We start from the raw sequence: 55,302 nt of genomic DNA, 5'->3' as shown, positions 1-55,302 counted from the left end.
CGTGGGCGTGTTGCCCCGTGTCAGTGGATGCGCATTATAGGGAGCGGCCGATTTTACGCAAGGGCTTTTTTGACAAAAACATCGACTTTCGCACCACTTGTGCAAAATTACACCAACAAGGTCGTTTTTACTGAGTTTTCTCTTCCGGAGCGGGTTCGCTCGAGCCTATACGGGTCACCAGCAACTGGTCTATCTTGTAATTATCGATATCGACCACTTCAAATTTATAGCTCGAATGCAGCACAAAATCGGTCCTCTTGGGGATTTTACGCAGCATATACATCATGAAGCCGGCGATGGTCTCGTAGTTTTCATCATCGGGGAACTCATCTATATCCAGTACCCGCATCACATCTTCCAGCGGTGTAGAGCCTTCTACCAGCCAGGAATTGGCATCACGCGACACTATGTGGTCTTCCTGAGACTGCACCAGCTCGCCCATGACAATGCTCATCACATCCTTGAGGGTGATAATGCCGACCACCAGCGCGTATTCGTTCATGATGATGGCGAAATCTTCACCCGCCGTTTTGAAATGCTCCAGCACTTCATACATCGACAGGGTATCCGGAATGATCAGAGGATTACGGATGATGCCTTCTTTTTGCAGTGATATTGGCTGCTGGTGCAACACCTGCATCAGGATATCGCGGGAGTCGACGTAGCCAACCACCTTGTCCAGACTATCTTCGCACACCAGAAACTTGGCATGGGGATGCTCGGCGATTTTGTCTTTGATGCTGTCCTGACTTTCGATAAGCGTAAAATAGATCAGACTCTCGCGTGTCGTCATCGCCGAGGTCACGGTACGTGATTCCATATCGAAGACATTTTCGATCAAGTGATGTTCCTGTTCCTGCAGCACTCCCGCCTGCGCACCGGCGTCCATCATGGCGATGATGTCTTCCGGCGTGATTTCGTCTTTGCGCATGGTGGGCACCTTGAACAAGCGAAAGAACAGATTCGCCAAACCATTGAAAAACCATACCAACGGCTTGAGAAAGACAATAAAGAACGCCATCGGTCGTACCACCGACACGGCAATCCGTTCCGGTGCTATCATTGCCAGCCGCTTGGGCATGAGATCGGCAAACAGAATGAACAACGAGGTCACTACGAAAAAGGACATGAAAAACGCCGTTTTTTCGATCCAGGCGCCCTCAAAAAGGGTCTGGAGCAGATGAGTGATAAAAGGCGTGAAAGCCGCCTCACCCAGGATCCCGCCCAGAATAGCCACCGCATTGAGGCCTATCTGCACCACGGTAAAGAAGTTCCCCGGCTGCTCCTGCAGCATCAGCACCTTTTCGGCATTGGGATCACCATTACTGGCCATTAATCTCAGTTTCATTTTCCGTGATGCCGCCAGGGCGATTTCCGATACTGAAAAAAATGAGCTGATCGCAACCAGCAGAAGGAGTACCAGCAGGTTCTCAAATAACGTCATAGTGATGTACACCGGTAAGAATAAAGGGAAGAAAGAGCCGAAAAAACAGGCTCAGGATATCATGGCGTATAGAATTTAACAGAAGCCGACATGCGGTTTCGGGCTGGATCTGAAGTGATATCAAGAAAGTGCTATAAAAAGAAAAATATTGCCGTGATACTTGCTCTCATTCGATAAAAGAAAGGCACTTAATGAGTCCACCCTTGGACACTGTCATTCAGATAATCAAGCGTACGGATAATAACAATGTTGATAAGGCGATTATTAGTCGGCTGGATACTGTCAGGGCTAATGCTGCCCGTATGGGCCTCGGAAAACAACCCGGACTACTGGTCTTTTCAGGAATATCTGGATGCTTTTCCGCTACAGCGAAATCTGTCCGAGGCCTTTTCGGCACGGATACGGCAAGCCGCCGAGCCCTGGACTGCACCAACAGACAAGCCGGTGCGTATCGCCATGCTTATTCCCGACCAGCAGGTGTCGGATTACTGGTATCGCAACCGGAAAAGCTTTACCAGCCGCCTGCAAGAAATAGGTCTGCCCTTTACCCTGACAAGCTACTCCTCCCGACCGGCAACCACACACCGGCAACAGGAGCGGCAACTAGCCAAAGCCCTGAACAGCGATCCCGACTATCTCGTCTTTACCCTGAATACACTGCGCCACCGGGTCTTGATAGACAAGATAATGACCCGAGGTCGCCCCAAGATCATTCTGATGAACATCACCACGCCGCTGAAGCACTGGGGCACAAACCAGCCGTTTTTCTATGTGGGATTCGATCACAGGGAAGGAACTCGACTCCTGACCGATGCCATTAACAAGATGATCGGAAAACAGGCCAACTACCTGATGCTTTATGGTACCCGGGGATATGTCAGCCAGGCCAGAGGCGACGAGTTTATCCGACTAACCGCCAACCAGCCCGGTTTTACTCTGCGCCAGGCGTTTTATACCGATGTAAACCGGGAAAAAACCAGCCAGGCAGTACGGCAGACGCTGGCAACCAAGCCGGGTATCAACCTGATCTATGCCTGCACCACGGATATCGCCCTCGGCGCCATCGATGCACTGAAACAGCTGAATAAGGAAGACAATATTATTCTCAACGGATGGGGCGGCGGCAGCGCCGAGCTCGATGCCCTGGCGCAGGGCAGCCTGGATCTGACCGTGATGCGTATGAACGATGATAACGGTGTCGCCATGGCGGAAGCCATCCGTCTCGATCAGGAGGGTAAGGCCAGCCAGATCCCCCAAGTCTACAGCGGAGACTTCACCATCGTAGACAAAGACACCCCCACCGCAGAACTGGAGCGCCTTAAAGCCCATGCTTTCCGTTACTCGAAGTAACCCCCGCGCCAGACGCTTGCTCAGGCTGATACTGGTGGCGCTACTGCCTGCGTTTCTGCTGCTTGCCATAGCCTTGCTGATGCTGAACTATCACAGCACGTCAAATATGGTCGATGAAAGTATTCGCCATCAATTAAAAGAAACCAACAGCCGGTTACAAAGCAGACTCGACAACTACCTCGGCGGCCTGGATAACCTGCTTTCGAGCACGGCCGAGCATCCGGAGCTGGCCACCATCATATCGCGTGACGATAGAGGAGCTGCCAGAGAAGCATTGCAGAAGACGCTGAATCATAGTCATGGGGAATATCTGGATCTGCTGATACTGACTCGACAGGAGCAGTATTGGGCCAACATGAACTCTCCCCTCTATCTGCTGGAGCATCGTCTGACATCGCTGATTGCCGACACCCCCTTCTATAACAAATGGTCCAGTGTCGAGCTGGAGCCCTCACCCACCCCCTTAACGGCCCTGATACAGCGTTATCCCATACTCTCGCCGGACTCGGGACAGATAATAGGCAGCCTGTTCGGCGGGCTTGTTCTGAATGACAACCTCACCCTGCTAAGCCTGCTGGGACAGGGACTCCAGAACATTAATGTGCAGTTGGTCCTGCGCGGACAGCCGGTGGGTCCCACCTTTGTCAGCAGTGATATTCCTACCGAAATACTCACTCGGGCCCAGTCCGAACGGCGCGCCCAGGGCCAGATCCAGGGCCATTATTTCAGTCTGCAGCCCCTGCTTATCAATGGCGAGCAGAGCGAACTGCAACTGTTGCTGCTGACCGATGACGCCATGTTCCAACAATTACAACAGACCTACGGCTACCACACCCTGCTGGCGTTGATACTGGTATTGATCACCGCCCTGACCCTGTCGCTCTATACCCTGAGGCTGATTTCCTCGCCATTGTCCGACCTGACCCGATTTGCCGAGCAGGTGAGCCATGGTCGAGCCGTCTCTTTTCAGCCTGAGCGCATCGAGGAATTCAACCTTCTGGGAACAAGCCTGGAACAGGCCGGCAAATCACTACGCCTGTATCGGCTGGTGCTCGAAAACATGACGGAGGCAGTGGTGATCTTCGATCGGGCTCATCACCTTATATATGTCAACCATGCCTATACCAATATTACCGGCTATACCCTGGATGAAATAGCAGGCCAGACGCCATCCAGCGTGCTACATCGGGTATTGGGAGCCAAGGCGTGGCAGCTTCCATGGCAAATGGCCAAGGTGACCGGCAGCTGGCAGGGCAGAATATCCGGCCATTCAAAAAACAGCCCTCCCGGTATCATTCGGCTGTCGATCTCCGCTCTCCGAGAAATGAATGGCGAGATAAGCCACTATGTTGTCGTCTTTTCGGATATTTCCATACTCAAAGGCACTAAGAAACCATTGTCAGGCGCATTAAATCCTGAGGTATAAGAAACACATGGCCCGCTATCAAACCAGGGAACGGAAGCCAGATCAGCATGGAATCCATAAACAAAAAGCGGTTCTGGCCACGATGACCAGAACCGCTTCAGGATTCAAAAATAATCAGGTTAAACAGCTATCAGGGGGATGGCAGTCTGTTTTTGATGTGAGATGAAAATAAAGTTTCATCACAGAAAGTGGAAGTACTAGATCTCAAGCCGATGGTTTCAAACGCGGTAACTTGATGGAAATGAGCGACGTCAGCAGCAGGAATGTCATGGAGACCCACAGGCAGGCCTGCATGCCGGCGCCACCCTGGCCGGCCCACTGGAAAACCCAGCCGGACAGTACGGTGCCGAGCAGGCGCCCCATGGCGTTGGACATGTAGTAAAACCCCACGTCCAGGGAAACGCCATCACGACCGGCGTAGCTGACGATAAGATAACTGTGCAGGGATGAATTGACCGCGAACACGGCGCCAAACAGCAGCAGGCCGCCGATGAGCACGACCGTCGGATCCCACCCCGCCATCAGCCCCAGCGCCATCGCCCCGGGCAACAGGGTCAGCAGCCATGCCCACACCGTGGCCGCCCGACCGTCGGGCACCCGGCCCGACGCCTTGCCGGTGATGTGCGGCGCCAGGGCCTGCACCAGGCCGTAGCCGATCACCCACAGCGCCATGAAGCCACCGGTCTGGCCGTGGTTCCAGCCCAGCGTCTGGGACAAGAACACCGGCAGCGCCACCACGAACCAGACATCGCGGGCGCCAAACAGGCACATGCGCGCCGCCGACAGAATGTTGATGGCCGGGCTCTTGGATAAGATGTCGCGGAATTTGGGCTTGTGTTTGGCTTTGCCCATCTCCTGCTTCAGCAGCACCAGGCTCAATAGCCACACCAGCGCCAGGGCGGCCGCCATGGACGCCACGGCGCCGGTAAAGCCCAACCCCATCAACAAGGCGCCCCCGAGAAAAAAGCCCACGCCCTTGAGCGCGTTCTTGGAGCCGGTGAGCAGCGCCACCCACCGATAGAGTTTGCCCTGGGCCTCCGAGGGTACCAGCAGTTTGATGGCGCTTTTGGCGCTCATCTTGTTGAGATCCTTGGCAATGCCCGACAACGCCTGGGCGGCCATCACCCAGGGCACGGTCAGCCAGGCGGCGGGCACCAGCAGCATGGACAGCGCCAGCACCTGCAGCACCAGGCCGATATTCATGGTGCGGTTCAGTCCCAGATGAGCGCCGAGCCAGCCCCCCACCAGGTTGGTTAACACCCCGAAGATCTCGTAAAACAGAAACAGCAGGGCGATGTCCAGCGGCGAGTAACCCAGACCATGAAAATGCAGCACCACCAGCATGCGCAGGGCGCCGTCGGTGAGCGTAAAGGCCCAGTAATTGCCGGTCACCACCAGGTACTGGCGAATCGCGGGGGATAACTGGCTCAGCATTTAGCGGCGTCCCACCTTCAGCGCCAGCTCGGCGGTACGGTTGGCATAACCCCACTCGTTGTCGTACCAGGCATAGATTTTTACCTGGGTGTCGTTCACCACCATGGTGGACAGCGCATCGATGATGCTGGAGCGGGGATCGGTTTTGTAATCGATGGACACCAGCGGGCGCTCTTCGTAGCCCATGATGCCATTCAGCTCGCCCTCTGCGGCCGCCTTCAGCAAGGCATTGACCTCTTCCGCCGTGGTGGCGTGTTCAACTTCAAACACACAGTCGGTGAGCGAGGCGTTGGCCAGCGGCACCCGAATGGCATGGCCGTTCAGCCTGCCCTTCAGCTCCGGGAAGATATGGGTAATGGCCGTGGCCGAGCCGGTGGTGGTGGGAATAAGGCTCATGCCGCAGGCCCGGGCCCGGCGCAGATCCTTGTGGGGCGCATCCAGGATGGTCTGGGTATTGGTGATGTCGTGAATGGTGGTCATGGCGCCATGTCTGATGCCCAGCTGTTCATGGATCACCTTGACCACGGGCGCCAGGCAGTTGGTGGTGCAGGAGGCCGCAGTCACTATGGGATGCAGGGCCGGATCATACAGGTGGTCGTTGACCCCCATGACCACATTGAGCACCCCCTCTTCCTTCACCGGTGCCGTCACCACCACCCGCTGGACGCCCTGATCCAGATAGGCCTGCAACACGGCCTTGCTTTTCATCTTGCCGGAGGCTTCGATCACCAGCTGGCAGCCCGACCAGTCGGTGTCTGCGATCGCCTTGTTCTGGGTAACGGCAATCCGGCGGGCGCCAATCTGCATAACATCGCCATCGGCGGTGGCCTCATGTTGCCAGCGCCCATGTACCGAATCGAAATTCATCAGATGCGCCAGGGTGGCCGCGTCGCCGGCGGGATCGTTGATGTGTACAATATCGACCTCGCCGTGTTCCACCAGTGCCCGCATGGTCAGACGGCCCATGCGGCCAAAACCGTTAATGCCTACTTTAATGGTCATCATCTTGCTCCGCTTAGAGAATCACTGAGTTCAGAATGTAATCGCGCTGGGCGGGATAGCTGAACGCCCGCGGGCGCAGTGCCTGGATGGCGGTGATCGCGTCCTCGGGGGCGGCGCCGGCGGCGAGCATCAGCTTGGCGGCCACCATGCCGGTACGACCGGATCCGCCTTTGCAATGCAGCGCCAGGGTATCCCCCGCATGCAGGCGCTGTTGCAGCTCCCGGTGACAAACAGCCCAGGCCTGCTCAAAATCGGCTCCCGGCACCCCAAAATCCGGCACGGGAAGGTGAAACCAGTCCAGCCCGGCGGCCTTTACCGCCGAGGAATAATCCTGCAGGCCTTCCTCGTCCAGCTCGGCGGCCGTCATCAGGGTGATCACGGCCGTGGCGCCGTCCGCTTTCAGCTGTGACAGGGACTCACACAATTCGACGCCCTGAGTGCCCGGACAGGGGGTCAGCAGCAAGGCTCCTTGCTGGATGGCAAGCGACCAGGACGGGTGAGACGAAACTGACATAAGCAATCCTCTTAATGGGCATGCCCGGTTTGGCGGGCATACCAGGGTCGGGTTTTATTCACGAAATAAACCAGGGACAGCATAACCGGCACTTCCACCAGAACGCCGACCACAGTTGCCAGGGCCGCTCCCGAGTGCAGTCCGAACAGCGAAATAGCCACGGCCACCGCCAGCTCGAAAAAGTTGGAGGTGCCAATCATGCAGGCGGGCGCGGCCACGTTGTGCGGCAGGCGCAACCACCAGGCAGCGGCATAGGCGATGATGAAAATGCCATAGGTCTGGATCAGCAGTGGAATGGCGATGAGGCCGATGGTTTGCGGCTGCGCGAGTATGGTTTCGGCCTGAAACCCGAACAGCAGTACCACTGTGGCCAGCAAACCCAGGATCGACCAGGGCTTGAGTAACTGCAGCAAGTGATTAAGACGAGCACCGTCGCCCGTGCGCTCCAGCCGGTGGCGGGTCCATACCCCGGCCGCCAGCGGCAGCACCACATACAACACCACCGACAGCAGCAGCGTCTCCCAGGGCACCTGAATGTCGCTGACCCCCAGCAGGAAGGCGGCAATCGGCGCAAAGGCAAAGATCATGACGATATCGTTGACCGACACCTGTACCAGGGTGTAGTTGGGATCCCCCCTGGTCAACTGGCTCCACACAAACACCATGGCGGTGCAGGGCGCCACACCCAGCAGGATCATGCCGGCAATATATTCACCGGCACTCTGCGGATCGACCCAGTCGGCAAAGAACACCCGAAAGAACAGCCACCCCAGCGCCGCCATGGTAAACGGCTTGATCAGCCAGTTGATGATCAGTGTCAGCGCCAGCCCTTTGGGCCTTTTCCCCACCTCCTTGATGGCGCTGAAGTCTATCTGCACCATCATGGGGTAAATCATCACCCAGATCAGCACCGCCACCACCAGGTTGACATGGGCAAATTCCAGCCGGGCGATGGTCCCAAAAAGCTCGGGAGTCAGGTTCCCCAGCCCCACCCCCACAACAATGCTGAGGGCGACCCACAGGGTGAGATAGCGTTCAAAAATACCCATGTAATCCGTGCTCCCTCATATTGACCGTTGGTTGACACGGGCCGACAACTGTTCGGCGCTTTCCACCCGCTCGGAGTAACGATCGGTAAGATAATCGCTGCAGCCCCGGGTCAGCAGGGTGAACTTCACCAGCTCTTCCATCACGTCCACGATACGGTTGTAGTAAGCGGAAGGCTTCATGCGATTGTTGTCGTCAAACTCCATGAACGCCTTGGCCACGGAGGATTGATTAGGGATGGTGATCATCCGCATCCAGCGGCCAAGAATGCGCATCTGGTTGACGGTATTAAAACTCTGGGAGCCACCGCACACCTGCATCACGGCCAGGGTTTTGCCCTGCGTCGGGCGCACAGCCCCCAGGCTGAGCGGAATCCAGTCGATTTGTGTCTTCATGATGGACGTCATGGCACCATGGCGTTCCGGTGAACACCACGCCATGCCCTCACACCATTGCACCAGCTCGCGCAATTCCTGCACCTTGGGGTGGCTTGCAGCGGCATCGTCGGGCAATGGCAGGCCACTGGGATTGAAAATACGTGTTTCGGCACCCATCGCCTGCAACAGACGAGCGGCCTCCTCCGTGACCAGGCGGCTGAAGGAGCGCTGACGCAAGGAACCATACAGCAACAGAATTTTGGGCGCGTGTCCGGCTCCGGACGTGCACAGGGCGTCATGGTCCAATGCGGAAAACTGCTCTGCATCAATGTTGGGCAGGTCGTTCACTTCAAATGCCATTCACATCTTCCTCATCACAAATGCTGCCCTCTGCCAAAGGGCGGGAATTCATTTCGCCCAGGCGGGCCCGGGGGGTCTCCAGCAGTTGCGCGCTGTGCTCCAGCGTGGTTTGCAATATTTCACGCATCCAGTCGTTCAGCAGTGGGTGAATACGGTAAAACACCCATTGCCCCTGGCGCCGATCCAGCAACAGGCCCACCTTGCGCAACTGGCCAAGATGCCTTGATATCTTGGGTTGTGGCAGCGCCAGCGCCGCCATCAGCTCACAGACACACAACTCCCCCTGCTGCGCGATAAGCAGCAAACACCGCAATCGGGTTTCATCCGCCAGGGATTTAAAAAAGTCCAGCGGCTGTACGGACTTCACTTCGGACTTAACGTCCTTGCTGTTGACCAGCACAAACAGGCGGATCCGTTCGCTGATTTCCTGCAAAGAGCGTGCAAATGCCTTGGGATCGCCGCTGTCCTTGGGATCGGGGAAGTCCCAGGCCATCACCACCCCGCTGCCGGGCCAGTGACGGCACTCCATGTGAGCCTTGTCGCACAGGCTGATGACGAAGTCGAAATGCTGATCGGCAAGACTCTCAACCGACTTGGACTTCAGCCCCGCGGTTTCCAGCCCGAAATCCTGCAACGCCTGCAGTGTGCGCGGATCTACCTCCGAGGGGGCCATTCCGGCGCTGAACACCTCGAAACCGCCGCCACCGAAATGCCGCAACAAGGCCTCCGCCATCTGCGAACGGGCAGAGTTGGCCGTACAGACAAACAAGACTCGCTTCATGGTACCCCCTTATTCCATCTGACAGTGATAATACATATGATAATTCACATATTCAATTAAACAGATATACAAAATCAAGATCCATGATGCTATTCGAGCCCAGTTGCTCAAATAAAGGAGGAAGGCTGCGGTTCAGGAACCCGGGAGGAGAAACTTAAGTGAACGGGAGAAAGACACCCGCCGTAGGCGATACCGCATTTATCGGCAACCTATAGCGGGCGAAGATAAAACTCTATTGTATGGGATGAGACTTAATTTTCATCCCACAACAGCTGTGGGAGAGTAATAAAGTATCATACTGTAAATCCCTACAGCTCCCAGTATGCAACCCCCTAAACTACTCCCTGCCAAAATAAAGTATCATACTCATCAGTCGATTATATCCTCGGAACATCGGCTTATGAATAATAAAGATTCATACTGCATCTGGTACTCTATAAGTAATTCTAAGCTCAATGGCGAAGGTATTCGTTATCGCCGCCGCAATGGAGTGTAACGCTGCTTTGGTTGGCTGAAGAAATTAAGAAGAATGTAAAAACACTATGAAAAGTTACAATGTACGCCATAGCCTTTATAAAGCTCGGTTTATTTGCCCACTACTAGTGACAAATACCATCAAGCCCAGGGTGAGAGCATGAGTGTCTGCTTTTTTAATCACCCCCGTTTTTATCGCTCAATATTTCGGGAGCCCCCTATCAAAGTGGACAAATTACGAACAATCACAGTGTCCTGTATTTTGAAAAGTGTGATCTATGTTCGTTCATGATCTCGCCCTGCCCCCAAGCCGCACTTGTGCATAAATAAAATACTTTACAAGTACACCCTAGGCTCTGTGCCGTAGGCAAAGATTTCGCTTTTATATCGCTTATCCCACATAAATAACTACTCTTATATGCGCCGTCGTTTATTAATCTAGCGGCAGTTCCTGTCGGAAAGAGGCCTGCAACCATTCAGCTTTCGGCTGACCTTGACCGACCTAAACTACCACCGGTTTAATCGCCACTGAGCAGCAGCAAGTTCAAACTCAACTCTTACGCTTCATTAGTTCCGGGTTTGGATGGTTGACACCACAGACATACCCACGCGTAGTTTATCCGCCTCAGGCTGACCAGAATCCACGCGAATGCGTAAGGGGAAACGTTGCACAATTTTGGTAAAGTTGCCAGTTGCATTGTGTGGCGCAATGGCAGAGTAGCTGACCCCACTAGCAGGGCCTAAGCTTTCTACTGTCCCTTTCAGGGCGACGCCGGGCAAGGCATCTACTTTGATGTCCACCGTTTGCCCTGTTTGGATATGAGCCAATTGCGTTTCGCGATAGTTCGCTTGGATATAGACGGCATCAAGTGGAACAATTGCCAGCAGTGGGGTACCGGTATTGACGAAGGCTCCGACACGAACCGATTTCTGTCCCACGGTACCGTCAACTGGGGCCGTGATGCGCGTGTAGGACAATTTTAATTCCGCTGCGGCTTGAGCGGCCTGGGCTTGGGCTAGCGCTGCTTTGGCCTTTTCCAGTTCAGCTTGCAGAATAGCCACCTGCTGCTGGGCCGCTTTTAGTCCCGCCTTGTTCTTCTCTTGGCTCGCCCGACGGATATTCAACTGTGATTGGGCCTGTTGCATGGCTTGGACAGTACCTGAACCATCAGCGGCCAGGTTGCGATAGCGTTCGTGGTTAGCTCTCGCCAATACTAACTCGGCCTCATCCATGGCAACGACTGCCTGCGCTTGGTGTATCGCGTTTTGCTGCTGTGCCAGACGAGCTTCCAGACTGGCGACACTGGCGTTGGCACTGGCAACTTGTGCTTTAGCGGCATCCACGGCGACGACGAAATCCCGGTCGTCAATGGTCGCGAGCAAGTTCCCTTCCTTCACCTGCTGGTTCTCCTCCACGAATACCTGGCCGACCTTCCCAGCAACCTGTGGGACAACAAAAGTGAAGTCTGCCTGTACATAAGCATCTTTTGTGGACTGACTTGATGTGCTTGATTCTGGCCGATTGAGATAAAGCACACAGCCTATCGCGACTGCCAATAGCAGTACTGCACTGGTGATTTTGGCTTTCTTTGGCAATGCCATGATGAAATGATCCTTATGAAGATGATGATAAAGGAGTACTGGCCTGCAGGTCAGGCGCAGGGATGTAGGTCAGCCGCAGCACGAAAGGAATCAAGAGCAGTGCCAGAATCCCCAAGGCGCGATAGGCATCCGCCACCGACAGCACCAATGCTTGTTGGCTGATAATGCCCACCAACTGAGACGGCTCAGGCACCGATGGGAGAGAGGACCCAGCTAGCGCGGCATGATCCAGCAACATTTCCCCGTGAAAGCGTCCGCGAACCGCCAGGGACTGCCCGACCACGGCACCGCCTATCAATGAGCCCAGAGCGCGCAGCGTATTGATGGTTCCCGACACATAAGGGCCTTCACTAGGGTGCACCACACTGGTGGCAAGGAACAGCATTGATACCACCGCCATGGGCTGGCCGAGTGCTTGCAGCATCTGTACCATCACGAACTGATCCCGATTCCAATCTGGGGTAAGCCGACTGCCCGAGAAACACGCTAGCGCAATCAAAAGCAGGCCAAGGCTGAAAACGAAGCGAGCATCGACCCATTTCTGGTAAAGCAAGACCGCTACTACTGAGCCAAAGATCAGTTGCGGCAAGGCGATAATCAAACCAATGGGAGCTATCTGCTGGGGGCGGTAATCCTGTAATGGCCCGAGGTAGTGCATTGGCAACATCACCCCGGAGCTCATAACCACCAGCAGAAAGATAAACAGTGTAAAGCTCAGTCCCAGGTTGCGCCGCCCCAGCAATTGCAACTTGATGAACGGCGAAGGGTGGTACCATTCAGTAAGTAGATAGACACCCAGCAAAGTGAAACCAGCCACCAATGACACGACAATCAGGGGGGAGTTGAGCCAATCAAGCCGCACTCCCTGATCCAGAACGACCGCAATAAGACCCAACGCAGGCGCACCTAGTGCCAGGCCAACCCAGTTGGCTTGCCGGAAACGCCCGGTCTGAATGGTATCCTTCGGCAGTCCCCAGGCAATCAGCCCACCTGCGATAAGGGCCAAGGGTATGATCTGCCAATACACCCAGCGCCAGTCGAGCAGCCCGTCAGTCCAATGCCCAGCCAACCAGATCGACACATTGGGTGCGAAGGTAGCCGTCAGTGCATACAACGCCAGACCATGTAGCCGTATATGGAGCGGGAGGAATTTCAATGCCGCCATCATCAACAAGGGAATCATGGTTCCGCTGGCGACACCTTGCACGAAGCGTAGGGCGAGCAATAGGTCGAGACGCTGAATAAAGGGCATCACCGCGGCCAATAATGCGCAGGTGCCAATCATCCACAGCTCAAAGCGCCGCATGGACAGCGTAATGGCAAACCAGGCAGCAAAGGGCATGGCGATCAATTCCCCTGCGCTATACACCGTTGTGAGCCATGACGCATCGTCCAGGCCGAAGCCCAGCACACCGCGCACATCCGCCAACGCCAGCGCACCGACACGGTTGTTCAAGCCCGACATCATGGCGGCGATAAGAATCCCCACCAGCCCAGCGATCGCACGCTTTGAAGGCTTTGCTGCTACAGGGGACGGACTTGGGGTCGATGGCAATGCTGTGGTAGTCATTGAGCAACCTTCAAAGGTGAAACTACCGATGACACGGCCACCGCCGGCTGACTATCGACGGAAGCTTGCAGTGCAGTGTCAAATGCATCTGGGCTCCATCCGCCTCCCAACGATTTGTAGAGGTTGACCAAAACAAGCGTTGCATTGGTCGCACTGGTATTCAACCGGCTTTCACTGGCAAGCACATTGCGTTGGGCCGATAAGACCCTCAGATAGTCAGCCGCACCTTCCTGATACCTTCGCTCGGCAGCATGCAGTGCCTGTTTGCTCTCCTCGTACGAAACGAATAGGTTCCCGTGGATATTGTGCTGTGAGGCCCACGCATCCAAGGCGTTGTCCACTTCATGCCAGGCCTTCAACACCGTTTGACGATATGAGAGAGCAGCTGTTTTTTGCCGTGCTTCATTCAGAGCCAATCTTTGTTTCAAGCGCCCTCCCTGAAAAATAGGGAGGTAGACGGTTGGGCCAACGGAGAAAAAACGCGAGTCCCAACTGTCGAGTTCGTCAGCCTCGAAGGCCTCTACGCCCACTCTCCCTCTCAAACCGACCCGGGGATAGAAATCTGCCTTGGCGACACCAATAGCTGCTGTTGCCGCATGAAGCTGGGCTTCGGCCCGCTGGATATCCGGCCTCCTGTGTGCCAATTCAGAAGGAACACCCACTGGCACACGGGTTGGCAACGAAGGTAAAGGCATGGTCTCAAGCAACTGTGTATCAAGTGCGCGCGGCTCCTCACCCAGCAATAGGGCGAGCGCATTCATCAACGTATTTCGGCGTTGGATCAGCTCGGGAATCATGGCTTTGATCGTCGCCACCTGCGCACGGGAGGAAGACACCTCGAAGCGAGTGGCGACACCGTTTCCTTCGCGACTTTCCGTCAGTTCCAGGGTGCGTTCGGCCACTGACTGGTTTTGTCGTGTGATGTCCAGTTGTGCCTGCGTTCCACGCAATTGAAGATAGACCCTGGCCACTTCGGCAGATAATGCGACTTGTGCCGCCTCGCGATCGTACACCGTGGCTTCGAACGCAGCTGCTGCGCCCTCACGAGCACGCCGCGCACGACCCCACAGATCGATTTCCCAACTGGCATCGAATCCCAGTTGCCAGAAATCGTTTGCATTCGTTGGCGCACCAAGCGCGGCGAATCGACCGTGTTCACTGAGAGCGTTGCGAGAATAACTGGCGCTTGCTCCAACACTGGGATGTAACTGTGAAGAAGCGATGCCCAGTTGTGCCCGGCTTTGTTCAATACGTTCCGATGCTATTTTCAGGCCCAGGTTGTCGACCTGTGCACGATCCTGCAGGTCGGTCAGTATTGGATCATTGAACAATGTCCACCATTGAACGGGAACGTTCACTGCTAACAGTTCGTGAAGGGACGCGTTGTCCGTTCCGGACGACAGTCGAGCATTGGCAAGCCTGTCGTCGGGCTTGACGAAATCGGGGCCTACCGCGCAACCGGCCAGTAGAAGCATGCTTAGCGCCGCGCTGGCTCTAAACAGTCGTGGTGAAAATAACGGTTGTGACGTCATATGAGCCTACAAAAAATCAAACCGAACCGCTCGGTTCGAGTTAAAATAAAAAGACAAGACTGTGACAAGATTTATTCGCTATTAGCGTGGCCATCTCGCGCTCCTCAAACGATGGAACACCTTGAATCGTACCGAGCGGTTTGGTACGATGTCAAGCCTCAATCAATACATCAACGCCTGGAAGCTGATCAGATGCGACAAGCCAATCCACCTGAGAGTGTTTCATCCCCGAATGAAGCCAAACTGAGCGGCAAGGCACTTACTGTCCTGCTGGCTGCAAGGAATGTCTTCTTGGCCCATGGCTTCAGCGCCGCAACAACTGATATGATTCAACGAGAGGCAGGTGTCTCTAAATCCACGGTCTACGCGCATTTTGCCAATAAGGAAACGCTCTTTGCCGCAGTAATTGAAGCGGAATGCACCGCGCATACACAAAGATTGAAGGAGATAGAGTTCCATTCAACACTCTTGGGTGAAGCCTTGACCACTTTGGCGAAAACCTACCTGGATATTGTGCTTTCCCCTTCGGGATTGGCATTGTTTCGTGCCGTGGTGTCAGAGGGACTACGTTTTCCTAAACTAGCACAAACTTTCTACCAGGCCGGGCCACAGGTCATAACGGCCATGGTGTCCGAGCAACTGGCAAGTGCAGCGGCTTCTGGTGAGGTTGATCTTAGAGAAATAGGTCCAGATACAGCCGCCAGCCTTTTTATCAACTTGGTTCGTAGTGAACCTCAACTACGGTGTTTTACTCATCCAGAAGCGACAGCATCGGCAGTACAGATTGACCATTGGGTAAATACTACCGTTACGACATTCATGCGTGCCTACGGGTGTGGGGAGAAAGATAAAGCGATCAAAGGGGAATCCCAGTTGTGACACAAGAAATGCCTTGTGTTCCCAAGGAGAAAATTCACTCCAACCCTTTGAATCAACTTACACCTTGGCACCCACCTCCAACCCGTTGCTTGCCGGTGACACCTTGCTGAAGCTGACCGAGTGCTGCGGCGTTCCGGCAAGTGACATTATTATCCGGTAGTACTCAACCTCAAAAACACTCTTTCAGCCCACTTATTAATGTCCTCAGCAATAAGTGCTCCTGGCTTATCAGACTTCTGGTGTGGAATCCAGGTGTGGTTTTCCGTACCGACCAGATTATCCAAATGCTGCTTCGGCCAGGATAAAGATGCCTTAAGCAACTGCTTTTCTATCTCAAACAAGTGAGGCTCTATGTCGCCAATGGCTTTGGCCAAGATCACTTTAGTCGACAAGGCCTTGCTTGCATCCGAGGTATCGACTTCCAGCAGATAGTACCCTGTGAGGCCAGCTGTAACATGGGATATCGACATACATCTCGGATTTTGATCAGTTTCCAGTATATGCTTTTTGCATTTTCCTATACTCGGCAGCTTTCTGAGCTGGTAGGTGATGACCTGAAAGCCATATCTATCCTCAAGCAAACCGAGCATTTTTAAGTAACTCTTGAATTTATTCAGATACAGGTAAGCATCATCAGTTTGATCATCAAGATTGTTCCACTCGGCGCTTGTCAGATGTCCGTATGGCCCTTGCTCTTCGGTACTGACGTCCTTGTAAGCCTCGCCCAGCTCGCCATCATCCTGGCGGCCTTTCCCCGTGGTTTTTCTCTTTTTGCTGATCTTCGACGTCTCCACCGCACGATTGAACTCGAGCTCCGTCGTGTTTTCCCTGATCATGACCGGCTTGTTTTCCCGGCTTCCTTCCGCCGCATCATCCACGTTATACCCAGGCGGCCGCTCAGCAGCAGAGCCTGCTACCACTCCTTTCCCGGTGACTTGAGTGAAAAACTTGGGACTATAAAACTCGATATGCTCTGGTAAGTTGGCGGGAATATTTATTATGCTGGTGACCTCATAAACCAAGAGTGTTTGGCTTTCCGGATCAAAATTGCCTTTCAACTTCAGGCTGGCTCCTTCCAATGCTGGAGGCTCGAACTGAAAGGTCCATATTCTGTATTGCCCTTTATCTTCTCCCTCACGCAACTGAATATTTCCAATGCTGTCATATGAATGTCTGGCACCTGCATCCATCAGCAACCAGGCAAGTACCCGGCGATAGCCATAATCGTTAAACAGCTCTGCCGGACAATTGCAGGTATCCAGTACGTTGATGATGGCCTTTTCCCACACGTTGTCGTACTCAACTGTGAACTCATTATTCAATACGTCGTGAATTACCGAAGAACGGGCCAGATAGCCATTATGAAAAAAGAGCGCCCTCGCCAGTTCGAACTGGGGAAGATAGATCCTGGTACCGTCCGGATGGTGGAACACGAAGCAATGTTGCTTGGTTTCCTGATGCAACCGCCGTTCAATGGCTGGGCAGTTACCAAGTTCATCATCTCGCCATTCACGAGTTGAGGTTATTATAAAGGTTATCTCGTAATTCTTGCGGTAATAGTCTTTGGTTGGATTGATGATTTTCTTGCGTATCAAAATTGGTGCATTGGAAAGAGAAATCGCATCCTTTCCATGCTCCTTGCTGGGGTAGATGCTTAAGTTGATCCCCCACCTGACTCCGTCCATTCTGCAGAAAAAATCGCCAATCCCGTTGAGCCAGGTATCGTCCTTGAACCCTTTCAGGTAGGTGCTGCTGTTCAAATTTCGAGTACCTCCTCAATAAATCGACGGGCCAGGTTGGTAAGCCGCTGCTCGCTCAAGCCAGCTCCCCTCAGCACCTGCCAACGTTTCAGTGGCTCGTCATCCCGTGTTATGTGTATGACGGTGCGGGTGATTCTTCTTATTTGATATTCAAATATACTTTCACAGTACCGAGCAAAAAACAAACTACACAAAGGTAGCACATCCAGGTGTTTTTCAACGCTTGCCTTGTGCTCTAATTGATTTAAATACCAGTTCATCGATCGCCTGGGAGCTTTCAGTTGCACCTCGCTCTGCTCTCGAAGATCTATCAGCCTCCTGACCGCTCGCCTGTCCCGCTGAGCCCAACTAACCTTGGGCTGATGCTCATATTCCGGCTTTCTGTGAGCTTCGTTGATCTTCATTAACCAGTCTCTGTCACGGCGGTAGAGCCAGGCATAAATACTCCCGTATCCATGCCTGCGGGCACGCTTGGTGCCATGCTGTGCGACTACAGCCAGCCATTTGTTTCGGTATTCGTTCAGCTGAGCCTTATCCGTCCCCTTCAACGCCTCGTTAAAAGCCTTTGCAGCCGGATTAAACCCAACAACGATTCGCAAGACATCAGCCAGCTTCCAGCCTGACTCCAATAAGGCATGGAGTACAACCAAATGCTCGAGATAGCTGAACGCCTTGCGGTGCTTTCGGAACATATTGCGCAGCCAGCAGGGTTCACCGCCATTAGGCAACAGTCCGTACTGGCCAAGCCACATTTCTCCCCAGAACTCGACGATCCTGTTAACAACCAAATCGTGGCGTACTTGAGTGCCTCTGTTTAGATGGTTATCAGCCGCCAGGTTTCGATACCACAGGCTCCACTGGCAAAGTTCAGGTACAGACCCACTCTTAAGCTTCAGCAATTCTCTTACGCTGTTGAGTATCAAGTCACTTTGCCAGCTTCCGGGCTGCTGTACGACCGATGGGCAAGCACTCTCACTGGCGGCCTGGAAAAGATGTCTGTGCATATCGTGACGACGAATATCAGATTCGACCAGTAATCCGTGTACCGAACAACTCTCAGCCCCGGCTACCTGCCAGTCTCTCCGCCAGTAACACTCCCCATACAGGTTGATCTGTTCTTTTATGCAACCAGGGCAATATCTGAGAAATGCAGGTTGCTTGATCCGGGAAGCTGCAACTCCAGCCGTGAGATGAACCGTACTTTTTCTGTTTGCCATAAGCTCACGGGTCAGGTACCTGCGCCGCTTTTTACCGATAAATGGAGCATAAAGGGGGAAGAGGGTATGCTCATAAAGCAGGTCGCTCGGCGTGATTCCAACAACTTCAGGATAGAGATCTGCTATGCGTTTCAGATGACCGGGTAAATCAAGAGTCGCGATAATCTTGGTATCGCCAAATACCTCCTGCAGCAATTCTTTCGGCGACACTATGCCGCTGTGTATCCCGTACCTCGCGATGGTGCTGTACAAAAGCTCGTCGCAATAAGGTAGAGGGAAACCCAGCATGTCACCCTACTTTCTTCAACCAACTCGGCACATCGAACAGCTCCTTGCCGTACATCAAGTCGTCGTAGAGTCGCCCCTTTTCAGCCTGGGAGAATTTGAACCTCAAATCTTCGGAAGGCAGCGTGTGCCAGTTGGAAGGTTTCATCTTCTCGATTTGGGCCTTCTTGGGCTTGGGTGGTTCGGAGTACCACTCCAGTATGAGCTTGCTCAATTCCGGCAAGGAAAGGTTTGGATGCTGTTTGAAGGCATTTTCGATCAGGGGTTGCAGCAGCTCCGATTCACAGCCCATCGCCTGCAGCATGTTATACAACCGCAGTGCCTTATCGTTACCGTTGAAGGCCGGGTCGATTTCCTTTTCGGCCTGCCGTTCGTCGATCCGCTTTCTCAGCTCAAGAAGGCGTTTGTCCATCGCCGGCAACTGCAGGTCAGAATATTTGACGATAAGCTCAGGATCTCCCCTGCGCAGGGCATCCAGCATGGGGTGCACCGGCTTCAGTTCCTGCTCATACACGGTACGCAGCAGTTTAACGGTTATTCGCTCCAGACCGGTCGATATGGCCCGCATCTGTGCCAGGACAAACAGCTTAACCACGATATCGAGCACGCCCTGTGACAGTTCGAACCAGCAATCACGAATTTCTTCGCTCAGTACCTCGTCACGGTGAGTCAGCCACTGGTATTGCCAGAGCTTGTCGGTAAAAGCCTGCCATTCGGTTTTTCTTGGCTTGCCGGTCTTGGGATCGACCCTGCCCGGCTCTCGCTGTACCGGCTCCCAGAACAACGAGCCGAATCCGGCGCTACGCCTGCCGGCCTGCAGTTCCATTTCAAATATGGATCTGGCCTTGGGCGTGCCGACCATAATCACGGGAACACCGATCACGTTTACCAGAGCAACAAAAAACTCCAGCATGGCTTCCTTGCTGATCGAACGCTTCAGCGTCAGTCGCTGTATTTCGTCGATAACCAAAACACCAAGCGCCCGCTGTGTTGCCACCTGCCCCATCAGCGATAGGAGCACTTCGGTGCTGTGGCGCTTGCGTGCATACTTCTCCTCGTAGCCGGTACTGAGTGTACGATCAACCTCGCGGAAAAAGTTCAGGCACAGACTCTTCAGCGAACCGTCAGAGGGACACTCGATTCTCAGATAGGTCAGCTGAACAAAATTGTATTCTTGGTGGTAAATGGCCTGCGGGTAGGTTGCCAGGATCCGGTTGATGGTCGAACTCTTACCGCTGCCGGAACAACCGATCAGCGACAGACTTTTGGCGGTAGAATTTGATTGAGCGAAGCGGAAGTCGTTTGTAGCACCGGACATGATGCGCTGGTAGCCTTCCTGCATCCTCTTATTCAACGAACCGTCCGCTATGTTGCGGCCCACATAGCCTCCGCGGATCATCACCGATATTTTCTCTTCCAGCTGCTTATGGATCGACAAAGGCTGGAAGAAGTCGTCAAGCAGTGCACTGATCTGGTGGGCACGAAGATGCCCTTTTTCATAGCAATCCTGTGGGTTGAATGTGAGCTTGCCGGTCAGCTTAACCTTGAGCGCTTGCAGATCCATGATGGGTGGAAGGGCCTCGATTAACGGATTACCACGATAACGATCGAGACCCGGGTCGATGTAAACGGCATCAACAAAGTTTTCTGGCAAAGGCATCAGTCGTCCTCAAACAATTCGTCGATGTAATCCGGATAGTCCAGATCCGGCTCGGATTCGGAAATATGAATAACCTTTCCTGAAGGCTGGCTTTTATCCGTGTCAGGACGATACGCCTTCTCGGATCGCTCCCTTTCCTTTTCCTTGCGTTTGTTTTCGTTTATGTCTCTGATCCGCTGAGCATTGGAGATGCCGGATGTATCAGGTGCCGACTTTTCAGCATGCGCGATTTTGTCGATGACAAATTCCTCGTGCTGTCGCTTTTTAGAACCCGAAAGCACTTTGGCCTTGGCCATCGTTTTCTTCTGTTCGTCTCTGATCTGCCAGACATCCCAGAACGAAGCGCCCCGAAATTCCCGGGATATATCAGCCAGGTTGCAAGTCCAGTACTTGATGCTGTCCTTTTCCGGGAAAAGGTAGATTTGATCGGCAACCATAGGATCGTAGGCAGCTGCAATACTCGCCGGCCGTTTAACACCCCGGCCCCGGTGTAACCAGCCCTGCTGCAACAGCTCCGATGAAGTGTAATAGATGCCGAACATACAGGCCCCTTTATCGGATATGGTAGCCCTTTGTCGCGGTAACAGGGCTACACGCAGGGCATCCGGATCAGCCTGATGCAAACGTCCGGTTCTGTGCTGCAAGCCCCAGTTCCACAGGTGAATGGGAGTGGAGGGCAAATCCGCAGGCATGTCAGCATCCCGGTCGTACTTCTCCAGGAGGGCATATTGGTTGTGGTAGAGCACGGACGACAAGATGATCTGAGCGAAATCCCTTACTGTCAGCTTGGCATCCAGCCGGTAATCCTTTCCGCCTCGCTTTTTTACCTTGGTGCCGGATACAAAACCGGGCACGAAAGGACCGAAGGACGCCTGTATCGCCTTGAAATTGCGCTCCACTATACCTTTGGCATCGCCCCGATAAGGCGGCGTATTTTCTATTCTGACCGTAAAATTGCTTTCCAGGCTTTCTATCTGATGCCCCAGCAGTTCACCTCTGTCTGCCAGTATGGCATCCGGAAGACCCACACACGGCCAGTCCTCGAGAGTGATATCGAACTCCAGATTCCTGCAATGGCCCGTTTTATCCGTCACTGCCATATACAGGGCTTGCATGGCCGCTACATAGGAAGGGGTCTCGAACCCTATGTAGAAGCCGGCCACCATGCGGCTGAATACGTCAATCACCATGTAGACCACGGGCCGGCCAACGATGTTTCCCCGTTCGCTGTCGGAAACCACATAGATATCGGCAATGGTAGCGTCGATTTCGTAGCGGGAGCCGGGACCAAGCACCTGGGTATTCGCCGTACTGTGCAAAGGCCTGATGTCCTTGTTGTATTCAATATTCGACACGCGCTTGCTAAGCGTTTCCGTCTGGCAATATTCGCGTTTGTAGAAGTGCATCATCTGCCAATTGCTGGGCAGCTCCTCTTCCGGAACATCCGGAAAATAGTTGCGATACAAAGTCTGAAAGCGGCGATAAGCATAGGGAAAAGAGTGCCCCTTATCCTTCAGCAGGTATCTGTCTATGGCCATACGGAACAGGCGTTCAGTAAACTCGTCTACTTTGGCTCCGACTCCCGGCATGTCCCTGCGAGGACGCCCCAGTTTCTTGTCTTTGGCAATCCGTCGTTGACCCTTGCCCCCTGAGTGCTTGTAGTCAGGCAACAGAGCATTCGGCATCTGCCCCCGCTGCCAGTATCGCCGGGCTAGCCGGTACAGCGTCTGCTTGGTAGAACCCTTTTCGGCAAGAATGCTGTTTATCACTTTGCCCCGGCTTTTCGGCTCAAAGAAATCGGGCAGCTCAAGCAGAGGTTTGATCAGAGCATAGTTATTATTCCGTTTGGTTCTGGCGATACTGCCCTCCTGCGGGGATTCAAAGGCAAGTTCCTTGCAAGGGTCTTCCGTACGCTGCAAATTCTCCAGCTCTATGGCTTCTACCAGCTCACCGACCGACGTGATCTCAGGAAAGGCCGAGTCATCGTCTATGTCGATCCAGACCAGATGCTCGCCGAGCAGTTGAAGCACACGGTAACGGCGTTCACCGATCTGTAGCACCTCATTGATTCGAAACAAGATACACCTCCCGGATAAACCCCAGATCTCCGGCTTTCAAGTCCTTCGCTTTAAGCTTGGTGGTAGGAATAAAAATATCGAAGGTAAAATAGCGCTTGGCCAACAACCGCCTCACCTCGTAAAGCGATTCGCCAAGTGGCAAGCTGTAGGCTGCATCCAGTTCCTTACAGATAGCGAGTACTGTCTTGTTCGGGTTCCTTTCGAAGTGATGGGCGTAGAACTCGATCTGCTGCAACGTCAGCTCTTCATCCTCTTCTTCCTCCCGCTGTGCCTGATAGAACCACTTGATGTTTTGAGTCACCACGGCTGGCACATCTGCTTCCGTGACCAGATACCAGGGCAGGGCCTTCTCCTTCCAATATCGGCGCTCCAGTTCCAGCTTTTCCACCGTTCGAACATCGTTAAGCGCCTCTCGGTATTTCGCCTGCAGCACAAACCTGGACTCTTTTTCATCGGCCGAGTCCACCAAAAAGTCCGACGACATATACTGATCGACCCCCGCAATACACGGGTGCTTTATTCCGGCCTCAGTGGCCAGCTGACGGGTAACATCTCTTTCAAGGGGAAACTGCTCGCGGACTTGGGTAATGTCGCTGTGCCACTCCAGAAGCAGAAAGACGGAAAGTTCGAGATCGGATAACAGGTGGTGGGTACGCCTGGATTTGTGGCCGAAGACGCGATGGACCCGCCCCAGGGAAGGCAAATCCCTAACCGTCAGCCAGGGTTTGTAGTCAGCATGCTGGCCGCTGCCTCGACCTTCTTTCATCCACCTTGCAAACAAGGCTTCAGTAAATCTCTTATTGTGTGACGCCATGAAAAAACCGCCGGACTCTGCTCATTAAACGAGCATAGAATCGGCGGTTTCAGTATGCAACTTTATTTCTTAGTATGATACTTTAATACTTAGTATGATACTTTATTACTCTCCCACAACAGCGGTGGATGCCGCAGCGGGCATTATTCAACCGTGACTGACTTCGCCAGATTGCGGGGCTGATCCACGTCGGTACCCTTGATCAGCGCCACATAGTAGGACAGCAACTGCAGCGGCACCGTGTAAACTATGGGGGCAATCACTTCGTCCACATGCTCCAGGGACATCACCCGCATGGTGTCGTCACCCCTGAAGCCGGCCCGCTTGTCGGCGAACACATAGAGAATGCCGCCCCGGGCGCGCACTTCTTCCACGTTGGACTTCAGCTTTTCCAGCAAATCGTTGTTGGGTGCCACCACGATGATCGGCATGTCGGCATCGATCAGCGCCAGAGGGCCGTGCTTGAGCTCGCCGGCCGCATAGGCTTCGGCATGAATATAGGAAATTTCCTTGAGCTTGAGCGCCCCTTCCATGGCGATGGGATACTGCTCGCCCCGGCCGAGGAACAGGCTGTGATACTTGTCGGCAAACTCCTCCGCCAGTACTTCTATGTCACCGGCCAGGGCCAGGGTATCGACGATATGGCCCGGCAGCGCGCGCAGCGCCGTGACCAGTCCGGTCTCGGTTTCCGCCGTCATGTTGGCACGGCAACGGCCTACCGCCGCCACCAGCATCAGCAAACCGGCCAGCTGGGTGGTGAATGCCTTGGTGGACGCCACGCCGATTTCGGCACCGGCCCGGGTCATGAAGGCCAGGTCCGACTCCCGTACCAGAGAGGAGCCGGGCACGTTACAGATGGCCAGGCTGCTCATGAAACCGGACTCCTTGGCCAGCCGTAACGCCGCCAGGGTATCGGCGGTCTCGCCGCTCTGTGACAGGGTGATCAGCAGGCTGTTGGGACGCACCACCGACTTGCGATAGCGGAATTCCGAGGCGATTTCGATGCCGCAGGACACCCCGGCCAGGGCCTCGAACCAGTAACGGGCCACCATGCCCGCATGATAGGAAGTACCGCAGGCAATCAGCTGGATATGCTCTACCTTTTCGAAGATCTCGCGTGCGCCATTGCCGAACGATTCCACCACCACCGCCGATTCGGTGATCCGGCCTTCCAGAGTGTCTGTAATCGCCTTGGGCTGCTCATGAATTTCCTTCAGCATATGGTGGCGATATTCGCCCTTGTCACCCGCATCATGGGTCACGTCAGACTCCAGCTCGTCACGCACCACGGGGTTGCCCTCGCTATCGAAAACATGCACCTCGCGACGGGTCACTTCCGCCACATCTCCTTCTTCCAGGAACATGAAGCGGCGGGTCACCGGCAACAGCGCCAGCTGATCCGAGGCAATGAAGTTCTCGCCCAGCCCCAGACCGATCACCAGCGGCGAACCGGAACGCGCCACTACCACCCGAGAGGGATCGCGTACATCCATCAGCACGGTACCGTAGGCGCCCCGCAATTCTTTCAGAGTCGTTTGCAGCGCCGCCAGCAAGGAAGTTGTGTGCTGGCGGTGGTAATGCACCAGGTGAGCAATCACTTCGGTGTCGGTATCGGAGCTGAACTCGTAGCCTCTGCCCTGCAGCTCTGTCCGCAACTCCTCGTGGTTCTCGATGATGCCGTTATGCACCACCACTATGTCGCCGGACACATGAGGATGGGCATTACGTTCGGACGGTTCACCATGGGTGGCCCAACGGGTATGGGCGATGCCGGTCCCGCCGGCCAGCGGCTGTTCATTCAGGGCATCGGCCAGCGCCTGTACCTTGCCCAGCCTACGCAGACGACCCAACTGACCCGGAGCTTCGGCGATGGCCACCCCGGCCGAGTCGTATCCGCGATATTCAAGACGACGCAGGCCTTCCACCAGGATTTCCGCCACATCACGCTGGGCGACTGCCCCTACAATTCCACACATAAATAATTCCTCAGGATTCGGGGGCAATAACCAGGTTAATACCCTTTTGCTCTAATTGTTGTTGGACCGTTTTTTCTATGCCGTTATCTGTCACCAGGGTATGAATGGCACTCCAGGGAAGTTCCAGATTGGGGATCTTACGGCCAATCTTGTCCGATTCCACCATCACCACCACTTCTCTGGCGACCTCGGCCATCACCCGCGACAGGCCCGTCAGTTCGTTGAAGGTGGTGGTGCCTCGCTCGAGGTCGATACCGTCGGCGCCGATAAACAGCTGATCGAAATCATAGGATCGCAGTACCTGCTCGGCTACCAGGCCCTGAAAGGACTCGGAAGAAGCATCCCAGGTACCGCCGGTCATCAGCAGGGTCGGCTCCGGCTCCAGCTCGCGCAGGACATTGGCAATATTAAGAGAGTTCGTCATGACCACCAGACCGTGCTTCTGGCCCAGTTCCCCCAGCAGCGCCGCCGTGGTGCTGCCGCTGTCGATGATGATGCGGTTATGGTCGCGCACCCGACCGGCCGCCGCCCTGGCCAGCGCCTGTTTTCGTTTCGACACCGGTTCACCGGCATTTTCCGTCACCATTTCGCTCGGCACCGGCACGGCACCACCATAGCGACGCAGCAGCAGGCCGTTCTTTTCCAGGGCGGTCAGATCCTTGCGAATGGTGACTTCGGAGGTTTCAAAGCGTTGCGACAGCTCGTCGACCGTCACTTCGCCCTGCTCGTTGAGCAGCGCGATGATGGTATGGCGACGTTGTTGGGTATTCCGTTTCGACATGACTCATCTAAGTTTCGATTTGAAACTTAATGCTAGCAGATCAAAAGATAAGGGATCAATCGATAGTTTCGGAAAGGAGAATTTGCTGATTCAGACAAAGTCGGACAAAAGGTCAGCTCCGCCGACTCGCCGTGAATCCTTCCCTGGAGGCTCAAGCGCGCCATCCATGGCGGTCAGATGACATTTATCGAGCGTCACATGGGGCGAGCTTGTCTCGCCGTAACGAACTGTTTCGGCCTGACCGAACTCCAGTGAATGTTCGCAGCAGGCTGAAACAGTGAGTGTCATTCATCTGAAGCGGGTCGGAGGAGGCAACCCTGTTGCCTCTTTATCCCACTAGCTGATTTGTGACCAAGAAACAGGCTTACGGCTTTTTCTTCACCGGCCGGGGCCAATTGGCAATATGACGCTGGCGCACCCTCGTGATCACCAGCTCGTCTGCGGCCACGTCCTTGGTGATGGTGCTGCCGGCCCCCAAGGTGGCATTCTTGCCGATGCGCACCGGGGCCACCAGCTGGGTATCGGAGCCGACGAAGACGCCGTCTTCGATCACGGTCTGGAACTTGTTCACCCCGTCGTAGTTGCAGGTGATGGTACCGGCACCGATGTTCACGCCGCCGCCGATTTCCGCATCGCCCAGGTAGCTCAGGTGGCCGGCCTTGGAACCCTTGCCCAGGCGGCTCTTCTTTATTTCCACGAAGTTGCCGACATGGGCATCTTCGGCCAGCACGGCACCGGGCCGCAGGCGGGCGAAGGGACCGGCACTGCTGGCGCTGCCCAGCTCGGCCTGCTCGATGATGGAATAAGGCTTGATGACGGCGTCGTCGCCAATCACGCAATCCCTGAGGATGGCGCCGGCACCGATGCTGACTCTGTTACCCAGGATGACCTTGCCTTCGACGATGACGTTGACGTCTATGGTGACCTCTTCACCCACGGTCAGCGTACCGCGCAAATCGAAACGTGCCGGATCCAGCAGGGTCACTCCCTCCCGCATCAGTCGTTCGGCCTGCATCTTCTGGTAGGCTCGCTCCAGACCGGCCAGCTGCACCCGGTCGTTGGCGCCTTCCACCTCATGGCTGCTGGCCGGATGTACGGTGGCAATCTCGCAACCGTCCGCATGGGCCATGGCGAAAATGTCGGTAAGGTAGTATTCACCCTGGGCGTTATTGTTGTTCAGCGCGCCCAACCAACGCTTGAGCAGGCCGGCTTCGGCCACCAGCACGCCGGTGTTCACTTCAGTAATAGCCAGCTGCTCGGCATCGGCGTCTTTCTGCTCGACGATACCGACCACCTTGCCGTTTTCCCGCACTATGCGACCATAGCCGGTGGGGTTGTCGAGTTTGACCGTCAGCAGACCCACGCCGCCGGCTGGTTGTGCCGCCAGCAGCGCCTGCAGGGTCTGCGGCTGCAGCAGCGGGGTATCGCCATAAAGCACCAGCACCCTATCGGTATCGGCTATTTCCGGCAGCGCCACCGCCACCGCATGGCCGGTACCCAGCTGCTCGGCCTGGTGCACCCAGCCGATGCCCGGCTCATCGATGCACGCCTTGAGCTGGTCGGCACCATGGCCATAGACCAGATGAATACCGTCCACCGCGCTGGCCCGGGCCGCCGCTATCACATGGCTGACCATGGGGCGGCCTGCTACCGGGTGCAATACCTTGGGCAAGGAAGAACGCATGCGGGTGCCCTTGCCCGCCGCCAGAATCACTGCCTGTGTTGTCATTAAAATTCATGTCCCGTGATAAAAAACTGCCGTCATTCTGATTTTTTTATAAAAAAAAAGCGACCCTGGGGCCGCTTTTTTACGTACGGATATTAACGCACGTTATTTTTTAACCAACTGCAGCACGCGCAGTTTCGCCAGAGCCCGGGCCAGATCGGCGGCCGCTTCTGCGTAATCCACATCGTGTGAGGAATTCTGCAGTTTGGCTTCCGCCGCTCGTTTGGCTTCTTCGGCCTTGGCTTTATCCAGATCTTCGGCGCGAATCGCAGTGTCGGCCAGAACCATGACACTGCTGCCCTGCACTTCCAGCATACCGCCGGAAACATACAGAACTTCTTGCTGGCCGGCCTTGGTGACATATTGCACCAGGCCGGGACGGATAGCCGTCAGCAAGGGGGCATGTCCGTAACGGATCCCCAATTCACCCTCAGAGCCGGATACAGTCACCGCACTGACAGAGCCGGAGTACAAACGCTCCTCGGCACTGACGATGTCTAGGTGAAAGTTAAAATCGGCCATCAGGTTCTCCTTCGAGGCTTACAGTTTCTTGGCTTTCTCGACGGCTTCGTCGATGGAACCAACCATGTAGAACGCCTGCTCGGGCAGCGAATCGTAATCACCGTCCAGAATGCCTTTGAAACCAATGATGGTATCTTTCAGGGACACGTACTTACCGGGAGAACCGGTGAATACTTCGGCCACGAAGAAAGGCTGGGACAGGAAACGCTCGATTTTACGGGCACGGGATACAGTCAGCTTGTCGTCTTCAGACAGTTCGTCCATACCCAGGATGGCGATGATGTCTTTCAGCTCTTTATAGCGCTGCAACACGGTCTGTACGCCACGGGCGACGGAGTAGTGCTCTTCACCAACCACCTGCGGATCCAGCTGACGGCTGGTGGAATCCAGCGGATCAACGGCCGGGTAGATACCCAGGGCGGCGATCTGACGGCTCAGTACCACGGTAGCGTCCAGGTGGGCGAAGGTGGTCGCCGGAGACGGATCGGTCAAGTCATCCGCGGGCACGTAAACGGCCTGTACGGAGGTGATGGAACCGGTCTTGGTGGAGGTGATACGCTCCTGCAGAACACCCATCTCTTCGGCCAGCGTCGGCTGGTAACCTACTGCAGAAGGCATACGGCCCAGCAGTGCGGATACTTCGGTACCGGCCAGAGTGTAACGATAGATGTTATCCACGAAGAACAGTACGTCACGGCCTTCGTCACGGAACTTCTCGGCCATGGTCAGACCGGTCAGCGCCACGCGCAGACGGTTGCCGGGCGGCTCGTTCATCTGACCGTATACCAGCGATACCTTGTCGATAACGTTGGAGTCGGTCATTTCGTGATAGAAGTCGTTACCTTCACGGGTACGCTCACCAACACCGGCAAATACGGAGTAACCGCTGTGCTCGATGGCGATGTTACGGATCAGTTCCATCATGTTTACGGTTTTACCAACACCGGCACCACCGAACAGACCAACTTTACCACCCTTGGCGAACGGACAAACCAGATCGATAACCTTGATACCGGTTTCCAGCAGCTCGGAGCTGTTGGACTGCTCTTCATAGCTGGGCGCTTCGCGATGGATAGACCAACGGTCTTCTTCACCGATAGGACCCTTCTCATCGATAGGGTTGCCCAGTACGTCCATGATACGACCCAGAGTCTGAGTGCCTACCGGCACCTTGATCGGGTTGTTGGTACGTTCGATTTCCAGACCGCGGCGCAGGCCGTCGGAGGAACCCATGACGATACAGCGCACAACGCCGCCGCCAATTTGCTGCTGAACTTCCAGAACCAGGCCCTGGCTCTGGCCTTCAGTCGTGATCTTCAGCGCTTCATATACGTGGGGAACCGCATCTTGCGGAAATTCCACGTCTACTACGGCGCCGATGATTTGGACTATGATACCCTTACTCATGTCAAATCCTCTAAACCTTTGAATACCCTTGCCTTATACGGCACCGGCACCGGCAACAATCTCACTCAGCTCTTGGGTAATCGCAGCCTGACGGGCTTTGTTATACACCAATTGCAGATCTTCTATCAGATCGCCGGCGTTATCGGTGGCGGCTTTCATCGCCACCATACGTGCAGCCTGCTCACTGGCCAGGTTTTCTACCACGCCCTGATACACCTGTGCTTCCACAAAGCGTACCAGCAGCTTGTCCAACAACGATTTTGGATCAGGCTCGTAGAGGTAGTCCCAGCTGTGGCTGGCCACGTTTTCTTCCGATGCAGGTAAGGGCAACAGTTGATCGACCGTGGGTTTCTGAACCATGGTGTTTTCAAACTTGTTGAACACCAGATACAGCTTGTCTATCTCACCCTTGTTGTATGCCTCAAGCATGACATTAACGGAGCCAATCAGCTCAGACAGCGACGGGTTATCACCCAGGCCGCTCTTCTGTGCGACGACCTTGCCGCCATGACGGTTGAAAAAGCTTACCGCCTTGCTGCCAACCAGAGCCAGGTCTACACCTGCGCCCTTGTCGGACCATGCTTTCATTTCATTAATGGCTTGTTTGAACAGGTTGATGTTCAAACCGCCACAGAGGCCACGATCGGTCGAGATGATAATAAACCCAACGCGCTTAACCTCGCGGTCTGCCAGATAGGGGTGCTTGTATTCCAAGTTCCCCTGCGCGATGTGGCCGATCACCTTGCGTATGGTTTCAGCGTATGGGCGGCTGTGGTCCATACGATCCTGCGCTCTGCGCATTTTCGAGGCGGCCACCATCTCCATAGCGCTGGTGATCTTCTGAGTGTTTTTGACACTCCCGATCTTGCTACGTATTTCTTTTGCGCCGGCCATGTCGCTTCTCCAATTCAGGTGGCAGCAAACGCTGCCACATGGTTACCAGGACTGGGTAGCCTTGAAGCTATCCAGCAACGCAGTCAGCTGGGCAACAACATCTTTGTTGAAGTCAGCTTTCTCGTTGATCTCCGCCATCACGGCGGCATGTTCTGAATTGGCATAAGCGAGCAGGGCGGCTTCGAACGTAGTGATGAGCTTCAGCTCAACATCGTCCAGGTAGCCATTTTCGGCGGCAAACAGTACCAGGCCCTGTTCGGCGACGGACATGGGACGGTATTGCTTCTGCTTCATCAGCTCGGTCACTTTCTGACCGTGACTCAACTGCTTGCGAGTCGCCTCATCCAGATCGGAAGAGAACTGAGCAAAGGCCGCCAGTTCGCGGTACTGAGCCAGAGCGGTACGGATACCACCGGACAGCTTCTTGATGATCTTGGTCTGCGCAGCACCACCAACACGGGATACGGAGATACCCGGATCAACCGCCGGACGAATACCGGAATTGAACAGCTCTGTGGTCAGGAAGATCTGACCATCGGTGATGGAGATAACGTTGGTCGGTACGAAGGCAGAAACGTCACCGGCCTGGGTTTCGATGATCGGCAGTGCGGTCAGAGAACCAGTCTTGCCTTTCACTTCACCATTGGTGAACTTTTCTACGTAGTCGACAGACACGCGAGAGGCACGTTCCAGCAGGCGGGAGTGCAGATAGAACACATCACCCGGATAAGCTTCACGGCCCGGCGGACGACGCAGCAGCAGAGAGATCTGACGGTAGGCAACGGCCTGCTTGGACAGGTCATCGTACACGATCAGGGCATCTTCACCGCGGTCACGGAAGAACTCGCCCATGGCACAACCGGAGTAGGGTGCCAGGTACTGCAGGGCAGCAGACTCGGAAGCGGAAGCCACCACGACGATGGTGTTCGCCAGGGCGCCGTGCTCTTCCAGCTTGCGTACCACGTTAGAGATGGTGGACGCTTTCTGGCCGATGGCCACGTACACACACTTAACGCCGGAGTCTTTCTGGTTGATGATGGCATCGACGGCCAGGGCAGTTTTACCTACCTGACGGTCACCGATGATCAGCTCACGCTGACCACGACCAACCGGGATCATGGCATCGACGGCTTTATAACCAGTTTGCAGCGGCTGATCGACCGATTGACGATCGATAACGCCCGGTGCAATCACTTCTACCGGAGAGAAGGTATCGGCTTCAATGGCGCCTTTACCGTCGATGGGCTCACCCAGGGTGTTAACCACACGACCCAGCAGGTTGCGACCTACCGGTACTTCCAGGATACGGCCAGTGGATTGAACCTTCATGCCTTCGGCCAGATCCGCATAAGGACCCATTACCACGGCACCGACGGAGTCACGCTCCAGGTTCAATGCCAGGGCGTAACGACCGCCCGGCAGTTCAATCATTTCACCTTGCATGATATCAGCAAGGCCGTGAACACGAATGATGCCATCGCTTACAGAGACGATGGTACCTTCGTTTCGTGCTTCACTGACAACGTTGAATTGCTCGATACGCTGTTTTATCAGCTCGGCAATTTCAGTTGAATTCAGTTGCATGCTCTATTCCCCAATCAAGATTGCAGCGTTTCAGCCAAGCGGGACAGCCTGCCCCGAACACTTCCGTCGATTACCATGTCACCGGCTTTGATGATGATGCCGGCCATCAGGCTCTTATCGACGCTGCAATTCAGCTTCACCTTGCGCTCCAGGCGCTTTTCAAGTGAAGCCTGAATCTTGGCCATTTGTTGCTTGGTCAGTTTGGCAGCAGAAACCACGTCGGCTTCCACTTCCCGGTCCAGCTCCGCCTTCATCGAGACGAATTCCAGTACCACTGCAGGCAACACACTCAAGCGTCCGTTTGCAGCCAGAACCTGAATCAGGTTCTGGCCTTGCTCATCGAGCTGTTCGCCACAGACAGCCAAAAACACCCCGGCCATCTTTTCCGCGTTCAGATTGCTGCTGAGCACTTCGGCCATTTCTTCGTTTTGCGCCACTTCGGCTGCAAAACTCAGCATGGTCAACCAGTTCTCAACCGCTTTTTTCTCAACGGCAAAATCGAAAGCTGCTTTGGCATAGGGGCGAGCAATGGTTTTCATTTCCATAGCTCTATGTCCCTTACAGTTCAGCTACTACTTTCTCAACAATGTCGCTGTTGGCAGCGGCATCAATCTGACGCTCGAGGATCTTCTCTGCACCCACCAGGGCAAGAGCAGCAACCTGCTTACGCAGTTCCTCTTTGACACGATTGCGTTCGGCTTCAACTTCTGCCTGGGCCTGTGCCAAAATTTTCTCACGCTCGGCCTGAGCTTCACGTGTTGCATCCTCGACGATCTGGGCCTTGCGCTTGTTAGCCAGCTCAACAATTTGAGCGGACTGCAGCTTGGCTTCTTTCAACTGTTCGGTTGCATTGTTTTGCGCCAGAGCCAGGTCTTTCTTGGCCCGTTCCGCCGAGGACAAGCCTTCGGCGATTTCTTTCTGGCGATTTTCAATGGCTGCCATCAGCGGCGGCCATACAAACTTCATGCAAAACCAAACGAACAGGATAAACGCGATCGTTTGACCGAGGATTGTTGCGTTCATGTTCATCGCAACTCTCCTTTAAAATGGTTAGCAGACTGATTGATAGACCGAGCCATTAAGCTACGGCGAAGATCAGATACAGAGCCATACCAACGGTGATCATGGGGATGGCGTCAACCAGACCAACCACGATAAAGAAGTTGCCGCGCAGGGCAGGCAGCATGTCCGGCTGGCGAGCCGCACTTTCCAGGAACTTACCACCCAGCATAGAAATACCGATAGCACCACCGATAGAAGCCAGACCCAGCATAAGAGCGGCAGCGATGAAAATCATTTCCATTTTTTTTCTCCAATTGTTAGCGGTTAGAACGACTGCTTGTTAATATATTGTTATCTTTTGTTATTAATGTTCTTCATGAGCCATTGACAGATAAACAACGGTCAATATCATGAAGATGAAAGCCTGCAGGGTGATAATCAGGATATGGAAAATCGCCCAAGGCACATTAAGGGCCCATTGAGACCACCACGGCAGCAGACCGGCAATCAAGATGAAAATCATCTCACCGGCATACATGTTACCGAACAGTCGCAAACCCAGAGAGATAGGCTTGGCGATCAGTGATACGGTCTCAAGCACCAAGTTAACAGGGATCATGGACCAATGGTTCAACGGTTGCATGGTCAGCTCTTTAACGAAGCCGGACACGCCTTTCATCTTGATGCTGTAGAAAATGATCAAGATAAACACGGAGAACGCCATGGACATGGTGATGTTAACATCGGCGGAAGGAACAACCCTCAGGTAAGGAACACCTAGCAATTGAGCGCCATAGGGCAGATAGTCGACCGGGATAAGGTCCATCAGGTTCATCAGGAAGACCCAGACAAAAATGGTCAGCGCCAGAGGCGCAATCAACGCATTTTTACCATGGAAGACGTCCTTGACGGATTTATCCACAAATTCGACCAGCAGCTCAACGGCACATTGCAACTTGCCGGGAACTCCACTGGTTGCACGAGATGCAACCTTGTTGAAGCCCCACAAGAACAGCATTCCCAGGACAACGGAAACAAGCAAAGAATCGATATTTAACGCCCAAAACCCCGAACCAATCTGCAGGTGTTGCAGGTGGTGAGAGATATAACCCTGGGAAGTTAAGACATCTCCTGTTGCAGCCATGTGTTTTCCTAGTAACGGTTGTTGAGAGTGAACGAAAGAATCCACTGCATCAGCAATGCTAGGGCGTAAGCCGTATAAAGAGGAGCATGAAGCACCTCCATGTACTTGAGCGCTATCACAAACAACAAGATAGTGCTGCCAAACTTAATCCCTGCCCCGCTGTAAAAGTCCGCCACAACACTGCGTGGCGAGTCGTGCCCGGCGCTGAACGCCAGAACCCGAACGCTAAACAGACATTGGGGAACCCAGTAGATTCCGCCCCCTATGAGGGCGGAACGGGCGGCTGCCTCTCCCTGCTGGTAAAAAAACAGGGTGGAGACCGCCACCACCAGGAGTAATTGACCAGACAAGATAACCAGCGCCATTTGCTTGTCGCTCAGGTGCCGCTTCATTTGCTTCACAAAAACTCCCGATACAGTTAGGGGCTTGCTGACCACACAGATGTGTTGTCAGATAAGCCCCAAAAAAGCAGGTCAAATTATACCCGTGCCCGGCGTAAATGCAATTGCAGTAAAACCTTATTTTTAACGGCTTATTGCGGTTTTTCCGACCATTTACAACGGGTTAAACTGGTTGAATATTTATCGCGACTCAAACTTCCGGCGTGTCGTTAATACCGAAAAAATGACTTATTTTATCCAATTCATTCAATGAGTTATAAGAAATCACCAGTTTCCCCCTGTCCTTGTGAGTCGACTTGATTTCTACTTTTGAACCCAGTTTTTCACCGATTTCCCGCTCAAGCTGACTCATCAACAAGGATCCGGGCTGTTCGATTTTCTCTTTTTCCGGCGCCAGGCTCTGCTTGACCAGTTTTTCGGTTTCCCGCACCGTCAGCGCCTTCTGGGCCACCAGCCGGGCCAGTTCTGTCTGTTGCTCACCGGTGATCGCCAGCAGCGCCCGGGCATGCCCCATCTCCAGCGAGCCGTGTTCCACCAGTTGCTTCACCTCGTCGTTGAGCTGGGCAAGGCGCAACAGGTTGGAGACGGTACTGCGACTCTTGCCCACCGCCTCGGCCACCGACAGATGGGTAAAACCGAATTCTTCGATCAAACGTAGCAGGGCACGTGATTCTTCAATCACATTCAAATCTTCGCGCTGAATATTCTCGATAAGGCCGATGGCCATGGCTTCTTTATCGGCCACGTCCTTGATCAGGCAGGGCACCTGACTCAAACCGGCGATACGCGCCGCCCGCCAGCGCCGCTCGCCGGCCAGGATCTCGTAGCCGCCTGATTCAAGAGGTCTCACCACTATGGGCTGGATGATGCCTTGTTGGCGAATGGAGGTGGCCAGCTCTTCCAGTGCCACCTGGGACATGTCCCGGCGCGGCTGGTATTTACCCGGTTGCAGCTCGTTCAGAGCAAGTGTTTGCAGTTCACCGTTGGCAGCCGGCTGGGAATGGATATCGGCCTGATGCTGACGCAGATTGGCGGCTGAGCTGGTGCTGAGCAGGGCATCCAGACCCTTGCCCAGACCACGTCGTTTGATGGTCATGCGGTTTGTTCCGAAGGTTCGTTAGAATCCACAGCCAGTTCTTCCCGGCGCAGAATTTCACCGGCCAGGGCCAGATAGGCCTTGGCACCCAATGAGGATTTGTCGTAATACATGGCCGGAGTACCGAAGCTGGGCGCCTCGGCCAGGCGGACATTACGGGGAATGACGGTGCGATAGACCTTATCACCGAAGTGGCTTTTAAGCTGATCGGACACCTCATTGGACAGTCGGTTGCGATGATCAAACATGGTACGCAATATGCCTTCAATCCTGAGTGTCGGGTTCACCACCGACGCCAGCTTGCTGATGGTATCCACCAGCGCCGTCAGGCCTTCCAGCGCAAAGTATTCACACTGCATCGGCACCAGTACCGAGTCCGCCGCCGACATGGCATTCACCGTCAACAGGTTGAGGGAAGGAGGGCAGTCGATAAAAATATAATCATAATAATCGCGCACCGGCGCCAGGGCATTGCGCAGGCGCACTTCTCGGGCAAACACTTCCATCAGCCGGATTTCGGCGGCGGTGACATCGCCGTTACCGGCAATAAGATCATAACCACCGCTGGTTTCCCGTTCGACTACCTGCTCGACCGGTACCTCGTCCACCAGCAAATCATAGGCGGTGTTGGCGACCTGGTATTTGTCGATGCCGCTGGCCATGGTGGCATTGCCCTGCGGATCCAGGTCTATCACCAGTACCTTGCGTTTGGTCGCGGCCATGGAGGCCGCCAAGTTGACACACGTTGTGGTTTTGCCCACGCCCCCTTTCTGGTTGGCAATGGCGATGACTTTTCCCACCGGACACCTCTACTGGCTGGCTAGTTTGATGACCACCAGATGGCGGTCGCCTTCCTGCTCGGGCACGGTTAACGGATAAACCCGATCCAGTGCAAGATGAGCAGGCAATGATTGTAACTCCTGCTCCGGATATTGCCCCTTCAACGCCAGAAAACGGCCTTCGGGGGTCGGAAGGTGAACGCACCAGCTTACCATGTCATCCAGCGAAGCAAAGGCCCGACTCAACACGCCATCAAACTTTTGCTCCGGGTTGAAATCTTCCACCCGGCTCTGCACCGCCTCGACGTTGGTCAGCCCCAGCTGATGGACCACCATGCGAATAAAACGGATGCGCTTGCCCAGGCTGTCGAGCAGCACGAACTGCTTGTCGGGATTGATGATGGCCAACGGCAGACCCGGCAGGCCGGGGCCTGTGCCCACATCGATAAAACGCTCACCCTGCAGGTGAGGGCTCACTACCAGGCTATCCACGATATGGCGGCCCATCATGGCGATAGGGTCCCGTACCGAGGTCAGGTTGAAGGCCTTGTTCCATTTGTCGAGCAAGGTGACCAGTGTCACCAGCTTATCGGCCTGCTCGGGAGTAACCGACAGCTCGGTCTGACTCAGCAAGCGTTCTAGTGTGTTCTGTAGTTGATCGTGCATCTTGTTGTTGCTCATGGTTCTTACGCCGACTTGCGCAGCAGGCCGCGTTTCTTGAGATGCACCAGTAATATCGAAATCGCCGCCGGTGTCACACCGGAAATCCGCGAGGCCATGCCCAGGGTTTCGGGTCTGGCCTGATTAAGCTTGGCGATCACCTCATGCGACAGGCCCGGCACCTCGCCATAATCCAGATCCAGTGGCAGGCGTGTGTGTTCGTTGCGCAGATGCTTCTGGATTTCGTCTTTCTGTCGTTCGATATAACCGGCGTATTTAATCTGGATTTCTACCTGTTCGGCGGCTTGCTCGTGATCGATACCGGGCCCTATGCCATCCACCGCCATCAGGCTGGTGTAATTTACTTCGGGTCGGCGCAACAGTTCTTCCAGGTTGTGCTCACGGCTGAGCGGTGTTTTCAGCAATTCGTTCAGCGCCGGAGCGGCGTCATGAGCGGGGCTGATCCAGTTGGTCCGCAGACGCTGACTTTCCTGGCTGATGCGTTCCATCTTGTCACAGAACATGGCCCAGCGATGATCGTCCACCAGACCCAGGTTGCGGCCTTCTTCGGTCAGGCGGATATCTGCATTGTCTTCCCGCAGCAGCAGGCGATATTCGGCTCGGCTGGTAAACATGCGGTAGGGCTCCTGGGTACCCAGGGTGGACAGGTCGTCCATCATGACTCCCAGGTAGGCCTGATCCCGGCGTGGCGACCAGGCTTCCTTGTCGAAAGCCCGCAGGGCGGCATTCAGACCGGCCAACAACCCCTGGGCACCGGCTTCTTCATAGCCGGTGGTACCGTTGATCTGACCGGCGAAGAACAGGTTGTGCAGACACTTGTTTTCCATGTTGATCTTCAGATCGCGAGGATCGAAATAATCGTATTCGATGGCATAGCCGGGACGCATGATATGTGCCTGCTCGAATCCCTTGATCGAACGGACGATCGCCAGCTGCACGTCGAAGGGCAGGCTGGTGGAAATACCGTTGGGATACAGCTCGGTGCTGGTTAGCCCTTCGGGCTCGACGAAGATTTGATGAGATGTCTTGTCGGCAAAGCGGGTGATCTTGTCTTCGATCGAGGGGCAATAACGGGGGCCGATCCCTTCGATCACACCGGCGTACATGGGGCTGCGATCCAGGTTTTTACGGATCACCTCATGGGTTTTCTCATTGGTATGAGTGATGTAACAGGGGATCTGCTGGGGATGATCCTCACGGTTGCCGATGAACGAAAAGACCGGAGTCGGGTTATCACCTGGCTGAACCTGCATCACCGAGAAATCCACGCTGTTGGCATCGATTCTGGGTGGGGTACCGGTTTTCAGTCGATCGGTGCGCAGTGGCAGTTCGCGCAGGTGGTTTGCCAGGGTGATGGAAGGAGGATCACCGGCGCGTCCGCCCTTGTAATTATCCATGCCGATATGGATCAGACCGTTGAGGAAGGTCCCGACCGTCAGCACCACGGTTTTGGCCCGGAATTTAAGACCGGTCTGAGTGACAACACCGACGACGGTGTCGCCGTCGAGCAGCAGATCATCACAGGCCTGCTGGAAGATCCTCAGGTTTGGCTGGTTTTCCAGTCGGGTTCTGACTGCTTGCCGATACAGCTGACGATCCGCCTGTGCTCTGGTCGCTCGCACGGCGGGACCTTTGGAGGCGTTGAGGGTTCGAAACTGGATCCCGGCGTGATCGGCGGCGGTACCCATGATCCCGCCGAGGGCATCGATCTCCTTGACCAGATGGCCCTTGCCGATACCCCCGATGGCCGGATTGCACGACATTTGTCCCAAAGTATCTACGTTATGGGTCAATAACAGGGTGTTTGCTCCCATACGAGCGGCAGCAGCAGCAGCTTCTGTGCCGGCATGACCGCCACCCACAACAATGACGTCAAACGATTCTTCATATTGCATAACAGATACTCTTGAGACAGGCAGGCATAAGGATCCCGAAGGGCGGTTATTTTAGCTTTTTTAACGAGAGGATGGAAACCGGATCGAGAGGATCTCGTGATCGTTAATAGATCTTAGATCTCTAGAGAGATCTTCTGTTAGATCTATTATTAGGGCCGAGCGGATCTGTGAATAACCGTTTTTTGATCTTTAAGATCATGAAGTTAGTTGCGATCGATTGATGTGTACAACCTTGCGGGAGCCTCCCTTGGGCCGGTGGGTAACTTGCATAGTTATCAACAGCGACCGGTGATGTTTTATTTGATTAATAGGATAACTATAGGTTTAACACCGGGTTCAAGCATGGTTATACACAGAGGCGGTTTTTTTAGCGAAGGATGGGGGCGGGGATCTAGCGGCGGGATCTGTTGATAACTTGGTGGAAAGAATTTTATCGGAGTGCGGATCCTGCTGTGAGCAGATCCGCAACATCCGACTCAAAATGAGGATCTACTGGTGTGATAACCATAGATCCAGCCATTTTTTGGCGATCACCTCCGGCGGATCCGGCTGGCTGACATCTATATCTAGTCGATCGGCGATCCGCCGTGCACCTCGAGCTGCAAGCTGTTGATCCAGGGTTTCTATGGCGTGGCAGAAAGTATCGTAAGCCGAATCACCCAGGCCGACGGCCAGATATGCCAATCCGGTTAAATCCGGCTCTTGCTCGCTCAATTGCAGCGAGAAGGGCTGAATATTGTCGGGTAGATCTCCGGCGCCATGGGTGGAGCAGACCAGTAGCAGGTAATGATCGGGCCTGATCAAGATGTGATCAAGCTGGGGAGAAGTGTGAATAAGCGTTTGATGGCCGTGGTTTTGCAGGATCCCGGCCAGTTCATCGGCCAGATCTTCCGCGCTGCCAAGAGTGGAGCCCACCAGCAGGGTGAAGTGACTCATACAGTTCCTTGATAAAGACGATGGCGCCGATTTTAGCATCATCCGAGGGCGACTGTGGTGCCGGATCTGCGTCTGCCAATAGTGGTTCCGGCTCGAAAACAGTCGTGCAGGAGCTTATCTGCAATGCTTGAGTTTCTTGTTTATCCTCCGACTGATTTTAAATGAAACGCTTGGCCTTCAAAATTCAGAATAACCCCCTTGGGAGTAATGCTTTGCAACCGCAAGGCCCCGATTTGCTGTCCTTCGCGCAGCATCTGCCCGTTGATACTGGCCATCCGGCTGCCAGCAGTCTTGGAGTAGATGTGAACCGACAGCGTCAGCGCGGGCAGTTTTGTTCGAATACTGGCTGGCAGCTCACGCAGATCCGGCACGCCGGGATCGAACGCCGGTTCTGGAACTGACACCGAGTCGGAAGCAGTTAACGGCTTGGGCCCGGCAACAACAATGATGGGTGCCGCCGTGGTGCTGGCTCGCGGGTCGGGATTCATGGTCAGGGTGGGAGGCTCATCCAACAGGATACGCATTGGAGATGAGTCAATCACAATCGGCGTTCTGGTCGTGGCGGGGTCAGGCTCCGCCGCTGCTGCATCCTCGGGAAGCGTCGCGCCGGGCACAGGTAAAGTGATGACTTGCTGCGGCGATTGCAGCCATGCAGAGCCGATTTTACCCAGGCCATATCCCAGTATTAGCGCCAGCAGCACACCGGCTGGCAACCACCATAACCGGTGCCGGTAACCGGGAGTCCGTTGCAAACTCGGTATCTCGCCCGGTGGCGGGGCTGTCTCTGCCGACGAAGCCTGCCGACTTCGCTTGCGTTCCGATTGTTTGAGCGCATCAAGGATATATGACACTGGTTATCTCCTGTTGACCGCTAAGTCTGGGCGCATCATTCATAAGCATGGCGTTGAGATAAATACTGGTTTGTGGCCCGAAAATACCATCGGCGGTCAGTCCTCTGCTGCGTTGAAATGCCCTGATATTACCGACCAGTACTTCATCGTAATGTTGGTGCTGCCGACGAGGGGCTCGTTCTTGCCAGTGCGCCATTTGCTGCTCCAGCCAGGCGACGACTTTTCCTTTGCTACCGGGGTACAGCGGCGCCTGATAATGCGGCGGCAACTGCCACAGCAGAACGTAGCTGTGGGGCCAGCTGGCTGCCAGTTTCATCAGTGACATGCTCTTGAGTTGACCGCCCACCATCAAGTCTGCCCGCTCGTCATTAAAACGGATCAGCGTGGCATAAACGGCTCCTTTTTCAGGGTGTTCCAGGCGAAAAATAACCGGGTGGTTCTGTTGCCGCACCGTATCTAGATCGCCACTTTGAAAGGCGCATTCCAGTCGATGCCGGCGGGCAAAAGGGCATACCACGGGATCTTCGGTCGGGTCGTAATCGAGCCCCCATAGTGCAAACAGATGCTGATATGCCATGACCTGGCTCAGGTCGGTGGTCAGGGCCGCAGGCCATTGCCAGGGATCAAACCGGGTAACGGCATCATTCGGTGTCGGTGTCGATGCGCTTTGATCCGTCGGAGCCAGTTCCGGAGTCTGGATGCCGGTGGTGCCTTTCTCCTCCTGTCGTTGCGAGCGGTCGTTATGGCTAACGACTGGCGTGGGGGTTGCCAGCCCGCTTATGCCGGTAATGCCCGGCCAGGTTGACTGAGCCAGCCAGCCGCCGGTGACCATCAGGGCGAGCAGGCCGGCGGCAATGACAAGGGGCCGCCAGCGCGCGAGTGTCGGCGAAACGCCCAGCACTTCGACGGCGGCGCGGTTCAGGGTGGCCAGATCGACCCGGGGCAGCCGTTGCACGTAGGCCCCCAGTAAGGCCCGGTCGCAGATCACGTTGATAAGCCGGGGCACGCCGCCGGTCAGGCGATACAGCCGGCGCAGGCTGTTGTGCCGGAACAGTGCCGCTTCTATTCCCGCCACCGATAACCGGTGGGCGATATAGGCCTTCATCTCACTGAACGACAAGGGGGCAAGGTGATAACGGGCTGTGATCCGCTGAGACAACTGGCGCAGTTCGGGCTGCTTGAGTTTGTCGGCCAGCTCCGGCTGACCCAGCAGGATAATCTGCAACAGCTTATGGGTATTGGTTTCCAGATTGGTCAGCAGCCTGATTTGCTCCAATACCTCGGTAGAAAGATTCTGGGCTTCATCGATCATCAGTACCGTTTGGCGGCCCTGAGCATGAGCATTGAGCAAACGATGGTGAATGGCATCGGTCAACTGTTTTAAGTTAGCTCCTTCGTTGAGCGGTATGGCCAGTTCCTGACAAATGGCGGACAGTAATTCTTGTGCGGTGTATTTGGGATTGAGAATAAAGGCCAGATCGGTGTGCTCCGGTACCTGTTCAAGCAGGCTTCTACATACCGTGGTTTTACCGGTGCCTACTTCACCTGTCAGTAGCACGAAGCCACCATTGCAACTCAGGCCATACTGTAAATGAGCCAGTGCTTCTCTGTGCTGCTGGCTGAGGTAGAGATAACGCGGATCGGGCGCAATGGAGAATGGCAGATCGCTGAGGCCGAAATAAGAGTCGTACATGATGACCATCCCTGGATACATATACCCATAACTATAGAAGTCCCTCGGCCAGCCGGCTCAACCAAACCGGCGGCCACGACGATGAACCAGTGTCATTTCGGCACGACGCCTTGTTCAGCCTGTCTAATCAATAAGTAATGTCGCATAACCGGTATGGTTCCGTTAGATGGCGGACATGCCGGCATGGCAGGTGCGGGCACTACATCGCCACCTGCTGCAGCTTGCGGCGATATTCCCGGGTCACGGCGCGGGCATCGGCCGGGTTGGCCACGGCGGTGGGGGTGATCAGCACCACCAGTTCGGTACGCCTTACATTGGTGCCGCTGCTGCCGAACAACCAGCCCAGTATCGGTACATGGCGAAGGCCGGGCAGGCCCTGGCTGTCCTGAGACTTGTTCTCGCGGATAAGGCCGCCCAATACCAGGGTTTCGCCGCTTTGCACCGCCACTCGGGTGTCGATTTTGCGCTGGGTGATGGTGGGTGACTGAATGTTGGAGCTGGTGGTGGTGGCCACGTCGTTCACCTCCTGCACCAGCTCCAGCACCACCATGCCGCCGGCATTCACCCGCGGGGTCACCTCCAGCAGCACGCCTGTGTCTCTGTATTGTATGGTGCTGGTCACGTTGCCCACGTCGCTGTTGAGGTTGGTGGTCTCCGAGGTACGAATGGGTACCTGATCGCCTACCCGGATCAGTGCCTTCTGGTTGTCCAGCACCATCAGCGTGGGGGATGAGATCACGTTGACCTTGGAATCGCTGGCCAGGGCGGTGAGCAGGGCTCTGGTACCGCTGGCATTGAACACCTCGTAGCTGGCGCTTACGTCCAGGCCGCCGTCGAAGGGGGAGGGAATGGGTAGTGAGCCGATTGCACCCACACCGCTGCGACCACCACCCAGGTGATTCTTGAAGTACCATTGCAGGCCGTAGCGCAGTTCGTCATCCAGGCTCACCTCCACTATGGTGGCTTCTACCAATACCTGCAGTGGCAGCTGATCCAGCCGTTTGATGGCCTGTTCCACTTTCTGGTAATCGGCGCTGGCGGCCATTACCACGAGGGCATTGCGTTCTGTGTCGGCAATAACGCTTACCTCGCCTACGTCCAGGTTGGCGGCATTGATGCCGGTGGCCAGCTGCAGCGGCGCTCCGTCTTCCGTGGGCGATGTGGCCGGCGGTAGAGGGGAACCGGCGTTGTTGCGGCGCTGGCTGTCAAACAGCTGGTTGAGCAGGGTAGCCAGGTGATCGGCCTTGCCGTTCTGCACGTGATACACATACATGTTGAGGCCACGCGGGTTTTCGGCCCTGTCCAGCCGCTCTATCCACACCCGGGCATCGGTCAGGTAATTTTCTTGCGGGGTGATCACCAGCAGGGCATTGAGTCGTTCTATGGGCAGGTAGCGCACCATGCCGGCCAGGGGGCCGTCGGCCTCGTCGCCGAAAATCGCCTGCAGTTCACTGGCGATCACGTCTGCGCTGCTGGCCTGCAGCCGGAACAGCCCTACCGACATGCCGCGCAGCTGATCCACATCAAACAGATTGACGGTGTCGCGAATGTTGACCAATTCGTCGCGGCGGCCGATCAGGGTGAGCATGTTGCGTCGGTCGTCCACCATCATGGCGCCCTGGCGGGGCTTGACCGGCTCGAGGATTTTTTCCATTTCCCGGGCGCCGATGTAGCGCAGCGGTAATATCAGCATCTGGTAGCCGCGCTCGGCGGTGGGCGTTAGCCGCGGATTGAGGGCCGAGGCAGGGACCTCGCCGGCGGGCACCACGGTAAAGAGGCCGTTGCTGTGTACCAGGGCGGCACCGTGGGTTTGCAGCAGGTTTTCCAGAGTAGGCAGCAGGTCGTCTTCCCGAATGGGGGTGTTGGTCTGCAGATACACCTGGCCCCGTACTCTTTCGTCCAGCGAGTAGTTCAGCTGCAGTATGTCGCCGAGAACGGTTTTCACCACCTCGGCAATGTCGGAACCCTGGAAGTTGAGGGTGATGTCGCCGGGGGCTGCGGTGCTCATCGGCGTCTTGCCGGCCAGACCGAGCTTGACGAAATTTCCGGTGCCGCGGTAAATCTCGGAACGGGTGGCCGGGCGAACGTTCGGGTCTGTGGCGGCAGCTCTGGGTAGATTGTCGTCGTGACGAGAGGGCAGCCGCACCGGATCGTAATTGCTGGTGACGCCGGCCTGGCCCCAGGGTTTGTCCAGGGCGGACCTGTCTCCGGTCGGGTTGGTGCAGGCGATCAGCAGCAGGCAGGATATACCGATAAGCAGCCATTTTGCCTGATATGAGTTGGTCATTGTGGCTCCCCGTTACTTCCCTGTTTGTTGTCGTTATCCGCCCTGGTCGCTTCTGCAGAGTCGGTGTCCGGTTCGGCGTTTGCTTCGTTCGGATTCTTGTTCTGAGCGCCGGTATTGTCGGCGGGAAACTCTGCGGTGTCGGTGGCAGGCCGGGTAGAGGGCTGTCGGGGTTCCCACAGCTCCAGCCGCAGGTTCTGGCTGCCGTCGCTCAGGGCCACGGCATCCAGCCCTATGTCTGACAGCTGCCAGTTGCCGTCCAGATACATGCCGGTCTTGATGCGTGCCCTCCCTGCTCCCTGACGTTCACTGAACAGGGCCAGTTGCTGGTCGTTTTCCCATACCACCCCGCTTAGGCGCCATTTTTCCCGCATGGCGGCGGCGCTCTCGCTGACGGTTTCCTCTTCGTCCTCCTGTGGGCGGCGATTGTCGTCAAACAAGGGCCGGGCCATGATTTCCTCGAATTGTTCGAGGGGGGGATAACTCGACGTGAGAGCTCCGTTGTCCTGCGCTCGGGAGGACGACAGCCACAGTACCGGCATGGCCAGCAGCAACCACCAGGGTTTCATAGCGCCTCCCTTTGGGTATAACCGACCAGATCGAAGCGCACGTCGAGTGAGGGGATCTGCCGAGTGTTCGCCCTCTGGCGGCGGATCACCCTGTTGTGGTTGCTGCGGGCTATCGCTCGGCGCGGGTTCGCGGTGATTACCAGGCCTTGCATGAACAGGGCCGGCTGCCCCGACTCGAGCGAATGGATCAGGGGGACCAGCTGATTGATTTCGCTGCGCAGATGGACCCGTAACATGACTCCCTGCAGCGGGCCGTCGAGATTGGGCTGGGCATTCTGAATACTGACCAGCTGGCCGCCACTGCGGCTAACCTGCCGGTTCAGGTGCTGCTGCAACCAGGCCGAGGCCAGGGAGGGTCGACGTTCCGGCAGGTAAAGACCGGTATAGGGAGTAGCGTCGTGTAGCTGCTGTAATGACTGTTCGGTCTGTTCCAGTTCGGCCGACAGCCGTTGATAGCGATGGAGCCGGTCTTCAAGTTGCCTGATGGCAGCCCCCTGTTGCAGAAACAGGCCGAGCAGGGGCTGGACAAGCAGGTTGAATATCATCAGCAGAGCCGCTATCAGCAGGCCTAGAGCCGCCGTCTGTTGCTGGCGCTGGCTGAGGTTTATCATGAATCCTCCTCGACGAAACGGGCATCGATCATGAAGCGATCCTTGCTGGTGGCCGGATTCTTGGTCACTGGTGAACTAAAGCGCACATCGAAGAACAACGGAGAGGCTTCCAGAATGCCGATAAGCTCGGAGGCATTGGCCGACTCGCCGCGTAGTTGTACTGTGCCGTCACGCAGTTCGAAGCGGCTGAGCCAGGTATGGTCCGGTAATTGGCGGGTCAGGACATCCAGTAGTAACAGGGCCGAAGGTTGCCTGGCTCCTTCCCGAGCCAGGAATTGCCGGTTTTGTTGCAATGCTTCCAGTTGCCGTTTGAGGGCCGAGGCTTGCTCTGCCTGTTGTCGTGGTATCTCCAGCTGGGCACTCAAAGACTCGATACGGTTCTGTCGCTGGTAAAGCGGCACGGCGAACAGCAGAAACAGCATGAAAATCACCAGGGCTCCCTGCAGGGTCTTCAACTGCCGAGCCTTGCTGATGGCGATGCTGGTCGGAGCCTGTAGTGGAATCAGCGGTGCCTGCGGATGCTCGGCATCGGCCAGGGCGGTGGGCACCAGCCCGAGCCGGTTCAGCTCGGCCAGTTGCGAGTCCACCTGTGCTCGCGGCGCCAGCAGCAGTTCAACCTGGATGAGGGGCCGCTGTTTATCCCGGCTGGCAATGCGATAGCCATAATAGACCTGTTCGGCGCTGAATGGGGTATACCGGTCCATCTCGAAGCGCAGCACATCGGCCAGGTTGCCGGCGGTGGCCGCGGGCAGGGTTATATGAGTGTAGAGCATGTCTTTTCCGTTCAGGCACAGCTGGATGCTGTCTGCCTGGCGCAGCATGTTGGCCAGCAAGCCATTCTGCTCTGCGTGATCGTCCAGCAGCAGCCGTTCGCCGTGAGGGGCCAGCTCCAGCCGGTAATGTTCCTGCTCGGTATAAATAAAGATCCGTTGTTTCTGGCCGAGCAGACGGTGACTGATTGACGCGGGCAGGAGGCTGAACAGCTGCTGGCTCCACCATTGCCAGAAGGCCGTCAGAGGTTGCCACAGTAACCGGCCGTAATGATGCAGTTGCTGGGTAAACTTTTCCCCATCCATAGGGATCTCCGTTAAGCGTCTGGCTCGGTGAACAGCGGGATGAATTCCTGTGCTATCTGTTCCAGAATGGGCGTACCGCGACGGTCAAGCAGGCTGGCTGTCAGCCGGTAGCGATAAACCGTATTCATTCGAGCTTCCGTATGAACAGTGTAGTTGACCCCGGATGAATCGTCGGAGAGCAAGGAAAGAGGGAACATATCAGTTGCAGGCGGAGGCTGGTCTTCTTCGTGGCTTTGACGCCGGTCGGAGATAAACTGCTCGACGGTCATGCTGTCGCTGCCCGGTAGTGACAGCAACACCTGGCGTGGGGCATAAAGCGGGTTGATGCTGTTGCGTGGATTACGCAGGGTCAGGCTGTGGCGGATCCGCCGGTACAGGTCGGGGGTCATGCCAAGTACCCGCAGCACTTCGTTCACCGACTGGAAGGGAGCATTGCTCGGGCCGTAATTCAGCCCGGCGGCGGCGTAGTCGTCGGCTTCGGCACCGTTGAGTCGGCGCAGATCGTCGCCGTCACGCCAGTCCATGATGGCGTCCACCAATCGGATACGATGGTCGTCGTCGACCCTGGCAGTGGCCAGCAGGCCATCCAGCAACTCGACGCCGGCATTGTTCAGGTCGATGCGGCCACTGTCGTCGAACAGTGCTACCCGGATTTCGATATCGTCCAGCATGATCAGATGGGCGCTGCCATCGGCCAGCCAGGTTTGCTGCTCTTTCGGTTGCGCCAGCATCAGCATGGCCAGTTGCACTCCGGCGTCGGCAGCATGGCGAACCTGAGCCGCATGGGTGATATAGCGGCTTTGCTGAGCCTGGCTTCGGCTGTTCACAGACAAGCCGGTGGCCAGCAGGGTCAGCAGGGTCAGTACCCACAACACGCTGATTAAGGCTATGCCCCGGTTTCGTTCAATATTCATCCTTGATCTCGTAACGGTGCCGGCGGGAGGCGACCACCAGGGGAGGCCAGTCCGGGCCCAATTTCAGGCGGATCAGGGCCGGCATTTGATCCTGCTCCAGCCACTCGGGTTGCCAGGTCGGCATGTTCTGCTCCTCTGCCGGCAGGTAATGCAGATTGAACGACGTTATCTCCAGTTCCAGCAGGGGGAGGATCAGATCCGGCTGGCGAAAGTCGTCCAGCAACTGATACCAGTCGAAAGGCGGAGTATGTTCTTGCGGCTCTGTCTCAAAAACCAGTGGCTGTGATTTTAGTGATAGCACAGGGTGATCGGGATCGGAGCTGTCCAGTGCCAGATAAAACCAGACCGGCTCGGCGGTGGTGCTCAGTCGCCGGGGTTGCGGGGCCAGAAACACCAGGGAGTGCTCGGTTCCCTGGAAGGATAACAGCGGGGTCTGCCGATGATGATGCACCTCTCGTGCCTCTGCCTGTTCCAGCAGGTTGCGCAAAAACAGTTGCAGCTGTATCTGCTCACTATTGCCGGCATTGCGTTCGCCTACCGTTTCCCAAGCCCGGCCGGCGAGGCGGAAGCCGCCGAACATCAGCCCGGATAGCAGGGTCATCAGGGTCAGGGATACCACCAGTTCCAGTAGGGTAAAGCCTGGTTGTCGTTTCATCTGGCCTCCTGCCTGATCAGCCGCAGTGTGGTAAGTCGATATTGCTGGTCATGTTGACCCCAGCCCACCACCACCGACAGTTGATAGGGAAGCAGCATGGACTGGTTGTCCATCAGTTCCCGGGTATCGAATTCCTCGACTCGGGTTTCCCACCAGTAGTATTCGTCGAGCCAGCCCCGCTCTCGCCCCGGTTGTAGTGTGGTACCGGCATACAGCTCGGTCAGCTTCGACTCCGCCAGCAACATGGCCTTCTGCTGCTGCTGTGCCGATTGGGTGGTGCGAATGGCCAGTGAAAAGATGTTGAGCAGCACCCCCAGCGTAATGGTCAATATGGTAAAGGCCACCAGCACTTCCAGTAGTGAAAAACCCTGTTTCCTGATCATGTGTTGTCTAGTCATGAAGGTTTATCCTGCCGGTCAGCCAGTGTACTTCGATTCGGTAGTGACGATCGTTACCGGAGATGTGCAGGATGCCGCCTCTGGCACTGCCATCCGGGTAAAAGACGAGATCGGTCCCCTGAGCATTGGCAATCCCATCGAAAGACACTGCTATCTGTTCCGGCCAGGAAGAGGGCTTTTTCTGGCCCGTTATCCGGGAATGGCGAGCGTCGGAGTCGAGTTCCAATCTTACCTCCTCGCCGCTGGCTATGGCCTGGCTGCGGGCCAGCCGAAGCAGGGCGGCGGTCTGCCGGCTGTAGCTTTTCAGCTCGGCGCCGGGCAGCAGGGCTTTGAAGCGGGGAGTGACCACCGCCATCAGCAAGGTGGCCAGGGTCAGTACTACCAGTAGCTCGAGCAGGGTAAAACCGGTTTGGCTCCTATTACTCCCAGCTGACCACGTCCTGATTTTCACCGGTTCCTCCTTGCTGGTTGTCTGCGCCCAGGCTGAACAGATCGAATTCCCCTTGCTGGCCGGGGGCGCGATACTGGTAGTCGTTGCCCCAGGGGTCCTGGGGAACCGTTTTCTTGGTCAGATAGGGTCCGTTCCAGCCCCGGGTGTTGGCCGGGGCGCTGATGAGCGCCGACAGGCCCTCGTTGCTGGTGGGATAGCGGCCCACTTCCAGTCGATACAGATCCAGCGCCGTACCGAGTTCTTTGATCTGCAGGGCCGCCGTCTTGGTCTTGGAACCACTGAGCTGACGCAACACCTGGGGGCCGACCAGACTGGCCAGCAGACCGAGGATCACCAGTACCACCAGTAGTTCGAGCAGGGTGAAGCCGGGCCGAGAAGCCTTATGTTTGTAATGCACCTTTTATCTCCCTATATGGGCAGTTCGTTGATACTGAGTATGGCCACCAGAATGGAAATGATGATGCCGGCGATGATGACGCCGAGGCCGACGATAAGCACCGGCTCGAGTATGGTCAGCAAGCGCTGAATGGTACTTTCCACTTCCCGATCATAGCGATCGGCCACTTTCAGTAACATCGTCTCCAGCTGACCGGTTTCTTCGCCAACTCGGATCATCTGTATCGCCAGGGGCGGAAACAGACCCGAGGCCTGCAGCGGATTGGCCAGCCGCTTGCCTTCTTTCAGGCTGTCGGCGGCCTCGCCCACTGACTGTGCCAGCAGGCGGTTGTTGACGGTATCGCGGGCTATGGTGAGCGCATTGAGCAGAGGCACACCACCCTTCATCAGGGTGCCCAGGCTGCGGCTGAAGCGGGCGACCTCCAGCCGGCGGATCAGTTCTCCGGCCAGGGGAAGACGTAGTTTGAAGCCGTCCCAGGCCAGGCGTGGGCCGGGCCGGGCCAGCAGGCGCTGTCCGGCGATCAGCGCCAGCAGCAGGGTCAATAACAGCCATGGCCCCATATCGCGCAGAAATTCGGCGCTGCCGATGACGATACGGGTGGGCAGGGGCATGGCCTGACCCATGTCGGCGAACAGCTGCTGAAACTGGGGAATGACATAGGTGAGGATGATCAGCAGCGAGGCCGCCGACACCAGCAGCAGAATGGCCGGGTAGATCAGTGCCGACAGCGCCTTTTCCCGTAGCAGCCGGCTACGTTCCAGATAAACGGCCAGATCGGCCAGCCCCTGCTCCAGGTTGCCGGAGATCTCGGCGGCCCGGATCATGTTGAGATAGAAGGACGAAAATCCGGTGTCCTGCTCGGCCAGCACCGCCGACAGCGGCTGGCCACGCTGTATACCTTCGCGAATGCGGCTCAGCAGGCGCGTGTCGTCTTCGCGGTCGCGCACCTGGATCATGATGCTCAAGGCTCGCTCCAATGGCACTCCGGCCTTGAGCAGAGCCGCCAGATCCTGGGTCAGGGCCTGAATCTGCCGCTCGCTCGTGCCCTTGCGGGCCAGACTCAGTTTCATGTTCAGTATACTGCCGCTGTGTTCGCCGGCGGACTCCACGCTGAGTGGGATCAGCCCCCGCTGTTGCAGTTGCCGTATTATGGCCTGCTGGTCTTCCCCCTCCAGCCGGCCTTCCTGTTGCTCGCCGCTTTGGCTGACCGCCCGAAAGTGAAACAGCGCCATCTCAGGCCTCCTGGGTGACCCGGATCACCTCTTCCACATTGGTGATTCCCTGGCGGGCCTTGAGCAGGCCGTCACCATACATGGTGCGCATGCCGTGGCGTACGGCGGCCTGCTGGATCTGGCCGGCGTCGGCATGGCTCAGTACCAGCTTGCGGATCTCGTCGTTCATGATCAGCAGCTCCTGAATGGCCAGGCGGCCATGGTAGCCGGTGCCGGCGCAGTGAGCGCAGCCCGTGGGGCGACACAGCCGTACCGGCTCGCCTGGAACGAGCGGCGTAAGCTTCAGCTCGCGCACCAGCTCCGGCAGGGGCTCATAGTCTTCCTTGCAGTGTGGGCAGAGCACCCGCACCAGACGCTGACCGATAACGCCGTTGAGGGTGGAGGTGAGCAGGTAGTCATCTACCCCCATTTCCAGCAGACGGGTCACACTGCTGGCGGCGTCGTTGGTGTGCAGGGTGGAGAGTACCAGGTGACCGGTCAGCGCCGACTGCACGCAGATGCGGGCGGTTTCCAGATCGCGCATTTCCCCTACCATGATGACATCCGGATCCTGGCGTACTATGGCGCGCAGGGCGCTGGCAAAGGTCAGGCCGATGGCGGGTTTGACGTGGATCTGGTTGATGCCTTCCATCTGGTATTCCACCGGATCTTCCACCGTGATCAGCTTGCGCTCGGTGGTATTGAGCCGGTTGAGGGCGGTATAGAGGGTGGTGGTCTTACCGCTGCCGGTGGGGCCTGTGACCAGCAGTACGCCGTGAGGAATTTTCAGTACCTCCAGCAGACGCTGCCGGGTGTCGGTAGCAAAGCCAAGAACGTCAAAGTCGAGCACTACGTTTTCCCGGTTGAGCAGCCGCATCACCAGGCTTTCGCCACGCATGGTAGGCACGGTTGACACCCGGATATCCAGATCCTGCCCCTGAACCCGAAGCTCGATGCGACCGTCCTGAGGCAGGCGGCGCTCGGCAATATTTAGCCGGGCCATGATCTTGATGCGCGAGATAATGGCCGGAGTCATGTTCACCGGCGGGGCTTCGCTTTGCTGCAGCACGCCGTCGATGCGGTAGCGGATGTTGAGCCGGTTTTCGAACGGCTCGACATGAATGTCGGAGGCGCGCAGGTCCACCGCCTTCTGGATGATCAGGCTGACCAGACGAATCACCGGCGCCTCGCTGGCCATGTCCTTGAGCTGGGCGATACTTTCTTCGGTTTCTTCCTCTTGCTGTACCGCAGAGAGGATATCGCCCATCTTGCTCTGGCCTTCACCGTAGAGACGTTCGATGGTGGTGGTGATTTCCGAGCTGACCCCGACCTGTACCCGTATCGGTTGTTGGCACATCATGGCCATGGCGCGAACGGAGAAGTCGTCTCTGGGATCGACCATCGCCAGCACCAGTTCATTTTTGTCCTGTCGCAATGGCACCAGATTATGTTCTTTCAGGAAGCGGTGGGGCAGGGGACTGTCGAATGGAGGAGCAAGCGGATATTCCTCTACGGTGGTCAGCGGCAGCCGGGTCAGCTCGGAAAGGCACCTGGCCAGCTCTCGTTCCGATATCATGCCCAGGTTCAGCAGCAGAGCCGCCAGGGAGCTGCCATCGGCCTGTCTCTGGCGCATTCGTTCCAGCCGGGCAAGCTCTTTATCCGATATGTGCCCCTGCTCTATCAGGGTTTGTCCCAGTCGTGTATCTTCTACTGTCGATAGAGTCCCTTTGGTGTCCATACGCTATTCTCCCTGTGCCTAGGATCAAGCATAGACTGCTTCGAACGATCGCTGGTCAGGGGGAATACACGGTATTCAGCTCTAGATAATGCATAAATATTCTGTCTTTTATTACTCTGCGCCATTGACCGGATATGACATCCATATTTCAATAGCGGCGGGTCTTCATCTATGCCCCGGATAAAGTTTACAAAAAAATAACAAGGAAGATATCGTGACGTATATTCATGACACCATCGCCAAGCTCAAAAAAACCAGCCCTGCTCAGGCAGAATTCTATCAGGCGGTGGAGGAGGTGTTGGACTCGCTGCAGCCGATCCTGGAAACCAACGAAAAATATCAGCTGCATTCCATTATCGAGCGGATGATCGAGCCCGAGCGCCAGATCATGTTTCGGGTTCCCTGGGTCGATGATCAGGGCAAGGTGCAGGTCAACAAAGGCTATCGCATCGAGTTCAACTCGGCTCTGGGTCCCTATAAAGGCGGTCTGCGTTTTCACCCCAGCGTTAACGCCGGCATCATCAAGTTTCTCGGTTTCGAGCAAATCTTCAAGAATGCCCTGACCGGCCTGCCCATCGGCGGCGGCAAGGGCGGCGCCAACTTCGATCCCAAAGGCAAGTCCGACGGCGAAATCATGCGTTTCTGCCAGTCCTTCATCAACGAGCTGTACCGCCATATAGGCCCGACCACCGACGTGCCCGCCGGTGATATCGGCGTGGGCGCCCGTGAAATTGGCTACATGTTCGGCCAGTACAAGCGCCTGACCGGCAACTATGACGGTGTCTTCACCGGCAAGAGCCTGCTGTGGGGCGGTTCTCTGGTTCGCAAGGAAGCGACCGGTTATGGCTGCGTCTACTTCGCCCAGTACATGCTGGAAAGCAAAGGTGACACCTTGGTCGGTAAACGCTGCCTGGTGTCCGGTGCCGGTAACGTGGCCATCTATACCATAGAGAAGCTGTATCAGCTGGGCGCGGTTCCGGTCAGCTGCTCCGACTCCAGCGGCACCATCTATCATGAAGCCGGTGTGAATCTGGATACCCTGAAAGAGCTGAAGGAAGTGCGCAAGGTCCGCCTGAACGAGTATTTGACCGCTCACCCGGATGCCAGGTTTATTCCTGTCGCCGACTACCCTGCCGATGGTAACGCGGTATGGCGTTTGCCTGCCGATCTGGCGTTCCCCTGTGCGACTCAGAACGAGTTGAGCGAATCCGATGCCCAGGCATTGGTCGCCAATGGCTGCATCGGGGTATCGGAAGGTGCCAACATGCCTTCTACCCAGGATGCGGTAGAAGTGTTCCTGGATGCCAGAATCCATTACGGACCGGGCAAGGCCGCCAATGCCGGCGGCGTGGCGACCAGTCAGCTGGAAATGGCACAGAACGCCAGCATGCAGCGCTGGAGTTTCGAGGAAGTGGACGAGAAGCTGAAGGTGATCATGAAGAACATCTTCCTCAGTGCCAGCGAAACCGCGGCCGAGTTTGGCGAACCCCACAACCTGGTGCTGGGCGCCAATATCGCCGGTTTCCGCAAGGTTGCCGACGCCATGATTGAGCAGGGCGTGGTGTAAGCGAGCTTTCGCTTAATCGACGTCTAAAGGCCCGGTATTCCGGGCTTTTATTTTTTGTGCTACCTGAACCTCAGCGCTCGACGGCAATCACCGAAATCTCTACCAGCAGCTCGGGGCGAGCCATGGCGGCTTCCACACAGGCGCGAGCCGGGGCGTGTCCTTCCGGCACCCAGGCATCCCATACCGCATTCATGGCGGCAAAGTCGGCCATCGTCTTCAGATAGATGGTGGCAGACAGCATATGTTCGCGACTGGAGCCGGCTTCCAGCAGCAGCTCATCCACCTTGTCCAGCATGGTCACGGTTTGCTCGGTAATATCCTTGGTGGCATCCTTGCAGACCTGACCGCACAGATAGATGGTGCCGTTGTGTTTGACGATGCGGCTCATGCGCTGGCCAATTTGTTGACGTTCTATGGTCATTTCTACTCCGTAAATACGATTAAAGTGGCAGTATGC

At 55.8% G+C, this 55,302-nt stretch carries 50 protein-coding genes; 4 read left to right on the top strand and 46 right to left on the bottom strand.

Translation table 11 applies throughout. The annotated features are described in order from the left end of the window. Window positions 1–127 precede the first annotated feature (127 nt). Complete coding sequence (gene paeA, locus ACLEIV_RS10700; protein ID WP_410456634.1) at window positions 128–1,444, bottom strand: polyamine export protein PaeA; 1,317 nt, start codon at window positions 1,442–1,444, stop codon at window positions 128–130. A gap of 291 nt (window positions 1,445–1,735) precedes the next feature. On the opposite strand from paeA, the gene ACLEIV_RS10695 reads away from it, so the two are divergent. Both ACLEIV_RS10695 and ACLEIV_RS10690 read left to right on the top strand, forming a co-directional pair. Beyond that, window positions 1,736–2,794, top strand: a complete 1,059-nt coding sequence (locus tag ACLEIV_RS10695; RefSeq protein WP_410456633.1) for a substrate-binding domain-containing protein — start codon at window positions 1,736–1,738, stop codon at window positions 2,792–2,794. Beyond that, window positions 2,772–4,220: a LuxQ periplasmic sensor domain-containing protein gene (locus ACLEIV_RS10690; protein ID WP_410456632.1), complete on the top strand. Its 1,449-nt coding sequence runs from the start codon at window positions 2,772–2,774 to the stop codon at window positions 4,218–4,220. The genes ACLEIV_RS10695 and ACLEIV_RS10690 overlap by 23 nt, the downstream gene beginning before the upstream one ends. A gap of 204 nt (window positions 4,221–4,424) precedes the next feature. On the opposite strand, the gene arsJ is transcribed toward ACLEIV_RS10690, so the two are convergent. The 9 genes from arsJ to ACLEIV_RS10645 all read right to left on the bottom strand — a co-directional run bounded on the left by arsJ (window position 4,425) and on the right by ACLEIV_RS10645 (window position 14,856). Then, entirely contained in the window at window positions 4,425–5,654 is a 1,230-nt protein-coding gene (arsJ, locus tag ACLEIV_RS10685) for an organoarsenical effux MFS transporter ArsJ (protein WP_410456631.1), read from the bottom strand. Then, the gene (locus ACLEIV_RS10680) at window positions 5,655–6,659 is read right to left on the bottom strand and encodes an ArsJ-associated glyceraldehyde-3-phosphate dehydrogenase (RefSeq protein ID WP_410456630.1); all 1,005 of its coding nucleotides are present in this window, start codon (window positions 6,657–6,659) and stop codon (window positions 5,655–5,657) included. 10 nt (window positions 6,660–6,669) lie between these two features. Next, window positions 6,670–7,170 (bottom strand): cyclin-dependent kinase inhibitor 3 family protein, encoded by a 501-nt coding sequence (locus ACLEIV_RS10675; protein WP_410456629.1) that lies wholly within the window; start codon window positions 7,168–7,170, stop codon window positions 6,670–6,672. Window positions 7,171–7,181: 11 nt separating this feature from the next. Next, window positions 7,182–8,219 carry an ACR3 family arsenite efflux transporter gene (gene arsB / locus ACLEIV_RS10670; RefSeq protein ID WP_410456628.1) on the bottom strand — a complete coding sequence of 346 codons (1,038 nt, stop codon included), beginning with the start codon at window positions 8,217–8,219 and terminating at the stop codon, window positions 7,182–7,184. Between the two features lie 15 nt (window positions 8,220–8,234). After that, window positions 8,235–8,954, bottom strand: coding sequence for an arsenical resistance protein ArsH (gene arsH, locus ACLEIV_RS10665; protein ID WP_410456627.1), 720 nt, complete (start codon window positions 8,952–8,954; stop codon window positions 8,235–8,237). Further along, window positions 8,944–9,735, bottom strand: a complete 792-nt coding sequence (locus ACLEIV_RS10660) for a metalloregulator ArsR/SmtB family transcription factor (protein WP_410456626.1) — start codon at window positions 9,733–9,735, stop codon at window positions 8,944–8,946. Before ACLEIV_RS10660 ends, arsH begins: the two co-directional genes overlap by 11 nt. A 1,041-nt stretch (window positions 9,736–10,776) precedes the next feature. After that, window positions 10,777–11,811, bottom strand: a complete 1,035-nt coding sequence (locus ACLEIV_RS10655; RefSeq protein WP_410456625.1) for an HlyD family secretion protein — start codon at window positions 11,809–11,811, stop codon at window positions 10,777–10,779. Window positions 11,812–11,824: 13 nt separating this feature from the next. Beyond that, window positions 11,825–13,381, bottom strand: a complete 1,557-nt coding sequence (locus ACLEIV_RS10650) for an MFS transporter (RefSeq protein ID WP_071471473.1) — start codon at window positions 13,379–13,381, stop codon at window positions 11,825–11,827. Beyond that, window positions 13,378–14,856, bottom strand: a complete 1,479-nt coding sequence (locus tag ACLEIV_RS10645) for an efflux transporter outer membrane subunit (RefSeq protein WP_245748758.1) — start codon at window positions 14,854–14,856, stop codon at window positions 13,378–13,380. Before ACLEIV_RS10645 ends, ACLEIV_RS10650 begins: the two co-directional genes overlap by 4 nt. A 57-nt stretch (window positions 14,857–14,913) precedes the next feature. Between ACLEIV_RS10645 and ACLEIV_RS10640 the strand changes: the two genes are divergently transcribed. Continuing rightward, window positions 14,914–15,792: a TetR/AcrR family transcriptional regulator gene (locus ACLEIV_RS10640; RefSeq protein ID WP_245748757.1), complete on the top strand. Its 879-nt coding sequence runs from the start codon at window positions 14,914–14,916 to the stop codon at window positions 15,790–15,792. A 149-nt stretch (window positions 15,793–15,941) separates the two neighbouring features. On the opposite strand, the gene ACLEIV_RS10635 is transcribed toward ACLEIV_RS10640, so the two are convergent. The 35 genes from ACLEIV_RS10635 to gspE all read right to left on the bottom strand — a co-directional run bounded on the left by ACLEIV_RS10635 (window position 15,942) and on the right by gspE (window position 53,278). After that, window positions 15,942–17,552, bottom strand: a complete 1,611-nt coding sequence (locus ACLEIV_RS10635; RefSeq protein ID WP_083398965.1) for a Tn7-like element transposition protein TnsE — start codon at window positions 17,550–17,552, stop codon at window positions 15,942–15,944. Beyond that, window positions 17,549–19,057: a TnsD family Tn7-like transposition protein gene (locus tag ACLEIV_RS10630; protein ID WP_410456624.1), complete on the bottom strand. Its 1,509-nt coding sequence runs from the start codon at window positions 19,055–19,057 to the stop codon at window positions 17,549–17,551. Before ACLEIV_RS10630 ends, ACLEIV_RS10635 begins: the two co-directional genes overlap by 4 nt. A gap of 1 nt (window position 19,058) precedes the next feature. Continuing rightward, window positions 19,059–20,714, bottom strand: a complete 1,656-nt coding sequence (locus ACLEIV_RS10625) for an AAA family ATPase (RefSeq protein WP_410456623.1) — start codon at window positions 20,712–20,714, stop codon at window positions 19,059–19,061. Then, window positions 20,714–22,792 carry a DDE-type integrase/transposase/recombinase gene (locus tag ACLEIV_RS10620; protein WP_071471468.1) on the bottom strand — a complete coding sequence of 693 codons (2,079 nt, stop codon included), beginning with the start codon at window positions 22,790–22,792 and terminating at the stop codon, window positions 20,714–20,716. Before ACLEIV_RS10620 ends, ACLEIV_RS10625 begins: the two co-directional genes overlap by 1 nt. Next, window positions 22,776–23,606: a heteromeric transposase endonuclease subunit TnsA gene (locus ACLEIV_RS10615; protein WP_071471467.1), complete on the bottom strand. Its 831-nt coding sequence runs from the start codon at window positions 23,604–23,606 to the stop codon at window positions 22,776–22,778. The genes ACLEIV_RS10620 and ACLEIV_RS10615 overlap by 17 nt, the downstream gene beginning before the upstream one ends. 143 nt (window positions 23,607–23,749) lie before the next feature. Beyond that, a complete protein-coding gene (gene glmS, locus ACLEIV_RS10610; protein ID WP_410456622.1) occupies window positions 23,750–25,582 on the bottom strand; it encodes a glutamine--fructose-6-phosphate transaminase (isomerizing) in 1,833 nt (610 codons plus the stop codon). A 10-nt stretch (window positions 25,583–25,592) separates the two neighbouring features. Beyond that, window positions 25,593–26,363, bottom strand: a complete 771-nt coding sequence (locus ACLEIV_RS10605) for a DeoR/GlpR family DNA-binding transcription regulator (protein ID WP_410456621.1) — start codon at window positions 26,361–26,363, stop codon at window positions 25,593–25,595. Window positions 26,364–26,727: 364 nt separating this feature from the next. Beyond that, complete coding sequence (gene glmU, locus ACLEIV_RS10600; protein WP_410456620.1) at window positions 26,728–28,092, bottom strand: bifunctional UDP-N-acetylglucosamine diphosphorylase/glucosamine-1-phosphate N-acetyltransferase GlmU; 1,365 nt, start codon at window positions 28,090–28,092, stop codon at window positions 26,728–26,730. Between the two features lie 102 nt (window positions 28,093–28,194). Continuing rightward, window positions 28,195–28,611 carry a F0F1 ATP synthase subunit epsilon gene (locus tag ACLEIV_RS10595; RefSeq protein WP_410456619.1) on the bottom strand — a complete coding sequence of 139 codons (417 nt, stop codon included), beginning with the start codon at window positions 28,609–28,611 and terminating at the stop codon, window positions 28,195–28,197. Between the two features lie 18 nt (window positions 28,612–28,629). After that, window positions 28,630–30,018, bottom strand: a complete 1,389-nt coding sequence (atpD, locus tag ACLEIV_RS10590) for a F0F1 ATP synthase subunit beta (RefSeq protein WP_410456618.1) — start codon at window positions 30,016–30,018, stop codon at window positions 28,630–28,632. A 33-nt stretch (window positions 30,019–30,051) separates the two neighbouring features. Further along, entirely contained in the window at window positions 30,052–30,912 is an 861-nt protein-coding gene (atpG, locus tag ACLEIV_RS10585; protein ID WP_410456617.1) for a F0F1 ATP synthase subunit gamma, read from the bottom strand. A 42-nt stretch (window positions 30,913–30,954) separates the two neighbouring features. After that, complete coding sequence (atpA, locus tag ACLEIV_RS10580; RefSeq protein WP_410456616.1) at window positions 30,955–32,496, bottom strand: F0F1 ATP synthase subunit alpha; 1,542 nt, start codon at window positions 32,494–32,496, stop codon at window positions 30,955–30,957. Window positions 32,497–32,510: 14 nt separating this feature from the next. After that, a complete protein-coding gene (gene atpH, locus ACLEIV_RS10575; protein WP_410456615.1) occupies window positions 32,511–33,041 on the bottom strand; it encodes a F0F1 ATP synthase subunit delta in 531 nt (176 codons plus the stop codon). Between the two features lie 13 nt (window positions 33,042–33,054). After that, on the bottom strand, window positions 33,055–33,525 hold the full coding sequence (gene atpF / locus ACLEIV_RS10570; RefSeq protein ID WP_104485549.1) for a F0F1 ATP synthase subunit B: 471 nt from the start codon (window positions 33,523–33,525) through the stop codon (window positions 33,055–33,057). 49 nt (window positions 33,526–33,574) lie between these two features. Next, window positions 33,575–33,799: a F0F1 ATP synthase subunit C gene (gene atpE / locus ACLEIV_RS10565; protein WP_071471457.1), complete on the bottom strand. Its 225-nt coding sequence runs from the start codon at window positions 33,797–33,799 to the stop codon at window positions 33,575–33,577. 63 nt (window positions 33,800–33,862) lie between these two features. Beyond that, window positions 33,863–34,642 (bottom strand): F0F1 ATP synthase subunit A, encoded by a 780-nt coding sequence (gene atpB, locus ACLEIV_RS10560; RefSeq protein WP_410456614.1) that lies wholly within the window; start codon window positions 34,640–34,642, stop codon window positions 33,863–33,865. Window positions 34,643–34,650: 8 nt separating this feature from the next. Continuing rightward, window positions 34,651–35,034: an ATP synthase subunit I gene (locus tag ACLEIV_RS10555; protein WP_410456635.1), complete on the bottom strand. Its 384-nt coding sequence runs from the start codon at window positions 35,032–35,034 to the stop codon at window positions 34,651–34,653. Between the two features lie 199 nt (window positions 35,035–35,233). Further along, window positions 35,234–36,139, bottom strand: coding sequence for a ParB/RepB/Spo0J family partition protein (locus ACLEIV_RS10550; protein WP_410456613.1), 906 nt, complete (start codon window positions 36,137–36,139; stop codon window positions 35,234–35,236). Then, window positions 36,136–36,939: a ParA family protein gene (locus tag ACLEIV_RS10545; protein WP_410456612.1), complete on the bottom strand. Its 804-nt coding sequence runs from the start codon at window positions 36,937–36,939 to the stop codon at window positions 36,136–36,138. Before ACLEIV_RS10545 ends, ACLEIV_RS10550 begins: the two co-directional genes overlap by 4 nt. A gap of 9 nt (window positions 36,940–36,948) precedes the next feature. Beyond that, window positions 36,949–37,599 carry a 16S rRNA (guanine(527)-N(7))-methyltransferase RsmG gene (gene rsmG / locus ACLEIV_RS10540; RefSeq protein WP_410456611.1) on the bottom strand — a complete coding sequence of 217 codons (651 nt, stop codon included), beginning with the start codon at window positions 37,597–37,599 and terminating at the stop codon, window positions 36,949–36,951. Window positions 37,600–37,604: 5 nt separating this feature from the next. After that, window positions 37,605–39,494 (bottom strand): tRNA uridine-5-carboxymethylaminomethyl(34) synthesis enzyme MnmG, encoded by a 1,890-nt coding sequence (gene mnmG / locus ACLEIV_RS10535; RefSeq protein ID WP_410456610.1) that lies wholly within the window; start codon window positions 39,492–39,494, stop codon window positions 37,605–37,607. A gap of 489 nt (window positions 39,495–39,983) precedes the next feature. Further along, on the bottom strand, window positions 39,984–40,430 hold the full coding sequence (gene mioC, locus ACLEIV_RS10530) for an FMN-binding protein MioC (RefSeq protein WP_410456609.1): 447 nt from the start codon (window positions 40,428–40,430) through the stop codon (window positions 39,984–39,986). Between the two features lie 140 nt (window positions 40,431–40,570). Then, the gene (locus tag ACLEIV_RS10525) at window positions 40,571–41,281 is read right to left on the bottom strand and encodes a general secretion pathway protein GspB (RefSeq protein WP_410456608.1); all 711 of its coding nucleotides are present in this window, start codon (window positions 41,279–41,281) and stop codon (window positions 40,571–40,573) included. Beyond that, window positions 41,265–42,974 (bottom strand): ExeA family protein, encoded by a 1,710-nt coding sequence (locus ACLEIV_RS10520; protein ID WP_410456607.1) that lies wholly within the window; start codon window positions 42,972–42,974, stop codon window positions 41,265–41,267. The genes ACLEIV_RS10525 and ACLEIV_RS10520 overlap by 17 nt, the downstream gene beginning before the upstream one ends. Window positions 42,975–43,173: 199 nt before the next feature. Beyond that, complete coding sequence (gene gspD, locus ACLEIV_RS10515) at window positions 43,174–45,261, bottom strand: type II secretion system secretin GspD (RefSeq protein ID WP_410456606.1); 2,088 nt, start codon at window positions 45,259–45,261, stop codon at window positions 43,174–43,176. Beyond that, a complete protein-coding gene (locus ACLEIV_RS10510; protein ID WP_410456605.1) occupies window positions 45,258–45,827 on the bottom strand; it encodes a hypothetical protein in 570 nt (189 codons plus the stop codon). The genes gspD and ACLEIV_RS10510 overlap by 4 nt, the downstream gene beginning before the upstream one ends. Next, on the bottom strand, window positions 45,824–46,438 hold the full coding sequence (gspM, locus tag ACLEIV_RS10505) for a type II secretion system protein GspM (RefSeq protein WP_410456604.1): 615 nt from the start codon (window positions 46,436–46,438) through the stop codon (window positions 45,824–45,826). Before gspM ends, ACLEIV_RS10510 begins: the two co-directional genes overlap by 4 nt. Further along, window positions 46,435–47,514 (bottom strand): PilN domain-containing protein, encoded by a 1,080-nt coding sequence (locus ACLEIV_RS10500; protein ID WP_410456603.1) that lies wholly within the window; start codon window positions 47,512–47,514, stop codon window positions 46,435–46,437. The genes gspM and ACLEIV_RS10500 overlap by 4 nt, the downstream gene beginning before the upstream one ends. A gap of 11 nt (window positions 47,515–47,525) precedes the next feature. Then, the gene (locus ACLEIV_RS10495) at window positions 47,526–48,428 is read right to left on the bottom strand and encodes a type II secretion system minor pseudopilin (RefSeq protein WP_410456602.1); all 903 of its coding nucleotides are present in this window, start codon (window positions 48,426–48,428) and stop codon (window positions 47,526–47,528) included. Next, entirely contained in the window at window positions 48,418–49,083 is a 666-nt protein-coding gene (locus ACLEIV_RS10490) for a prepilin-type N-terminal cleavage/methylation domain-containing protein (RefSeq protein WP_410456601.1), read from the bottom strand. Before ACLEIV_RS10490 ends, ACLEIV_RS10495 begins: the two co-directional genes overlap by 11 nt. Further along, window positions 49,080–49,481, bottom strand: a complete 402-nt coding sequence (locus tag ACLEIV_RS10485; RefSeq protein WP_410456600.1) for a type IV pilus modification PilV family protein — start codon at window positions 49,479–49,481, stop codon at window positions 49,080–49,082. Before ACLEIV_RS10485 ends, ACLEIV_RS10490 begins: the two co-directional genes overlap by 4 nt. Then, entirely contained in the window at window positions 49,474–49,932 is a 459-nt protein-coding gene (locus ACLEIV_RS10480; RefSeq protein WP_410456599.1) for a GspH/FimT family protein, read from the bottom strand. The genes ACLEIV_RS10485 and ACLEIV_RS10480 overlap by 8 nt, the downstream gene beginning before the upstream one ends. Then, complete coding sequence (gene gspG, locus ACLEIV_RS10475) at window positions 49,901–50,329, bottom strand: type II secretion system major pseudopilin GspG (protein WP_410456598.1); 429 nt, start codon at window positions 50,327–50,329, stop codon at window positions 49,901–49,903. The genes ACLEIV_RS10480 and gspG overlap by 32 nt, the downstream gene beginning before the upstream one ends. Window positions 50,330–50,340: 11 nt before the next feature. Further along, a complete protein-coding gene (locus ACLEIV_RS10470; RefSeq protein WP_410456597.1) occupies window positions 50,341–51,561 on the bottom strand; it encodes a type II secretion system F family protein in 1,221 nt (406 codons plus the stop codon). Window position 51,562: 1 nt separating this feature from the next. Continuing rightward, window positions 51,563–53,278 carry a type II secretion system ATPase GspE gene (gene gspE / locus ACLEIV_RS10465; RefSeq protein ID WP_410456596.1) on the bottom strand — a complete coding sequence of 572 codons (1,716 nt, stop codon included), beginning with the start codon at window positions 53,276–53,278 and terminating at the stop codon, window positions 51,563–51,565. Window positions 53,279–53,492: 214 nt separating this feature from the next. Here gspE and gdhA point away from each other — a divergent pair, with 214 nt between their 5' ends. Then, on the top strand, window positions 53,493–54,845 hold the full coding sequence (gene gdhA / locus ACLEIV_RS10460; protein ID WP_410456595.1) for an NADP-specific glutamate dehydrogenase: 1,353 nt from the start codon (window positions 53,493–53,495) through the stop codon (window positions 54,843–54,845). A gap of 70 nt (window positions 54,846–54,915) precedes the next feature. On the opposite strand, the gene ACLEIV_RS10455 is transcribed toward gdhA, so the two are convergent. Next, window positions 54,916–55,266 (bottom strand): RidA family protein, encoded by a 351-nt coding sequence (locus ACLEIV_RS10455; protein ID WP_410456594.1) that lies wholly within the window; start codon window positions 55,264–55,266, stop codon window positions 54,916–54,918. Window positions 55,267–55,302: the final 36 nt, after the last annotated feature.

The sequence above is a fragment of the Oceanisphaera submarina genome, from assembly GCF_046521305.1.
GTDB lineage: Bacteria > Pseudomonadota > Gammaproteobacteria > Enterobacterales > Aeromonadaceae > Oceanimonas > Oceanimonas submarina.
This window is presented reverse-complemented; position numbering and strand designations above follow the sequence as displayed.

Excerpts from the sequence above, each read along its gene's own strand:
- glmU (WP_410456620.1), bottom strand. The coding sequence starts at position 28,092 with ATGACAACACAGGCAGTGATTCTGGCGGCGGGCAAGGGCACCCGCATG.
- gspE (WP_410456596.1), bottom strand. The coding sequence starts at position 53,278 with ATGGACACCAAAGGGACTCTATCGACAGTAGAAGATACACGACTGGGA.
- arsJ (WP_410456631.1), bottom strand. The coding sequence starts at position 5,654 with ATGCTGAGCCAGTTATCCCCCGCGATTCGCCAGTACCTGGTGGTGACC.
- ACLEIV_RS10630 (WP_410456624.1), bottom strand. The coding sequence starts at position 19,057 with ATGCTGGGTTTCCCTCTACCTTATTGCGACGAGCTTTTGTACAGCACC.
- atpB (WP_410456614.1), bottom strand. The coding sequence starts at position 34,642 with ATGGCTGCAACAGGAGATGTCTTAACTTCCCAGGGTTATATCTCTCAC.
- mnmG (WP_410456610.1), bottom strand. The coding sequence starts at position 39,494 with ATGCAATATGAAGAATCGTTTGACGTCATTGTTGTGGGTGGCGGTCAT.
- atpE (WP_071471457.1), bottom strand. The coding sequence starts at position 33,799 with ATGGAAATGATTTTCATCGCTGCCGCTCTTATGCTGGGTCTGGCTTCT.
- ACLEIV_RS10470 (WP_410456597.1), bottom strand. The coding sequence starts at position 51,561 with ATGGCGCTGTTTCACTTTCGGGCGGTCAGCCAAAGCGGCGAGCAACAG.
- ACLEIV_RS10625 (WP_410456623.1), bottom strand. The coding sequence starts at position 20,714 with ATGCCTTTGCCAGAAAACTTTGTTGATGCCGTTTACATCGACCCGGGT.
- gspD (WP_410456606.1), bottom strand. The coding sequence starts at position 45,261 with ATGACCAACTCATATCAGGCAAAATGGCTGCTTATCGGTATATCCTGC.
- ACLEIV_RS10490 (WP_410456601.1), bottom strand. The coding sequence starts at position 49,083 with ATGAAACGACAACCAGGCTTTACCCTACTGGAACTGGTGGTATCCCTG.
- ACLEIV_RS10605 (WP_410456621.1), bottom strand. The coding sequence starts at position 26,363 with ATGTCGAAACGGAATACCCAACAACGTCGCCATACCATCATCGCGCTG.
- ACLEIV_RS10660 (WP_410456626.1), bottom strand. The coding sequence starts at position 9,735 with ATGAAGCGAGTCTTGTTTGTCTGTACGGCCAACTCTGCCCGTTCGCAG.
- ACLEIV_RS10640 (WP_245748757.1), top strand. The coding sequence starts at position 14,914 with ATGAGCCTACAAAAAATCAAACCGAACCGCTCGGTTCGAGTTAAAATA.
- ACLEIV_RS10675 (WP_410456629.1), bottom strand. The coding sequence starts at position 7,170 with ATGTCAGTTTCGTCTCACCCGTCCTGGTCGCTTGCCATCCAGCAAGGA.
- glmS (WP_410456622.1), bottom strand. The coding sequence starts at position 25,582 with ATGTGTGGAATTGTAGGGGCAGTCGCCCAGCGTGATGTGGCGGAAATC.
- ACLEIV_RS10500 (WP_410456603.1), bottom strand. The coding sequence starts at position 47,514 with ATGGATGGGGAAAAGTTTACCCAGCAACTGCATCATTACGGCCGGTTA.
- mioC (WP_410456609.1), bottom strand. The coding sequence starts at position 40,430 with ATGAGTCACTTCACCCTGCTGGTGGGCTCCACTCTTGGCAGCGCGGAA.
- rsmG (WP_410456611.1), bottom strand. The coding sequence starts at position 37,599 with ATGAGCAACAACAAGATGCACGATCAACTACAGAACACACTAGAACGC.
- ACLEIV_RS10695 (WP_410456633.1), top strand. The coding sequence starts at position 1,736 with ATGCTGCCCGTATGGGCCTCGGAAAACAACCCGGACTACTGGTCTTTT.
- paeA (WP_410456634.1), bottom strand. The coding sequence starts at position 1,444 with ATGACGTTATTTGAGAACCTGCTGGTACTCCTTCTGCTGGTTGCGATC.
- ACLEIV_RS10495 (WP_410456602.1), bottom strand. The coding sequence starts at position 48,428 with ATGAATATTGAACGAAACCGGGGCATAGCCTTAATCAGCGTGTTGTGG.
- atpD (WP_410456618.1), bottom strand. The coding sequence starts at position 30,018 with ATGAGTAAGGGTATCATAGTCCAAATCATCGGCGCCGTAGTAGACGTG.
- ACLEIV_RS10655 (WP_410456625.1), bottom strand. The coding sequence starts at position 11,811 with ATGGCATTGCCAAAGAAAGCCAAAATCACCAGTGCAGTACTGCTATTG.
- ACLEIV_RS10595 (WP_410456619.1), bottom strand. The coding sequence starts at position 28,611 with ATGGCCGATTTTAACTTTCACCTAGACATCGTCAGTGCCGAGGAGCGT.
- arsH (WP_410456627.1), bottom strand. The coding sequence starts at position 8,954 with ATGGCATTTGAAGTGAACGACCTGCCCAACATTGATGCAGAGCAGTTT.
- atpA (WP_410456616.1), bottom strand. The coding sequence starts at position 32,496 with ATGCAACTGAATTCAACTGAAATTGCCGAGCTGATAAAACAGCGTATC.
- ACLEIV_RS10510 (WP_410456605.1), bottom strand. The coding sequence starts at position 45,827 with ATGAAACCCTGGTGGTTGCTGCTGGCCATGCCGGTACTGTGGCTGTCG.
- ACLEIV_RS10555 (WP_410456635.1), bottom strand. The coding sequence starts at position 35,034 with ATGAAGCGGCACCTGAGCGACAAGCAAATGGCGCTGGTTATCTTGTCT.
- ACLEIV_RS10485 (WP_410456600.1), bottom strand. The coding sequence starts at position 49,481 with ATGACTAGACAACACATGATCAGGAAACAGGGTTTTTCACTACTGGAA.
- ACLEIV_RS10550 (WP_410456613.1), bottom strand. The coding sequence starts at position 36,139 with ATGACCATCAAACGACGTGGTCTGGGCAAGGGTCTGGATGCCCTGCTC.
- ACLEIV_RS10520 (WP_410456607.1), bottom strand. The coding sequence starts at position 42,974 with ATGTACGACTCTTATTTCGGCCTCAGCGATCTGCCATTCTCCATTGCG.
- atpF (WP_104485549.1), bottom strand. The coding sequence starts at position 33,525 with ATGAACATGAACGCAACAATCCTCGGTCAAACGATCGCGTTTATCCTG.
- gspM (WP_410456604.1), bottom strand. The coding sequence starts at position 46,438 with ATGATAAACCTCAGCCAGCGCCAGCAACAGACGGCGGCTCTAGGCCTG.
- arsB (WP_410456628.1), bottom strand. The coding sequence starts at position 8,219 with ATGGGTATTTTTGAACGCTATCTCACCCTGTGGGTCGCCCTCAGCATT.
- ACLEIV_RS10690 (WP_410456632.1), top strand. The coding sequence starts at position 2,772 with ATGCTTTCCGTTACTCGAAGTAACCCCCGCGCCAGACGCTTGCTCAGG.
- atpG (WP_410456617.1), bottom strand. The coding sequence starts at position 30,912 with ATGGCCGGCGCAAAAGAAATACGTAGCAAGATCGGGAGTGTCAAAAAC.
- atpH (WP_410456615.1), bottom strand. The coding sequence starts at position 33,041 with ATGGAAATGAAAACCATTGCTCGCCCCTATGCCAAAGCAGCTTTCGAT.
- ACLEIV_RS10680 (WP_410456630.1), bottom strand. The coding sequence starts at position 6,659 with ATGATGACCATTAAAGTAGGCATTAACGGTTTTGGCCGCATGGGCCGT.
- ACLEIV_RS10650 (WP_071471473.1), bottom strand. The coding sequence starts at position 13,381 with ATGACTACCACAGCATTGCCATCGACCCCAAGTCCGTCCCCTGTAGCA.
- ACLEIV_RS10455 (WP_410456594.1), bottom strand. The coding sequence starts at position 55,266 with ATGACCATAGAACGTCAACAAATTGGCCAGCGCATGAGCCGCATCGTC.
- ACLEIV_RS10645 (WP_245748758.1), bottom strand. The coding sequence starts at position 14,856 with ATGCTTCTACTGGCCGGTTGCGCGGTAGGCCCCGATTTCGTCAAGCCC.
- ACLEIV_RS10615 (WP_071471467.1), bottom strand. The coding sequence starts at position 23,606 with ATGGCGTCACACAATAAGAGATTTACTGAAGCCTTGTTTGCAAGGTGG.